Below are 45,558 nucleotides of genomic sequence, written 5' to 3'. Positions count from 1 at the left end.
AAAATATAAGAACTTGAATAGCTCTAATTCAAATTAATTAAGCGAATTGACTTCGCAAATGTTTTGCTTCTAATCACTGAAGTGATTGAAGACCCTACACATTTAGTTCGTCAAAACTTTGTTCAGTTTTCAAAGGTCTACCTCGCTAACAAACAGCTAGCAAACATATTTTATCATAGTCACTCAAACGCTGTCAAGAAGTTTTTTAGCAACTCGATCAACAAGCAACATTTAGTAGTATATCATGTCCTCAGATAACCGTCAACAGGTAATTTCAACATGCTGTTAAAATTACCATATCAGTTACTGACAACGGTAACTACTATACCTACTCCGCCACGGGTTGTCAACTACTTTTCCAATTAATCTCAGCCAATTTTATAAAGGCGAATTTTATACTACTTACCGTACCATTTTTTACGGATAAGCTCTAACAATATTGCGCTAATTCCAACGAATATTCATTCTGATTTTAGCAATGATCAGCGACATCCCCTCACGAGCCTATTTTCATTTTTTCTTTGATATACTGAAAAACATTATCACTGCATAATTGAGGTGACACTAATGGATAATTTTAATTTCGAATCACTGAATATCTTTTTAACCGTCAGCAAGTTCCGCAGTTTTAGCCGTGCCAGCAACTACCTCTACCTAGATTCATCCACCATCAGCAAGAAAATCCGACAATTAGAGAAGGCGGTCAACCGTCAACTGTTTGCCAGGACAAATCAAGGAGTGGAGCTGACCAGTGCGGGAGTAACTTTTAGAAAAAACGCTCAAAAGCTCCTGACCAACCTGAAAGAGCTGACCGCACCACCGACAATCGACTGGGACACCCTGCGGATCGGTATTCTGGACAACATCGCCGCCTACCACTACCCCAGCCTGATCAGCAAACACCTAACCCAGTTCAAGGAGCTCAAGATTTCGGTCAAGGCGATCGAATTAGTCCGTCTCTTCAACGAGGGCCAATTGGACGCAATCATCATCAATGAAGAACAGCACCAAGATATCTCCGGCGAATTCTTCGAAGCCAAGCTATGCAAAGAACCGTTCGGGATTATCTCCAATCATCGAGCCGGTCTATCTGCAGCCACTTCGCTGACAAGGCTCGACTCCAGCAAACTGATAATTGCTCCCCGCTATTGTCCGGTCAGCCAGCAGCTTCTCAACCTGTTCGATTCACCCAAGGACATTAAGCAGATCAGCTACACCAACACAGTCCTGGAATTGGTCGCCCTGTCTTCCTACCTGTCGATTCTGCCGTGGCAGATGGTACAAAGCCTGGTCAAAAACGATCACCGTTTCCGTGCCAGTAAGCTGGTTGACTTCCCGCCGCGGACAATCAGTCTCTTCACCCGCAGTCACGATGTCCAAAACATTCTGACCAGTCAGCTATGACCATTTTGCACACCTCCTCAGGATAAACCGGCACTTCTCCAGCATCCCGCCCGGCCTTAGAGTAATATCCATAAGCTATTACTCTAAGGAGGAGTTTTTCATGGACAAAGCAAAGGATAACTATATTGACCTTCCAACCTATCAGGTAATCTTCATGGCCCTCAGTGTGGGGATCATCGTCGCTAACATGTTCTACATCCAGCCGATCGAACCCCTGATCGTAACCGGCTAACACATTCCATCATCAACCACCGCCATCCTGGCAATGCTCTCGCGGGTCAGCTACGCACTCGGTCTCCTGCTGATCGTCCCGCTCGGTGACGCCTTCAACCGTTACCTCTTCCTGCAGATTATGGAACTCATCTCCATCTGCGCCCTTTTTCTGGTCTTCATTGCGCCGAACGTCTGGCTCTTCGGCCTGGCAGTCGTCATCATTGGTCTAACCTCAATCGGCGGCCAGATCATCATCCCCTACATCGCCTACCTGACCCCGTCGAAAAACAAGGGCCCCTCCTGAGTGCGATGATCAGCGGGATGCTGACGGGAATTCTGTTTGCCCGGACCTTCAGCGGGGTAATCGCCACCGTCTTGGGCTGGCACGCGGTCTACGGCTTGGCGGCCCTAATCAATCTGATCCTGGTGATCTTCATTCACCGCTGGGTTCCAGACGATCCGCGGACGCCGGTTCAAAGCAAGCGCTACAGCACAATCATCTCTTCACTGCCGAAACTGCTTAAAAAGTACCGCTACCTCCGCAGCTCATCCCTCAATGCCTTCTGCATGTTCGGGATTACCAACCTATTCTGGTCAACTTTGGCCTTCTTTCTGGTTAAGTACTTCAACTACAATAGCGCCGTCGCCGGAAACATGGGCCTCTTGGGAATCGTCTCCATCTTTGCTGCCCCATTCATCGGCCAGATGGTCAATCGCTACTCACCGCGGGTCAACATCACTATCAGTTGGTGGCTCGGTGTCGGCGCCTGCGTCATTTTCAGTATCTTCACCCACTCCATCTACCTGCTGATGGCGGGGATTGTCATTCTGGACCTGAGCACCCAGTTCAGCCAGGTCACTAACCAGGCGATTATTCAGTCCCTGAGTCGTAAGTCCAACAGCCGTAACAACTCGATCTTTATGTTCTCCTACTTCCTCGGCGGATCGCTGGGGACGCTGGTCGGCATCAACGCCTGGAGTGCTTTCGGCTGGTCCGGGGTCATGATAAGCGCTGTGATCTTCTTAGCAGTCGCTCTCATGAACTTCTTCCTGGGGGTTCCACGAAAGCTGAAGTAAGCTTTTTACCGCAAACAAAAAAGGCACCGCATTACCATTACAGTAGTGTGGTGCCTTTTCTAATCAGTAGGCCGTCAGCTTACTTCTTGTTATTCTTCTTTTTATTAGAACCGTTCTTTTGTTCCTTTTCCGGACGCATCGTTGGGAAGAGGATAACGTCCCGAATGGACTTGGCATCGGTCAGCAGCATTACCAGCCGGTCAATCCCGATTCCGAGACCACCCGTTGGCGGCATCCCGTATTCAAGGGCTTGAACGTAATCAAGGTCAACTGGTTCCGCTTCATCGTTACCATTGGCCTTTTCCTCGGCTTGCATCTCGAAACGGTGCTTCTGGTCGATTGGGTCGTTCAATTCACTGAAGGCGTTGGCCAACTCGCTCCCGTCCACGTAGAGTTCGAACCGGTCCGTCATGTCTGGGTTATCGGCGTTCCGCTTAGCCAGTGGGGAAACTTCCACTGGGAACTCGTAAACGAAGGTTGGTTGGATCAAAGTCTTTTCAACGTATTCGTCGAAGAAGGCGCTCAGAATGTGGCCCTTCTTCCAGAATGGCTTGTACTCGATGTGGTGTTCATCAGCCAGCTTCTTGGCGTCATCGTCCGTCATGGCTGGGTCGCCGAAGTCAATCCCCGTCTTTTCCTTAACGGCATCAACCATCGTTACCCGCTTGAAGTCACTGGCCAGGTCAATATCGTGACCCTGGTAGGTAACGTGACCATCATCGGAAACCACCTTAGCAGCCGCCTTAACAATGCCTTCCGTCTCGTCCATGACATCATGGAAGTCGAAGTAGGCTGCGTAGGTTTCCATCGTCGTGAATTCTGGGTTGTGGTGCGGGTCCATCCCTTCGTTCCGGAAGATCCGGCCCAGTTCGTAAACGCGTTCAAAGCCCCCGACGATTAGCCGCTTCAGGTACAATTCAGTTGCGATCCGCAGGTACATGTCGATATCCAGGGCATTGTGGTGGGTAACGAATGGCCGGGCATTGGCACCCCCAGCCTGGGTGTTCAGAATTGGGGTTTCAACTTCAGTGAAGCCGTGATCATCCATGTACTTCCGTACGGCCTTAATGATCGCAGTCCGCTGGTGGAAACGCTTGAAGCTCTCTGGGTTGGAAATCAGGTCCAGGTAACGCTGCCGGTAGATGGTCTCCGGGTCAGTAACCCCTTCCCACTTGTTCGGCAGCGGACGCAGGGCCTTGGACAGGAAGGTGATCTTGTGGGCCCGCACCGTCAATTCACCGGTGTTGGTCTTGATCACATCCCCTTCAATCCCGAGGAAGTCACCGATATCAGCCCGCTTGAAGATGTGGTATTGTTCATCCCCTACCATATCCTTACGTGCATATACCTGGATCTTCCCGGTCCGGTCAACAAAGTCCGCAAAGCCGGCCTTACCGCTGCTCCGCTTCCGGGTCATCCGGCCGGCGATGATTACCATTGCTCCCTTGTCATTCAGTTCTTCCTTATCGAATTGACCGTATTCATCGCGAATCTGTTGGGCAAGGTGGTCCCGCTTGAACCGGCGGCCGAATGGTTCGATTCCCGCCTGCTTAAGCTCTTCCATCTTTTCACGACGAACACGCATCTGGTCTAGTTCTTGTGACACTAAATTTTCCTCCTCTTATTGAGCTTGCTTTCGTGCAGCCCGCTTCATTTCCCGCTCTGCCGTCTGTTCAGCAAAGCGATCAAAGATTTCGTTCATCTGGTCGCGTGTCTCCGCCTCTACCAGGGCCGCCTTGGTCCGGGCAGAACGCGGGATCCCCTTCAGGTAGTAAGTCGACAGGCCCCGGAATTCGCGGACCCCGACGTACTCACCCTTGAGATCGATCAGGCGGTTCAGGTGTTCCTTCGCCATCTTGATCTTCTCGTTTGGTGTGGCTTCCGGCAGCAATTCACCGGTCTCCAGATAGTGTTCAGTCCGGGTCAGCATCCACGGGTTTCCCATGGCAGCCCGCCCGATCATTGCAGCCGTGGCCCCGGTCATGTCGAGGACCTTCTTGGCATCTTCCGGCGTCCGGATATCACCGTTGGCCATGAACGGAATCGTCAAATGATCAGCTACTTCTTTAAGTATATTCCAATCGGCGTGTCCCGTATACATCTGTTTTCGGGTCCGGCCGTGCATGGCGATGGCACTAGCGCCGGCACGTTCCGCGGCCAGGGCATTTTCCACCGCGTAGATGTGCTTATCGTCCCAGCCCGTCCGCATTTTGACTGTGACCGGCTTTTTGACAGCGTCCGTTACGGAGGACACCATCTCGTAGACCTTGTTGGGATCGAGCAGCCAGCGGGCCCCGGCATCAGTTTTGACCACCTTATTGACGGGGCAGCCCATGTTGATGTCGATCACGTCAGCGGCAGTATGCTCGTCAACGTACTTGGCAGCCTCCACCAGGGTCTCCTTGGTACCACCGAAGATTTGAATTCCCATCGGGTGCTCACTAGGGTCAACATTCATCATGTTCAGGGTCCGCTTATTATGGTACATGATTCCCCGGTCGGAAATCATCTCACAGACAACGTAGCCGGCACCAAACTCCTTGCAAATTACCCGGAAGGCTGAGTTAGTCACACCCGCCATCGGGGCAACTACTACTTGATTAGGAATTTCCACGTCACCGATCTTCCACTTCATTCTTTCACCTCATTGTCTTCTCGGGAACTGGGTTGGCCTGCCACTTCCCGCTTATTTTTAATGTCCGATAACTCAACTATCATAGCACATCTAATCAGCCAGACCAAACAAACTACTGCTGGTCCTTCTTGTCGTCGGCCTTCTTTTGCTTCTCGGCGATCTCCTTGTCGGCTTCCGCGTCGGCGACCTTCTTGTCATAAATTAACTGCAGTTCGTCTTCACTGAATTCGTACTTCTTGCCGCAGAACTGGCAAACCGTCTCGGCGTGGTGGTCTTCGTCGATCAGCTTCTTCAAATCCTTCGTTGAGATACTCTCGAGAGCGTGAGCAAACCGCTGCTTCGAGCAATCACACTCGTAACGGACCGGCATCTTGTCGAGAATCTTCAGGTCATCGCCGAACATCTTGGTCAGAATGTCCTCCGGCGTATCACCGTCCCGCAGCATTTCTGAAACCAACGGCATCCCCTTAAGAGTCTTCTCCAGCTTGCTAATCTCCCCATCGGAAGCACCAGGCATAACCTGAATCATGAAGCCCCCGGCAACCTCAATGCTGTCATCGGTGTTAACGAAGACGGACAGGCCGACTGCGGACGGGATTTGTTCGGACTGGGCCAGGTAGTAGGTGAAGTCGTCACCGAGTTCGCCGGAGACCAGGTTAACCTCTCCGGTGTACGGGGTCTTGTCACCAGGGGCCATCTTGGTGACGGACAGGGTTCCCTTCGTGCCGACTGCCCCGGCAACGTCGATCTTCCCCTTGTCATTGCTTGGCAGGTTAACGTGCGGGTTTCCCATGTAGCCCTTAACCGTCCCCTTAGCCGTCCCGTCAGCGACAATGTAGCCAACCGGGCCGTTACCTTGAATTTTAACCGTCATGCCGGCTTCTCCCTGCAGGCCGGCAGTGGCCAGCAGGAGCGTCCCTACCAGGGTCCGACCCAAAGCAGCTGAGGAAGCGCTCCAGGTGTCATGAATCTCGTGGGCCTTTTCGACCAGCTGGGTGGCGTTCACGGCATAGGCCCGAAATTTACCATCCTTGGTCATGCTCTTTACTAAGTAATCTGTTGTCTTCATAATATTTCCCCCTCAAATTAAAAATAGGAGCGACACGTTCTGATGTCTGCTCCTATTTTAGCATTTTACTATTCACGATGATCGGAATCTGCTGAGTCATCATGATCGTTTTGGTTATTTTGATCACTTTGGTCAGTCGAATAGTCGTCAGTTGATGCTGGCAGCTCATTCTTAGCCTGATCCTCGTCAGCAGGTTCGTTCCGGCTGTCCCACTTCTCATCTTCCATGCGTTCAAGTGCCCGCTTGGATTCTTCAAAGGTTTGGGCATAGGCCTTCTCATCTTCAGCAGCGTGATCCTTTTCTGGGATCTTCCCCGTCTTGTAGAGGCTGAGAATTTCCTTCTCGTTCAGGGTCTCGTACTTCAGCAAGGCCTCAGCAATCGCCTTGTGCTGTTCACGGTGCGTCTCAATGATATGAAGGGCTTGTTCGTGGCCTTCATTCAAGATCCGCCGAATTTCTTCATCCACAAGGGCCGCCGTCTTCTCAGAGTAAGGCGACTGATCGTAACCCTGGCCGGTGAAGACCTGGCCGGAACTCTGCAGTTCAACTGGACCGATCTTCTCGCTCATCCCGTACTGGGTAACCATGGCCCGCGCAATCTGGGTTGCCTGCTCAAAGTCATTAGAAGCACCAGAGGACTGGGACTTGAAGATCAGCTCTTCAGCCGCACGACCACCCATCAAACCGGCAATCTGTTCCTTGGCGTTCTTCTTAGACATCAGCATCTCGTCTTCACGCGGCAGCATGATGGCGTAACCGCCGGCCCGACCACGCGGCACAATCGTTACCTTGTGGACAACCCGGGCATCGTTTAAGACCAGCCCAACAATCGTGTGCCCGGCTTCGTGGTAGGCCACGGTCTTCCGCTCTTGGGCAGATTCGACCCGGTCGTGCTTAGCTGGACCCGCGATAACCCGGTCTTCGGCTTCATCCAAGTCAGAAGCATCGATCTCATTCTTGCCGCGCCGGGCTGCCAGCAGGGCCGCCTCGTTCAGCAAGTTTGCCAGGTCCGCCCCGACAAAGCCAGGGGTCTGCTTGGCAATTTCCTTCAGATCAACATCTGGTGCGATCGGCTTATTCTTGGCGTGAACCCGCAGGATGGCTTCACGACCCTTAACGTCGGGCCGACCAACCAAGATCTTCCGGTCAAAACGACCTGGCCGCAGGAGGGCCGGATCAAGGACATCGGAACGGTTCGTCGCCGCCATCACGATGACTCCTTCGTCCCCCTGGAATCCGTCCATTTCAACCAGCAATTGGTTCAGGGTCTGCTCACGTTCGTCGTTACCGCCGCCCATGCCGTTTCCACGGCGTCGGCCGATGGCGTCAATTTCATCGATGAAGATGATCGCTGGGGCCGCCTTCTTGGCCTGGTCAAACAGGTCCCGGACACGGCTGGCACCAACACCGACGAACATTTCAACGAAGTCAGAACCAGAGATGGAGAAGAATGGTACTCCCGATTCACCGGCAACGGCCTTGGCCAGCAAGGTCTTACCAGTACCCGGAGGCCCCTCCAGCAAGACCCCAGATGGAATCTTGGCACCAAGACGGGTGAATTTCTTCGGATTCTTCAGGAATTCAACAACTTCAACCAATTCCTGCTTTTCTTCCTCTTCACCGGCAACATCGGAGAAGCGAACCTTATTCTTCTTCGGGTCCGCTGGCTTAGCCTTGGTCTTGCCAAAGCTCATTACTCCACGGCCGCCGCCACCTTGGCCAGCTTGGCCCATCATCATGTAGAAGAAGAAGATCATGATGACCAGCGGCAGAACCGTCAGCAACAGGTTCATCCAAATACTGTTGGATTCTTCGGCCCGCGTGCTCAATGAAACATTGTGCTTGTTGGCGTAGCGTTGCAGCTGGCTGACTGTTACGTCACTCTGCAGGACGGAACCTTGGAAGTGTGAAACCTTGTTGTTACGTTGTGGTGCTAGTGCAAAGCCGTTAGTGGAATCATCATTGTTGCTCTGAGGCTTGCGATAAGTCCCGTTAACCTTGTACACTCCACCGTTTGGTTGTAGCTGGACACTCTTAACCTTGTTGGTCTTCAGTTCAGAGATGAACTCACTCTGGGAAACAGTCTTGCTCTGGCTGTTGGTTTGATTGCCGCCAAAGAAGAAGTAGACAATTCCCATGATACATAAGAACATCACGGCGTAGAAGAGAACGTTATGAGTGAAATTATTGTTTCTACGATTGTTGTTCATAACAACCTCCTAACTACCAGCATCAATTTTAATAATTGTATCCACTATAATAGCATACTTGACAAATATTGACCATTAAATTAAATGACCAATTTAGGCCCTAGTCCTCCTGGTAAACGGACGGCTTCAGAATGCCAATATAAGGGAGGTTCCGGTAGTAGCCCTTGTAGTCCAAGCCGTAGCCAACCAGGAACTCGTTAGGTACCCGGACACCGTAGTAGTCGACGGTCACATCGTACTGCCGGCCCTCCGGCTTATCCATCATGGTAGCAGTCTTGATGCTCTTGGCTCCCCGCTCCTTCAAGAGGTCGACCAGGAATTTGAGCGTGTGCCCGCTATCGACGATGTCTTCCATGATCAGGACATTGCGGCCCTTGACGTCGGTCGTCAGGTCGTGGATCAAGGTCAGCTTACCCGTGGACTGGGCACCGCCATAGTAGGTTGAGATGTCGATGAAGTCGAGCTGGGCCATGATATCCATCTTCTCGATCATGTCAACGGTAAACAGAACTGCCCCGGTCAAGACCGAGATGATCAGTGGTCGCTTGTCCCGATATTCATCCGACAGCTGCTTAGCCAAACGATCAGTGGCCGCTTGAATATCTTCCTTACTAAAATAGGACTTTTTCGATATCGTTATTCATAAGTTTCTCCTCTTCATTTTATGATCCCAATAAACAGCCGTTGCCAGCGCTGGCGGTAATCGGCAGGGCGGTCAAACCAGCTCCACTTCCGGCCGATTAGCCAGACCACCGTTCCACGAGCATCAACCAGGACCAGCTGGGAGCCGCGATCACCCGCGTTCACCTTTTGGTCAATCAGAACCCGGTGTACTGATTGGTGCCCGCCGCCCTTAAGACGGAGGCGATCACCAGGTTGCCAGGGACGCAGGGTCAAGGGCAGCTGATCCGGCGATAGCCACATTTCCATTCCCCTTGCATCTTGCATGGTTGTTACTAGCAATTTTTGCTGCTTATCAATTGGGTACTGTTGGCCCAATTTTACCATATACACCGGTGCTTTTTGCCGTTGGGACGATAATTTATCGATATTTTCCAGCCGGCACTCTGCATAGTCCTTAACTAATACAGAACTCCCAGGAAGCTCAATCAGTCCCTGCGGCTTTTGGGGATTATTCAGAACCCGCCGGACCTGGTCAATCAGGTCTGCCTTGAGATCTGTCACCCCAGATTGTTCCAGCCAGTAGCGCAGCAGCTCTGCCTGTTGAAAATCCGGTAGCTGGGTAAAGGCAACCAGTTCCAGATGCTGCCCCGCTTGAACAGTATCAAGCAGGCGGGCAAGCTCCTGATTTCGCCAGGCCAGCAGTTCCGTCAGCTGTGCCCGATAATCAAGCAGGTGGGTGATTAGCTGGTGATTTTCCCGTTCCAGGGCCGGAATGATCTGGTGACGGTAACGATTGCGGGCCACCGTCAGCTCTTGGTTGGTCTGGTCCTCAAACCACTTCAGTCCCCGGGCCCGAGCATACCGATACAATTCTGCCTTAGTGAACGGCAACAGAGGCCGAACGAGCTTCCCCCTTCCCAGCGGGCGCTGATCACGAATCCCAACAAGCTGGTCCAGCTGGCCACCGCGCGTCATCTTCATCAGCATGGTTTCGGCGAGGTCATTGGCATGGTGGGCCGTCACCACCGCCGCAGCGTGGTATTCAGTCAGCAAGCGCTTGAAGAAGGCGTAACGAAAATGGCGGGCCGCCTCCTCAACCCCGTGTTCAGGATGATCCTCCTTGGGCCAGTGGGCCACCCGCAATGACAGTCCGGCCTGTCTGCAGTAGTCGGTCAGGTAGGCTTCTTCGACCGTACTCTGGTCACGCAGCTCGTGATTCACGTGGGCGACCAGCAGACGGGGACGCCGGCCAGCCGGGAGACGTTGCAAAAGGTCCAGCAAGGCCATCGAATCGACCCCCGTCGAGACGGCAACAATCACTAGGTCGTCCTTAGCAAAAAAGCGGCCCTGTTCGAGGTGCCGCTCAAATTGTTTTAATATTGTCGTCATGTTAGCTCCGCCGACCGCCACGGCCGCCACGCTTACCATCCGTCTGCCGCTTAAGGGTGGACAGACGGGATTCGCTTTCCTTTAAGTAGCCGGCCAGCATGTCGTCAAAATCTTCGTGTTGGTGACTGCTGTGGCGCCGATTGCCGTTAAAGCTGCCGCCTCGGTGGTTGTCCCGGTGACCACGGAAGTCATTGTTGCGTTCGTGGTCGAAATGACGGCCTTCACCGTGCTGACGATGATCGAAGCGACCGTGTTCATGGCCTTCATGGTGTTCATGTGGAGCTGCCGCTTTCATTGAAAGGGCGATCTTGCCATCGTCACCAATCCGGGTAACCTTAACCGTCACCGTGTCCCCTACTGACAAAACATCATGAATGTCCTTAATGTACTTATCAGAAATCTGGCTGATGTGTACCAGTCCCGTTTGGTTGTCGTCCAGGTCAACGAACGCACCAAAGTTTGTAATTCCTGAAACCTTACCTGAAACCTTTGCTCCCACTTCAATTGCCATGAAACTCTAAGATCCTCCTCGAATCATCTAATCATTTTTGTAATTATATTGTAATGAGTATACCATACAAATTTCGATAAACAAGTATAGTTTGAACCATTATTAGGGCTAAATCAAGCAAAAAATCGCGCGAAGCTGATCTTTCGACCGGTCCGCGCGACCTTTATTAATTATCAAGATTATAAACCGTTTCGCCTTGCTTAGAATAGTTGTACTTGGAACGAATTACCTGCTGAATATATTCGGGATCGTGCAGCTGTTTGACCTGCTGATTCAGCTCTCGTCCCCTGACCTTTTGATCCGCCAGCTGAACTTCCGTCTGGTGGATATTGGTATTGACCTTTGCCAGTGCATAGCGGCTTCGCACAATCTGAAAACCCAGAAAAAGAAAGATGAGTAAAAAGACCGCTACAATCCGCTCAAAACGCCGGATATGAACACGGCGCCGGACCCGGCGATCCACGCTCACCTGCTGGGTATGAGGAGTCTCAAGCTGAACGACTTTGCGATTTTTCAATTGATTCTCCTCCTTACATTCCAAACTTTATTTTCTAAACTAGTATATCAGCGAAAATGCCCTATTGTCCATAACCTATCGAACAAAATATCAACTTTTTTATAGTTTTAGTCAAAATTCTCGGCGTACTTCTCATCGACAATTTCGTACATATCCTCTGCTTCGCTCTTCTTGGTAGTCTCAACGATCTGATTGATCTTAACCACCTCAGTCTTATTGCCAAACTTAATCGTCAGGGTATCGCCAGCCGCCACCTTGCTAGATGACTTGGCCGTCCGGTCATTGACCAGGATCCGCCCCTGGTCAGCGATCTCCTTGGCAACTGAGCGCCGCTTGATGATCCGTGAAACTTTCAAAAACTTATCTAATCGCATTTTTTATCCTCCGTTTTTTATGCTGCTTGATTGTTGTTTTGGACGACGTCGGCCAGGCCGCCCACAAACTTCAACAGCTGGTTGAGCCAGTCGTTAGTCGTCATCTTCGGTTGAATAACCAGCCGCACCGTCAGCCGCTGGTCGTTTTCGCCCAGAGTAGCCTTGAAGTGGGTTTTGGCCAGCTGCTTAATAATCTCCGCCGCCTTGACCAGTCGGCTTCCCTTCGGACTGAAGGTGATCATGATGTTATCCCGCTGCCGTTTGATCTGGGAAATTAATGCCAGGTCCGCCCGGCGCTTTAGCTTGCTAATCAGCAACAGGTTGCCGACCGCGGTTGGGTAGTCGCCGAAGCGGTCAATCAGGTCACCCTGAATGTCCAGCAACTCGGCGTCATCACCGGCCTGACGAATGCTCTTGTAAAATTCGATCTTCTGCTGCTGGTCATCGATGTAACTGTCCGGCAGGTAGGCCTCGACTCCCAGTTCAACCTCGGCATCGGCAGTCGGTTTGATCTTCTTCCCCTGCTTCTTGGCCACCGCGTCGCTGAGCATGGCTGAGTAGAGATCGTAACCGACTGAGTCAATGAAGCCGTGCTGCTGCTTGCCGAGCAGGTTCCCGGCACCCCGGATTGCCAGGTCGCGCATCGCGATCTTGAAGCCAGAGCCCAATTCTGTGAAGTCCCGAATGGCCGCCAGCCGTTTCTCACCCAGTTCGGTAAGCACCTTATTGGGCTGGTACATGAAGTAGGCGTAGGCGACCCGGTTGCTCCGGCCGATCCGGCCCCGAATTTGGTAGAGCTGGGCCAGACCCATCCGGTCCGCGTTCTCCACAAAGAGCGTGTTGACGTTGGGGATATCCACCCCGGTCTCAATGATCGAAGTCGTTACCAGGACATCGTAGTTGCCCTGAATGAATTCGTACAGGACCGTCTCCAGCTCGTTTTCACTCATCTGGCCATTGATGTAGCCAATTTCAGCCTCCGGAACAAGTTCCTTGAGCTTGGCCACGGTCTCCTCAATGTCGCTGACCCGGTTATGGAGGTAGTAGACTTGGCCGCCACGTTGCATCTCGCGCATGATCCCGTCACGAATGGCCCCGTCATTTTGCTCCATGACGTAGGTCTGGATCGGGAAACGCCCGGCTGGCGGGGTCTCCAAGACGGAGAGGTCCCTAACTCCCAGCATCGACATGTGGAGAGTCCGCGGGATCGGGGTTGCCGTCAGGGTCAAAACATCGACGTTGTTCTTCAACTCCTTGAGGCGTTCCTTATGCTTAACCCCAAAGCGCTGCTCCTCGTCGACAATTACCAGCCCCAGATCCTTGAAGTGCACATCCTTGGAGAGAATCCGGTGCGTACCGACGACCACGTCAACCTTCCCGGCGGCCAGCTTGGCGTCGGTCTCCTTGAGTTCCTTGTTAGTCTTGAAACGTGACATCAGGGCAATCTTAATTGGAAAGCCTGCGAACCGCTTGGTCATGGTATCAAAGTGCTGCTGGGCCAGGACAGTGGTCGGAACTAAGAAAGCAACCTGCTTGCCACCCGCCACGGCCTTGAAGATGGCCCGCATGGCAACTTCCGTCTTACCGTAGCCGACATCCCCGACCAGCAGCCGGTCCATCGGCTTGGCCTTTTCCATGTCCTGCTTAATCTCATTGATGCTCCGCAATTGGTCGCGGGTCTCCGTGTATGGGAAGTTGTCATCAAATTGTTTCTGCAGATAGTCATCCGCCGGGAAGGCATAGCCCTTGGCCGTCTCCCGCTTGGAATAAAGGTCGACCAGCTCGTCGGCGATATCCTCAACCTTGGAGGCGACCCGCCGCTTGGTCTTGGCCCACTCGTTGCCGCCGAGCCGGTTGATCCGCGGTGTCTTTGACTCGGATGAGACGTACTTCTGGACCAGGTTCAGCTGAGTCACCGGCACAAAGATCTGAGCGTTGTTGCGGTAGTTGATGACCATGTAGTCCTGGTGGACCCCGTCAACCTCCATCGTCCGAATCCCGCTGAAGATCCCGATCCCGTGGTTGACGTGGACCACGTAGTCTCCCGGCTTGAGGTCGGTATAGCTCTTAAGGCGTTCCGCGTTGGCCAGCTTCTGGGGACGGTGGCGCCGCTTGGTTACCTGCTTGAACATCTCGCCCTCAGTGATGACCACCAGGCCGCCCGCGGGCATCTCAAAACCGTTATTCAAATTAGCTGCGACCAGCTGGACCGTGTTCATGCTGAGGGCATCGGTTCCGGTCTCGGATGCTTCAATCCCGAAGTCGTGCAGGGTCCGGGCAATCTGATCCCGCCGTACCTTGCTGTTGGCCATCAGCACCACGGTCTGTCCCTGATCAAGCCACCGCTGGAGTTCCGTCTTTAAGAGGGGCATCTGCCCAAAGAAATGCTGCATCGGCCGGGTCGTCAGTTCGACTAGCTGGGTAAAGCGCAGGTTCCCCATCCCCTTCTTGAAAAGGGCCCCGTAAAGCTGACCATGCTGGTCATCCTTGATCAGCGGTTCAAGGTCATTGCTCAACTCGGGAACGGCCGTCAGCTGGTGGTACTTCACCTTATCCGCCAGCCAGGATTGATCCTCGGCCACCATCTGCTTGGCTGCCTGCTTGATCCGGCCAAGGTCGTCCAGGTAGACCACCCCGTCAGCCGGCAGGTAATCGAGCAGGGAGTGTGCCTGCGGGTAGACCAGGTTGCTGAATTCCTGCAAGTCATTGGTCAGACGGTGTTGCTTGAGGGCGGCCAGCATTGGCTTGAAGCGATTATCCACCTGCTGACGAATATCGTCATCCAAGTCCGTCAGGTTTGCCAGCAACTGGTGGTACTGATCCGCGATTGCCTGTTCGATCCGGTCAAACTCAGCCGGGGGCAGGATAAAGTCGGTGGCAGGCAGGATCTCCACGCTGTCGACGTTCTTGATGCTCCGCTGGGTGCTGGCATCAAAGTACCGCAGTGAATCCACCTCCGTGTCAAAGAGGTCAATCCGAACGGGATCCGTCGTGTTCAAGGCATAAATGTCGATGATCGAACCTCGGACCGCGAAGTCACCGGGCCGCAGCACCATCTTCTGGAGTTGGTAACCCATCGCACTCAGCTGATTGCGGACCTGCTCAGGATCCAATTCACCCCCAGCCGTCACCTTCAGGGTCGCCTGGGCGAAGAACTGCGGTGAGACCACGTTGCGGCGCAATCCAGCTGCTGAGGTCACCACAATGGCATCGTTCTGCTTGCCGAGCGCCGCCAACGACTGCACCCGTTGCAGACGGTAGTTCGGCGAACTGGTCGCCACTTCCGCTGCCAGTACCTCCTCAACTGGAAACTGGTAAACCCGGTCTTCGCCAAGCAGGCCGCCCAGGTCATCAGCGAGTTCCTGCATGTGGGCCATGTTATCCGTGACCACCAGCAACGGCCGCGGTTGTTTCTCCTGCAACGCTGCCAAAAGGAGTGCCCGTGCCGAACCCGAGATCCCAGTAATCAGCTGGCGAGTAGCCGGATGCAACTGGGCGACGATCTTTTTATAGGCCGGCGTCTTTTCCATAAAGTTCTCAAGTTTCACATTCTGTCACTCCTTTCCTAAAATAATCTGGCAGTTAATTGTAATCATTCATTAATTGGGCAAAGTCTTCCCCCTTGAGCCAGTCCTCCAGGGCGTGTTCTGCCTGCTCGACCGCCGCGTCAAACTTTGGCCGTTCCTCCTTGGTGAACTTGCCCAGGACATGGCTGACCACCGTGCCGTGCTGGGGGTGGTCAATGCCGAGCTTAACCCGGTTGAACTGCTTGGTACCCAGTGCGTTGATAATGCTCTTCAATCCATTGTGACCGCCTGAGGCTCCGTGGGTCTTCAAGCGAATCTGGCCAACCGGCATATCGAGGTCATCGTTGACGATCACCAGGTCGGCCAGGTCAAGTCCATAATAGTCGACCAGGGGGCCAACTGCCCGACCGGAATCATTCATGAAGGTGGTTGGCTTGACCAGCATGACCTTCTCACCGTTGATTACCCCGCTGACCGCAACGGCCTCCTGCTTGAGGTGGCTGAATGCTCCCAGGTGGTAATCCCGGGCCAGCTGATCCACAACCATAAAGCCGGTGTTATGCCGAGTCTCATCATAACGGGTCCCGATGTTTCCTAAACCGACAATCATCTTCATAATTCTTCTCCATCCCTTCACTGTCGAAAAATGCAAAAAGGCCGCACGAGGAAGCACCCCCGTCCAGCAGCGTATTCTATGTATATATTATACGCTCGCAGATTTTGAAACCAAAATGATCGCCACTCACTCCCGGCAATTCTTAATCCATTCTCATTATTTTCTAATGGCAACACCAAAATTGTGTTATGATGTTTAGTGCACTTAGAAACGAAACAGAGGAATAATACCATGATTTTTAGTTCACTCATCAAGAAAAAGGACACTCTGACAACCCTTCCGGAGACGGCCACCCTTGCCGAAGCGTTGACGGTTTTGGAAAACACCGGCTACCGGTGCGTTCCCGTATTAGATGAATCTGGCAAGATTTTCCGCGGCAACATCTACAAGATGCACCTCTACCGGCATAAGTCGCGTAATGGGGACATGAATCTGCCAGTAACCGCCCTCCTCAAGAACGCCACCAAGTTTGTTTCCATTAACTCGGCTTTCTTCTCGGTCTTCTTTGCCATCCGCGACCTGCCATACATTGCAGTTCTGGATGAAAACAACCAGTTCTACGGTATTCTAACCCACAACAGCCTGCTCCGGGTCCTGGCAGAAGGCTGGAACGTCAACAACGGCAGCTACGTCCTGACCGTTGTGGCCCCTGATGAACGAGGAGCACTGATGACGGCCACCAAGGAGATCACCCGCTACTGTCAAATCGTCAACGTCCTCTCCTTTGATCCCCAGCACTCGTCAGTCAAGCAGATCCTGTTTACTCTTCCCGCTGACGTTACCCACGAGAAGATGGAAAAGGTCGTCAAACGACTGATTAAGAAGGGCTTTGAGGTTCCTGAAGTGGAAGACCTCCATCAGGGATATTAGAAGTAAGGAAAAGCATGTTGCTGCTCAGGTGAGCGGTAACATGCTTTTTGTTTAGCTATTTACTTTTTCTTCTTGGGTTGAACCAAGCCCCAGATCATCAGCTGAGCGGCGATTGCCAATGCAATTCCCATCAGGATGCCGTGACTGTCCGTTCCCGTCTGTGGAAGAGCAACTGCTTCATCCTCACCTTTAGCCTCATTGCCTGCAGGCACCGCTTGTGACAATGTCGATACAGTACCGATTGCAGAAGCGGGAACCCCAGTCGATGGCGAAGCTGGTTCAGCTTCGGTTATCAGTGTATCTGGCTGTTCTGGGTCTGTCGGTTCCATTGGCTGTTCCGGATCTGTTGGCTGCTCCGGATCCGTTGGTTGCGGCAGAATTTCAATAAAGATTGGCGGCTCTACCGGGTGGATGTCCCACTTGTGGCTTTTTCCACCCTTGATGTTAACAATATTGGCAACAATGTTCCCGTCAACGTTCACGTTAGCAGTCACCGTTGCGTTTGGTGCCAGGATGCTTCCCATGAAGTGCCCGCCCTGAATCAGAATGTGGGCTGCACTGTCACCGAAATTCCATAAAACATGGTTCGGGTGCTCATGACTTTCGCTCGGGTTGACGTGGTTGTTCTTCTCATCATCGTAATAGAGCTTAACCTGCGTATGAATCATAAGTTCGCTACCGGCTGGCATCCCGATCACATTAATCACCACGGTCGGACCGTCAACCTTGCTAGATAGGCCGTAGATCTTAACCAGCTGGGAAGCATTAAGGTATTCGAACGGAATGTTCACGTAGATGACATTGTCTTTCGGTGTCGCCTGGGAAGCATCGATAAAGCGATTGTTCATGTCGCTGAAATCTTTGATTACCCCAGCTGATTCCTCCTGGCTGGCGTAGAAATCAGCGGCTTTAAACAGGCATTGGAAAACGGCCGGGAAGTCGACATAATTCGTACCAGTACCGTCTTTAAAAACCTCTTCCGGCTTCAAGTTGACCATGTGATGGCCATTAACATAGACCCGGCCGTAGATAATCTCAACGTTAACGTCCTTGCCGAATACGACGTGGTTAAAGAGCTCGTTTCTGAAAGAGCCGCTCTGCAAGCCAGTGTTGAGCTGTTGAATGTAGTAGATATCCCCCTTGCTCAAGTGGATGGAGTCCCCACGGGTTCCGAAGTCAACGTTACTGTTAAGAATTCCAACGGCAAGGTTGCCGTTTACGTCTGCTCCTAAGTTAGCTTCGTTAGCGAAGATGTGGAAGAGGGACGCCAGCATCAGGACACTCTTGGCATCAAGGTGGTTCACATCAATGCCGTATTTGTCCTTCAGGATCTGATCGGTATGGATCTTATCCACAATCTGAACACCATCTGCCGAAACTTCACGACTAGCAGGCTGGTCGACCGTCGGCAGCGTCACCGCTGCATCATTTTCTACTGCTTGGCTCGGTGCTTCCGGAATGGTGCTCCCGCTTACGCCAGCCTGTCACTGACTGCCGGGGCCTGGGACTCAGGGATAGTATCAGGCACTGCAGAATCCACTGGCTGGTCACTGGCCACTGGGGCACTTTCCAGAACCGCACTTGCTACCGGGGCAGTCGGCTGTGAACTTGGCACCGCCGGACTGGTTGCCGGGATTTCTGCAGGTAACGGCGTGTTTACGACAGTGCTATCCACCGCACTTGCCATCGTTACGGAGTCGCCACTGCTCGCATTGCTTACTTCCGCTGTACTCGCCAGTTCAGCGCTTGCTACTGCCTGTTCACTGACAGGTACGTTACTCACCACGTTCGTTGCTGGCAACGCATCAGCTCCTGTCTGGTCGTCAGCAGCGGCACTGTATCCACCACCGATGAAAAGCAGGCCGAGTAATACGGATACTACCCCGATACTGAGCTTACGAATACCAAAGCGCTGCTTGCGTGGCTGTTGTTTCTGAATCATTAATTTTACGTTCTTCTTTGATAGCATTTCATCTATCCTCCTGTGATCAATCAAATATAAAAGTAGCATTTCGTGTTACTTTTATCTATCAGCATTAGTCATAGGGGGGAACACCTATTTTCAGTTGCTTTTAAATAAAATACTTCTTTTACTAATTAATACATTATCGAAGTTTTGTCGCGTTGTGATACATTTCAAGAATATTAAATCAAAGGTTAAACAACTACAGATTTTCTTAAATACTAGGAACGCAAAAAGCCGCCAGCTCAATCAGCTAGCGGCTTTTGTATTCAAATTATTTCAAGTTAATCTTCGTTTCGGCGGGCTTGGTCTCGGCTAAAATCTTGCCATGACGAATGTTGTAGAGAACTTCAACGTGCTTGTTCAGGGCATTGTAAAAGTCCTTGGCATTCAAGAGGATACAGTTGGCCGGCTTGCCAACTTCAATCCCGTATTGATCGCTGATGTGCATCGTCTTGGCCCCGTTATAGGTAACGTAATTGAAGGCATCCTGCAGCTGGTGGTAGCCCATCAGGTGAGCAATGTAAACCCCCATCGTCACAACATCAAGCATATTGCCGTTGCCCAGCGGATTCCATGGATCCTGCACATCGTCTTCACCGAAGGAAACGTTGATGCCAGCTTTGGTCAGTTCCTTGATCCGGGTTACCCCGCGCCGCTTTGGGTAAGTGTCAAAACGACCGCCGAGGTGCACGTTAACCAGCGGGTTGGAGACAAAGTTGATGTCGCTCATCTTCAACAGGCGGAACAGCTTGTAGGTGTAGGCATTATTGTAGGAACCCATCGCTGTCGTGTGACTGGCAGTGACCCGGTCCTTCATCCCCCGCTCATAGGCCTCGGTAGCCAGCACTTCCAGGTTCCGGGAAGCCGGGTCGTCGATCTCGTCACAATGGACATCTACCAGCCGGTCGTACTTGTCGGCCAAAGCCATCAGGAAGTGAACTGACTGCCAACCGTACTCGGTGGTGAATTCGAAGTGTGGAATGCCGCCGACAACGTCCAAGCCTTCTTTGACCGCCTGCTCCATCAGTTCCCGCCCGTGGGGATAGCTCAGAATTCCTTCTTGGGGGAAGGCAACCAGCTGGAGGTCAATCTGGTCTTTTAATTCTTCCCGCAATTCCAGCAAGGCCTGAGCAGCGATCAGGTGGGGATCAGTGACGTCAACGTGGCTCCGGACGTGCTGGATCCCGTGACCCACCATATTCTCAATCGTCTTTCTGGCCCGCTTCTTGACGTCTTCCTTGGTCAGGTCCTGCTTCCGTTCGCTCCAAATCCGGATCCCGTCAAAAAGGGTCCCGCTCTCGTTCCATTCCGGCTGGCCTGCCGTCAGCGTGGCATCCAGGTGAACATGGGAATCGACAAATGGCGGCAGGAGGACATTCCCTTTCCCGTCAATTACCTGCTCGTTGGCTACCGCCGTCAATTCCGGGGCGATTTCCTTAAATTTGCCATTGACGATCCGGACATCGGACGTTTCTTCGTGGTTATCAATATGAACATTCTTAATCAGCATAGCTATGCTTCCTTTCGATCTGCAAACAGCATCAATACATAGTACAGCAAGCCACTCAAGACCATATCAACGAAGGTGGCCCCGATCGTATTGGCAAACAGTGGCAGCTGGTGGACGCCAACAAAGAAGGCAACTCCTAAAACAAATGTTATCATTGCCATCCAATTAATACCACCATGGTACCAGTATTTTCCGTTTACCTTACCCAATTCTTTAATATCATACTGCCGGTGAGCACGGATGTAGAAGTCAGTGCAGATGATGGCAATCGTTGGCCCCAAGACCATCCCCACGTAATCGAGGAAGGACTCGAAGGTGGTCAGGAAGCTGCCGACAAACATTGGAATGAAGGTCACAATGGTGGCGAGCAGCACCACGATCCAGAGGGAGTACTTCAGCCGCAGCTTAGTAAAGATGTTGGACAGGGCGGAACCGGCCGCCATCAGGTTGACCGCGTTGGCCGTCATTGACGTTAAGATGATGACTAAGAGGGCGACAACCCCCAGGCCCAGCTTGCTGGCAATCGTCGATGGGTCGGAGTTATTGGCGTCATAGACCCCACTGGAGATGGCAATACTGATTGTGGAGATCAGACCGATGAAGGCAAACCAAACCACTCCAAACAGGGCTCCGAAGAATGGCGTGTAGATGGCGTTGTCACGCTTAGAAGTAAAACGGGTGAAGTCGGCCCCGGCAGTTACCCAGGCCAGGTTGAAGGCAGCGACATAGTCAATAGCGGCTCCAGTAGCCATCTTAGAATGGGCCGGCACCTGCCAGTGAACAATCTGGCTCAATGAAACCGTTCGGAAGACCGCAATTGATTCCCAGATCACGAAGATCAGCACCAGGATGATCCCCAGCCGTTCAATCATCTGGACAGAACGGGAACCGCTGGAAACACTGATGATGTGCAGGATACTCATGATCAGGATCCCGACGACCAGGCCCAGGTAGCCGCCATGCTTGCCCCAGACTGGCCAGCCGAGCAGGTCGTGGAAGAGAATGCTGACGGACTGAGCGGCAATGAAGGTATTGGCCGCGGTCCAGCCAATGAACTGGGTGATGTTAACCAATGATGGCAGGTAGCTTCCCCGCTCACCAAATGATGCCCGGCTGATGCTCATCGTCGAAACCCCGGTCTTGTAACCGATGTAACCGATCAGACTCAGGAAAACGTAAGAGAGGGCTGATGATAATACCAGCACCTTCATGGCCAAGGCAAAGCCACAGGCAGCCAGGACACCGCCGACAAACCAGGTCCCGTTGTTGGCATTGGCCCCGACCCAGGTGGCGAACATGTCCCACCGCGTTGTCTTCCGGCTCTTCATCGGAACGCTGAAAATATGTGCGTGCTGTTGTTCTTTCAAATTATTCTCCTCCTTGATTTGAAAGCAAAAAAGCCTCAGGGTCCTATTCGTCCCCTAAGGCTTCTCAAAAGTACACGCATGGTGCGCGGTTCTATTTAGTTCGAACGTCTTTTGCAGTCTCACGGGGCTACATTAAAGGACTCATGTTAATTTTCTCTATTCTACAAACTTGCGGCCGGGCTGTCAATCCCTATTTGCACAGGGTGGCCAATTCGCCGTTACCTAGTTCTTGTAGACCCGGTGAACCCGGTTGCTGATCCCGGTCAGGATCTCGTAGTTGATGGTACCCACCTGCTTGGCCAGGTCGGTCGGGGTTAACTCCAGCTGGCCGGACTTCCCCATCAAGACAACTGGGGTATCGACCGGGTAGTACTTTGGCAGCCGGACCATCATCTGGTCCATGCAGACCCGGCCGGCGATTGGGCAGAACTGGCCATCCACCATTACCTTGAAGCCAGTCAGGGAACGCGAATAACCATCGGCGTAACCAACGGGCAGGGTGGCCAGCCATTCGTCTTCCTTGGCGGTATAGGTGGCCCCGTAGCTGACTGATTCGCCAGCCTTGAGCTTCTTGACAAAACTGATTGCCGTCTTGAAGGTCCCCACTGGCTGGAGGCCCAGGTTCTCCTTGATGTCGCAGCCAGACGGGTTATGACCGTACATTGAAATGCCCATCCGGACCGTGTTAGCCGTGATGTGCTCCCGGTGCCACATTCCCGTTGCTGAATTGGCCATGTGCACGTATGGTGGAAGTTCATCCAGACTATCAACGAACTGTTGCCAACGGGTCACCTGCTTTTCAAAGTAGGTCTGGTCGGTACTGTCGGCCGTCGCAAAGTGGGTGAACATCCCCTCAAATTCAAACTCCGGACTCTGCAGGAGTTCTACGGCCTGCTTGAACTGGTCGATGTCGGTGAAACCGATCCGGCCCATCCCCGTATCAATGCCGAGGTGCACCTTCAAAGGCTTCGTCCAGTGGTTGGCCTGGGCCAGGCGATGGTACTCCTCAAGCCAATCCAGGGACCCCACCGTCAGCGATACCCCAGCCATGGCTGCCACGTTGGCGTACTCAACCGGCGTGATCCCCAGGACCAGGCTCAGGGCATCGATGCCGTTGTCCCGCAGTTCCAAGGCCTCATCCAAGATGGCGACACAGGTGCCGGCTGCCCCGGCTGCCAGCGCCGCCTGGGCAACCGGCACCAGGCCGTGCCCATAGGCGTTGGCCTTGACCACTGCGAGGATTCGACTCCCAGCCGGCAGGGCTGACCGTTGGGCCTGAATATTGTGCCGCAGGGCACCCAAGTCAATCTCATACGTTGTTTTTCGTAAACGACCACTAATCATTTTTCATGCTCACTTTCTAAAATTATTTCCGTCATCACCAGAGTCGCAGTATGACTGACTGAGGCGTGGATCCGACCGGCAAATGGCGAACGGGTTACCACTGGCGCCCCCGATTGGTTATCGACAATTTCCACATCCTGGAAGCCGACTGTCTTGCCGATCCCAGTCCCCATTGCCTTGCCGAAGGACTCTTTCAAAGACCAGCGGCCCGCCAGGTATTCCACAGCCCGTTGCCCGCGGAACTGCCGGTACTGTTCTTGTTCGCCCGGCGCCAGGATCCGGTCCACAAACTGGGGGTGCCGTTGGGCCAGCCGATCAACCCGTTCCAGCGGTGTTAAGTCAATGCCAAGTCCCACAATCATTTCGTTTCCTCCTTATAATATCCAAGTCATTATCATAGCTAAAATCGGCATAACTTGCAATTGCTCATTTTGGAGGCATTAGTATAAATCAATTACTAATTACTATTTTATTGAGCGCTAAAATGGTTATAATGTAAAGGTTAGAATTATATCCGATCAAATCTTGAAGTTTTAGTAAAGATTTCAGAAATTGCGGTTCCTGTCAGGATATGATGCTAAGCTATCGCCAGTGCTACTGGCACGTTTCGAGAGGAGAGGACTAGAACGTGACAAAATTTACGCAAGAACACCCCGCCCTAAGCTTCACGCTGAAGACGGTGTTTTACTTTGTCGTGATTCTCCTTTTAGTCTATCTATACGGATATTATGGTGCTGGTCAAGAACCATTTATCTATAATGAATTCTAATAATGGAGGAAATTATGACCAAAAATATTGTGACATCGTTCGATGAGTGCGCACAACAAAACGCTGCATGCATCGCCTATGATGAGATGGGGACAACCACCACATACGGTGAGCTGGCCGACAGTGCCAATACTCTGGCCGCATGGCTGGCTAAGCAAGATCTTGCCAAGCAGACGCCGATCCTGGTCTTTGGTGATCACCAAGTCGAGATGATCGTCAGCTTCTTGGCCGCTCTGAAGACTGGCCACCCTTACATTCCAGTTTCAACTGACTCCGCCCTGCCCCGGATCCAATCAATTCTGGACACGGCTCAGCCAGGGATGATCATTGCCATCGACGATTTCCCTAGTGATAAGGTAACGACTGACGCCACCGTCATCACCAAGGATCAGTTGATGACAACCTTGAAAGACAAGCAGAACTTCACGCCAGCTGCCGATCAGATGGTCAGCGGCGACGAACTGGCCTACATCCTGTTCACGTCCGGGACAACCGGTTCGCCTAAGGGGGTTGAGGTTAGCCACGACAACCTGCGGACCTTCATCGACTGGATGCTCGGTGATGACTTCAAGCTGCCGGCTAACGTCAACTACTTAGGACAGCCTCCATACTCGTTTGACTTATCAAACATGTACTGGTGGCCAGCCCTGCTGAGTGGCAGCACGATCAAGGCTATTCCGCATGACGTGGTGGAAAACTTCGGTAAGCTCTTCACCGTCCTGCCGCATTTGGACCTCAACGTCTTCGTCGGCACCCCATCGTTTGCGGACATGCTGATGCTCAGCCCGGCCTTCAGTGAAAAGCAGATGCCGGGCTTGAAGTTCTTCCTGTTCTGTGGTGAGGAACTGACCGTCAAGACCGCGAAGAACCTGCAACAACGGTTCCCGCACGCTAAGATCTTCAATACTTATGGCCCAACGGAAGCTACGGTGGCCATCTCGGGTGTCGAGATCACCCCAGAGATTGTCGCCAACAATGACCGGCTGCCGGTTGGATACGCCAAGCCCGGGATCAAGCTTTCCATCTGGAACTGTGACCAGGAGATTACGGAACCCGGCAAGCAGGGCGAGATCATCATCAGTGGTGACAGTGTCGCCCAGGGTTACATGAACAATCCGGAGAAGACGGCCAAGGCCTTCTTCGAACTCGACGGTCAAAAGGCCTACCGGACCGGGGATGCTGGAATTCTCGACGCTGATGGCTTGCTCCACCACAAGGGCCGAATGGACTTCCAGATCAAGCTGCACGGTTTCCGGGTGGAACTCGATGAAGTGCGGGCCAGCCTGGAGAAGAGTCCGCTGATCAAGCAGGCGGTTGCCGTGCCAAAGTACAACAAGGACGGCAAGGTTACTCACCTGATCGCCGACGTTATCCCAAAGGAACAGCCGGATGATCCAGCAGCATTGACGAAGGCTATCCGGGAGAGTCTCGACGGGCTGATCATGCCATACATGATGCCAACCCAGTTCGTCTACCGGGAAAACTTCCCTATGTCGGCAAATGGTAAGATTGCCGTCAAGCAGCTGATTAGTGAGGCTAACAAGTAATGATTAATTGGATTGCTAGTCTACCTAACTTCAGCGCCTACGGAACCCCAATGTACTTCTTCTACCTGATACTCGCCATCTTACCCCTTGGCATCGGCCTGTATTTCGGTAAAAGATTCAGCTGGTATGAGGCCCTGATCAGTTTCATCTTCATCTTCTTAATGTTTGACGGTGACAGCTGGCAGCAGGGGATCTCACTGATCGTCTACGTCATCTGGCAAACCTGCCTGGTGATGTACTACCACCACTACCGGCAAAAGAACAACGCGTCCGGCGTCTTCTACCTGATGGTGGCCCTCTCGATTGCCCCGCTGGTAATCGTCAAGCTGACCCCGGCGATGGTCGGTCACAACTCCCTGCTCGGTTTCCTAGGGATCAGTTACCTAACGTTCCGGGCGGCCGGAACCATCATCGAAACCCGGGACGGGATGGTCAAGGATATCTCAGCGTGGAAGTTTATCCGCTTCATGCTCTTCATGCCAACCCTGACGTCCGGGCCAATTGATCGTTACCGGCGCTTCTCCAAGGACTACCAGAAGGTCCCGAGCCGGGAAGCCTACCTGGCCCTGGTCAACAAAGGGATTTTCTACCTGTTCCTGGGATTCTTGTACAAGTTCGTCATCGGCTACTTCTTTGGCCAGCGTTTCCTGCCGCAGTTTGAGCGGATGGCCCTCCTCCAGCCCCACATGATCTCGTGGAGCATGGTTGGGGTCATGTACACTTACGGTCTGTACCTCTTCTTCGACTTCGCCGGTTACTCTCTCTTTGCCGTCGCAATCAGTTACTTCATGGGTGTTAAGTCACCGATGAACTTCAAGCAACCGTTCAAGTCTAAGAACATCAAGGAATTCTGGAACCGGTGGCACATCAGTCTGTCCTTCTGGTTCCGGGACTATATCTTCATGCGGTTCGTCTTCCTGGCCACCAAAAAGCGGTGGTTTAAGAACCGGAACACCCTGTCATCAGTGGCCTACATGTTAAACATGACCCTGATGGGCTTCTGGCACGGAATTACCTGGTATTATATTCTATATGGGATTATTCATGGTCTCGCCCTCGTCACCAATGACTGGTGGCTGCGGTACAAGCGCAAGCACCTGCCGAACCTGCCGCACAACAAGCTGACGACCGGCGTTGCCATCTTTATCACCTTCAACTTTGTAATGGTCACATTTTTAATTTTCAGCGGTTTCTTAAACACCTACCTGTTGAGCAAATAGCTGAGTAAGATTTAGGAGGATTTTATCATGCAAGAACAAATTATTAACATTTTAGCTGACGCAACTGGCCGTGACGCATCTGACTTCAGCGATGCTAGTCAAGATCTCTTTGCTTCTGGCCTGCTGGACTCCATGGCAACAGTTAGCCTGTTGTTAGGTCTGCAGGACGCCTTTGACATCCAAGTTCCCGTTTCCGAATTTGACCGGAGCCAATGGAACACGATTGAAAAAATTGAACAACGGGTAAAGGAGTTACAAAATGCATAACAGCAAGCGGCTGTGGTCGATCTTCGGCCCGGTAATTCTTGCTTTTGTTCTGGTGCTAGTGCTGTTCTCCTTACCGATTAAGAAGAACCACTCGCTGCAGACGGAAAAGCAGGCCGCCGTTTCCCTGAGCCCCGTCATCTTCAAGAACCAGTCACTGAAGAAGCAGGCTTTGAATGACAAGCAGGCCCACTTCGTTCCCTTCTTTGGTTCCAGTGAGCTGCGGCGGATGGACCGCTACCACCCGTCCGTCATGGCGGCCCGCTACCACAACTACACGCCGTTCCTCTTCGGCTCTCGTGGTACCCAGTCGCTGCCTCAGTTCTTCAACATCAACTCGATGGAGAACCAGATGACGGACCAGAAGGCAGTCTACATCATCTCCCCGCAATGGTTTACCAAGCAGGGGGTTCAGGCACCGGCCTTCAAGTACTACAACGGTTCATACGCTAACCTGACCTGGCTGCAGCACGCTAACCCGCGGTCCCCATACGACCGCTACGTTGCCAAGCGGCTGATCGCTTTGATCGGTGACGATGGAACGGTCGGGGCCGGGGCCCGGAAGATTGCTGCCGGACACCCGCTCAATTCCTGGGACCGCTTCGTCATCAACAGCCGGGTTAACATCCTGGCCCATGAGGATTCGATCTTCTCCGAGCTGCAGATCAATCAGAACTACGAGAAGCACATCCTGCCGAACATCAACCGGCTGCCAAAGAAGTACAACTACAACCAGCTGTACAATCAGGCTGAACGGGTTGGTAAGCGCGACTCCAGCAACAACGAGTTCAGCATCCGCAACGCCTTCTACAATAAGCGGGTTAAGCCGGACCTAAACAAGTTAGCCGGTTCTCAACGGAAGTTCAACTACACGGCCTCACCGGAATATGGCGACCTGCAAGTCGTCTTGAACGAGTTCAAGAACACCAATTCAAACGTGCTCTTCGTTATCCCACCGGTTAACGCCAAGTGGGAAAAGTACACCGGGTTGGACATGAACATGTACTACCGTTCCGTAGAAAAGATCAAGTTCCAACTGCGTGAACAGGGTTTCACCCACGTTCTAGACCTCTCCCACGACGGCAGCAAACCGGCCTTCATGGAAGATACCATCCACATCGGCTGGGCCGGCTGGGTTAAGTTTGATCGGGCAACCAATCAATTTATCTCGACCAAGCAGCCCCAACCAAACTATCGGATGAACGACGAGTTCCTGACCAAGCGTTGGGCTAACTTGAACCCAACTGCGCACAACCTGCAGGAATTCAAGAACCAAGAATTACGTTAAAAAAATGCGAACCAGCGGAAAATCCGCTGGCTCGCATTTTTTGTTTACTCTTAGTCTTCCTTCCGATGCCGGATATTAAAGGAATGACGGCTGGAATGGCTATTTCCATGGTGGTCATTGCGCCGGTGAGAACGGTAGCCGTTGCGACGGCCGTGACCGTCGTGACGCCGCCGGTAGTGGCTGTTGTTGCCCCGGGAATGGTTATGACGGTTACGCCGTGGCAGCGGCCGTTCTGGGGTGATCTTGACTGGCACATCATTGGCGGCCTCCTTGGTCATGTCGTTGAGCAGGGCCGCAACCAGGTCGGTAGCATTGTGGGTCTCCAGAAGCTTAGCCGCCGCTTCCTTGTAACGGTCAGTGGTGTCCTGGGCGATCAGTTCGTCAATGTCGTTGAAGGCCGTCGCCACCTGACCACGGAAGGCCTCCTCGGCCGTTGGCGGCTTCAGCGGCAGCATCCGGACCCGGGTCAGCTTCTCGATCTCATGAAGGTAGTCCATCTCGTTTGGTGTTACAAAGGTCAGTGACATACCGTGGTGTCCGGCCCGGCCCGTCCGACCGATCCGGTGAACGTAGCTGTCCGGATCAGATGGGATATCGTAGTTGTAGACATGGGTGACCCCGGAGATGTCCAGACCCCGGGCCGCCACATCCGTCGCTACCAGGATATCCAGCTGGCCATTCTTGAACTTCCGCATAATCTTGGTCCGCTGGTCCTGACTCAGGTCACCGTGGATCCCGGCCGCGTTGTAGCCCCGGGCAACCAAGCCCTTGGACAATTCATCGACCCGCCGCTTGGTCCGGCCAAAGACGATCGTCAATTCAGGATCTTGGACATCGATCAGCCGGGTCATGATGTCAAACTTCTCGTAGTCCCGGGCCCGGACATAGTACTGATCAACCAGGTCCGTCGTCAGTTCCTTGGCCTTGATCCGTACCATCTTCGGGTCGGTCATGAACTGGACCCCGATCTTCTTGATCTCTGGCGGCATCGTGGCTGAGAAGAGCAGTGTCTGCCGGTCCTTTGGCGTCTGCTTGATGATCGCCTCAATATCATCGAGGAAGCCCATGTTGAGCATCTCGTCGGCTTCATCCAGTACCAGGGTCTGGATATTTTCCAGCTTAACTGTGTGGCGGTTCAGGTGGTCACGGAGCCGTCCCGGCGTCCCCACGAGGATCTGCGGGTGCTGCTTCAGACTCTTGATCTGCCGACGGATGTCCGCCCCGCCGTAGACTACTTGAACCCGGACATGCTTGTCCTTACCGAGCCGGTACAGCTCTTCCTGGGTTTGGATGGCTAATTCCCGGGTTGGTGAGATCACCAGGGCCTGGATGTCCGGGTCCTTGGTGTTGACGTGTTCAATGATTGGCAGGCCAAATGCGGCCGTCTTCCCGGTTCCCGTCTGGGCTTGGCCGATCACGTCCTGACCGTCCAGTACCATTGGGATCGTCTGTTCTTGGATCGGGGTGGCCTCTTCGTAGCCGCTCCGCTTAATTGCCTTCAATAGACTTTCTGACAAGCCTAATTCGCTAAATTTCAAAAATGTTCCTCCTAAAAGATACGGGCAAGGGGCTGCAACCAATGTTACAGCCCCGCGCACCATTAATCATTTTGCTTTTTTTCAATTGCGTCCAGTACTTTTTCAAGGTGAATTCCATGACTCGCCTTCAGCAGGACAATATCACTTGCCGTCAGGGTTGCCTGCAGGTCTTCAGACAGCTGGTCCAACTGGTCAGCCTGGTAATAGTGAATGGCCGCTGCTGGGTAACCATCTTCAGTCAGCCGAGTCTTCAAGGCTGCCATCTGCTCACCGACCAGGTAGACCTCCTGGATCTTATCAGGATCAATTTGGGCAGCCAGACTGGCGTGCAGCCGTGCTGAGGCCTCCCCCAGCTCCAGCATGTCGCCCAGGACCGCAATCCGCCGACCTTCAACGGGCATCTCGACCACCGTCTTGAGGACTTGCTTGGCAGCCGTCGGGTTAGAGTTGTAGACGTCGCTTAAGATCTGCTCGCCGTTCTCCCCAGTAACCCATTCGGCCCGGTTCTCAGTCAGCTCCACGTTAGCCAGGGCCTGCTTGATGTGGTCCGGGGTGATGTGGAACAATCGGCCGACCGCCATAGCCGCCAGAGCGTTATTGACGTTGTACTCACCCACCATCGGGATGGTGAACTGCAGGTCTGGCCATTCGTTAACCGTAAAGGTCAGCGAACGCGGCTGTTCGTCCACGCTCGTTGCGTAGAGGCCATCATCCAGGTGCCGGCCGAACCGCACGAGGCGTTGGTCAATCTCGGCAGCCCGTTCGTTCAGAAGCGGTTCGTCCCCGTTGTAAACTAGGGTGCCGTCTTCCTTCAGGCCATGGGTGATCTCCATCTTAGCGTCCGCAATCCGGTCCCGGGTACCGAAGAACTCGATGTGGGCCTCACCGATCATCGTGATGACCGCAACATCCGGTGATGCCAGCTTGCTCAAAAAGTCCAATTGACCAAACCGGTCCATCCCCATCTCCACAACAACCGCCTCTGTGTTGGCCTCCATGTTGAGCAGGGTGACCGGAACACCAATCTCATTGTTGAAGTTAGCATGGGTCTTGGTGACGTTCAGCTGGGTGCTCAGGATTGAGGCGATCATGTCCTTGGTGGTCGTCTTGCCATTGCTACCCGTGACCGCTACCACCATCGGGTTGATCTTGTGCAGGTAGTACTGGCTTAACTGCTGCAGGGCCTTCAGCGGGTCATCAACTACCAGCAACGGGTGGTCATGGTCCACAATCTCGTGATCACTGGCCCACAGAGATGCCCCGGCACCATTGGCAAAGGCACTGGCCACAAAGCGGTGACCGTCCTGGGCCCCCTGCAGCGGGACGAAGAGCGCCCCGCGATCCAAGTGACGGCTATCAAAGGACACACTGGTCAGCTCAACGTCTTGCCATTGGTCAATATTATTTTGCGCGTTGATTGCCTTGGCAATCTCCGCTAACTTCATTTTCATGGAAAAGCTACCTCTTCTTTTGATACTTTCGTCTAGCTAATTAATTATAGCACCCTCGCCTAACAAAGGCGATTAAAAGGCGGATGTGTTACCGAATTGCAACACAAAACGGGCGCGGTAGGTTGAATCCTATCGCACCCGTTTTAATTACATTTCCTCTAGTCGTTTGATCCGGTCATCCAGCGGCGGGTGCGTGTCAAACAGGTGGGCAAAGCGCCGGTGTTTGGCATTGCGCTCCGGGTCGCTGATGTACAGTGCTGAACTGTTCGGATCGGCCGCTTTCATCGGCTGGGCTCCCTTGAGCTTCTCTAAGGCCGAGATCAGACCGTGGGGGTTGCGGGTCAGCTCAACCGACCCGGCATCCGCCAGGTACTCCCGATTCCGCGAGAGGGCCATCTGGGCGATCGTGGCCGCCAGCGGAGCCAGAATGATCAGCAGGATAGAACCGAAGATGGCAAAAACGCCACCGGCATCATCGTCGTCGCGATCACTCCCCCGACCGCCGAGCCACCAGAAGTTCCCGGCAAAATTTACCAGGACGGAGATGGCGGCTGACAGGGCCAAGGCGATCGTCTGCAGGCGGATGTCGTAGTTGCGCACGTGGCTCATCTCGTGACCCATCACGCCCTCCAGCTCCTCGCGGTCCATAATCTGGAGCAGGCCCGTGGTAGCCGCCACGGCAGCGTGCTGGGGGTCGTTTCCGGTCGCAAAGGCATTGGGACTGGGGTCATTGATGATAAAGACCCGCGGCATTGGGACTTGCGCCACCATCGCCATGTCCTCGACCACGTGCCAGAGTTCCGGAGCCTCGCTGGCCGAATGAATCTCGCGGGCGTTGTTCATATTCATCACTACGTCCGTCGATTGACCGATCATTACGGACATGTAGATAATAGCAATCACCCCGGCGATGATGATCCCTGACACCGCAGACCGGGCGAAGAGGTAGCCAATCGCCGCCCCGATCAGTGCCACCAGTAGAAAGAAGCCAAACATCACCAGGACCGTTTTCCGCTTATTACGGGCAATCTGTTGGTATAGCATCCGCGATCACACCCTAATCATCAAACGAAACGTGGGGCACGTTTTGGGCCTCTGCCGGCACCTGCAGGTATTCCATCGCCGTAAAGTGGTGGATCTTCGCGATGATGTTGCTCGGGAAACTCTGAATCTTGGCATCCAGCGCCGCCACGGTGGAGTTATACAGCTGACGGGAGTAGGCAATCTTGTTTTCTGTGTTGCTCAGCTCCTCCATCAGTTGCTGGTACTCAGTGCTGGCCTTCAAGTCCGGGTAATTTTCGGAAACCGCAAAGAGGCTCTTCAGCGTCCCTGACAATTCGTTAGAAACTTCCATCTTCTTGGCATGATCATCATCAGGAACCCCGGCCAGTTCCGTCCGCAACTGGGTCACCTTCTCCAGGGTGGAAGCCTCGTACTTGCTGTAACCCTTGACGGTGGATACCAGGTTAGGGATCAGGTCGTTACGCCGCTGCAGCTGAACATCAATCTGACTCCATGATTCCTGGGCATGGACCCGGAGCTGGACCAGACTGTTGTAGAGCACTATGTAGATCCCGATGATAATCGCGATAACCACAATCACGATAATTAATGTCATTTCGATCTCTCCTTAGACAATTTGCTACTATTTTACCAAATCCCCAATTCAAAAGAAATCAGCATGCTGCCTCCTTAGCAAATCCTTACGAATTCCGGTATGATAGTTATGAGATCAAAGTGAGGTGTCAATATATGAACGTTTTATTTGTCTGCCTCGGCAACATCTGTCGGTCACCGATGGCTGAGGCAATGTTTAAGCAGATGGTTGAAAAAGCCGGGCTCGCTGATCAGATCCACGTCGACTCGGCCGGAACCAGTGACTACGAAGAGGGGAACGGCCCCCACCCCGGCGCTTTAAAGATCATGCGTCAGCATAATTTACCGACCGCGGGACTAGTCTCCCGGCCAATCACCAGGCATGACTTCGACCAGGCGGACTACATCATCTGCATGGATGACATGAACCTCGACAATCTCCGCCGGATGGCCCCAGTGGACGATGTTAATAAGATCCACATGGCTAATGAACCAGTGCCCGGCAAGGAGGACACACCCATCGATGACCCCTGGTACACTCACCGTTTCGAGGACACTTACCAGAGTCTGGCCACGGCCCTGCCATACTGGCTCGACATTATGAAAAAGCAGCTTCGAGCATAAAAAAAGCCATTGCCAATTGATCCGCTAATGGAGATTGGTAATGGCTTTTGTGTTATGATGCACGACCAGTTGTGTACTTGGTGCTGAAATTCTTCTGAACCCTTTGCGGCGCCTGCTTGAACAGCTCCGATTTGACAAAGTTTCCCCGAATCATCAGCCGCCGGGCACCGGTGGCATCACAGGTGATCAGGGTAATGATCTTCTGCGGCGTGTCGTTGACCACCTGGACATCCGTAGCGTCAATGAACTGCCGCTGGTAGATCCGGTATTCATAAACCCGGTTGAGGTCGGTGATGTAGATCATCTGGCCGACCTTGGCGTGGTAGTAGAGCGGTGAGAACAGGATTTTGCTGCCGTTGGCCATATTATGACCAGCCAGCGCATAGTTGCCCTGCCCCATCCGCATGTCCGGCCGCATCGTCCCGGCTGCCAGGGCCAGGGTGGTGTTGTTGACACCGTTGGCAATCGGAATCGTCATATTAATGTCGGGAACGGTGATCTCCCCGATGATGTTGATCGGCTGTTTCTTGGCCCGGGCCCGGGCTACCGTCTGGAAGTTCAGGTCCTTAACATCGCTGAAATTGTAGGTGGCCTTCTTCTGCCGATCCCGCTTGATCGTCTGCTTGGTGATCGTCGGCCGGTAGGTAGCCACCATGTGCTCCTTGATCTGCTGGTTGAAGATCAGACACAGCGAGATGACAAGCAGCACAACAACAGCCGCCCAACGGAGCCATCCCCGTGAATGTTGCTTCTTTTTCACGTTTTCTCCCCCTCACGTATTTACTGCCTCTTAGTATACACTTTTCCGCCTAGTTCCCGCTATTTTCTGGGCTGGCCGGATCCGGCTTAGGCTCCCGGTCACTGTCCAGCAGGTAGTGGCTGATCAGGTTAACAATCTGTTTGTTCTGCGGCAGACTGGAATGCTGGGCCTTGCTCCCAGTCACCGTCATGGTGGTGTAATGGTTAACCTGCTTCTGATAGATGTACTTGCCGGCCTCGACACTCTGCTCGGGAACCAGCCCATCGGAATCATAGCTCTCCGTTCCCGCAACCGAATAGACGTCGAGGCTCTTCGGAATCTTCCTGCGGCCCTTAACGAGGTCGTTGAACATCTGTGTCGGCTGGTTAATCGACGTTTCGGCAAAGTTGTAGGGCGTCCCCAGGGTCATCAGCCGCTTGATCGTGATCCGGTCGTCGTACCGGTGGTAGTACTTCTCCAGCCAGAGGGTCCAGATCAATCCCCCGTTGGAATGCCCAAAAGCCTTGAAGTTATTGAAGTTGTACTTGTCATCCAATAGTTCAAACGCTGCATTAAACATCTTGACCTGCTTCTTGATGTTTTGGTAGCCGTCGCGGTTATTCTCAAAGCCGACCACGATGATCGGCTCCTGGTCACCCCGGTTGATCCAGCCAGAAGACTTGATCTTCCCGTTGTTTTCGACCTCAAGCCGCAACAGGCTGTGTTTCTTGTCGGTCTGCTTATTCAGCAGGTCAACCAGCTGGTTGAAACGATTCATCGTTGCCGAACTGCCCGGAATCATGATTACCGGCGACATCCGGGAGTTACGCTGGGCAGCCAGGTTGGCATTGGCATCCTTCATCCAGAAGTAAGCCGGCAAAGCCAAGATGGCAATCAGCGCTACCAACCCCAATAAAACCCGCCGACTGCGCCGGGTCACCCGCTTGCTTAGTCTACGCATCATGTTCACCACCTAATGTGGCCGTGGCTAACTGAGCCTCGACCTGGAAATTCAATCGGACAAATGGTAAATACAGGGCAATATCCAGGAACAAAAGCAGCATCGTAAAGACTAAGGTGCCCCAGTTCCCGTTGGTCGCTAGGAAGCCAATCAGGGGCCCCGGTGTCCCCAGCAGGACCGGGTAGGGCGTTGCCGGAATCAATCCCAGGACCGTTACCCCCGCCGCAATGGCAATATTGACCAGCGGCAGGAGCATGAACGGCAACAGAAAGACGGGGTTCAGGATCACCGGCAGCCCCACCAGCGAGCTGTAGTCAAAGTTGAAGACCGTCGGCACTGCTGACCAGCGGGCCACCCGGTGCAGGCTCGTGCTGCCGGGAAAAAGCAGGATTGCCACGATTAGGGCCAAGACTAAACCATCCCCGCCAAAGTTGGCAAAGGAATTATAGAGGGTGCTGCCAAGGTACTTATAGGGCACGTGCCAGGCACTGCCATGGGCCAGCGCATAGTTAAGGTTGGCCATGTAGGCGGTCGTGTTCAGCGGGGCCCGGTAGCTGCTCGGGATCCCGAGACCGAGCCAGTCCAGCGCTGCCAGGGCCAGGGAAAGCAAGAGAACCGTCCAGATACTTTTCGGCTCCTGACTGGCGGCAGCGAGGGCCGTGTAGGTGTGCGAGTAGGCCCGGTAAAAGCTCCCCGAATTAATTGCCAAAGACACCAGCATTGCCAGCACGGTGGTGACCGAAAGCGGCCATAAGGAGGCAAAGGCCTGGCGACGTACATTCAGCCAGGTAACCGTCTTCACCGCCAGCTGATCCGGTCCCTTCCACCGAAAGAGCTGACCGACCCCGTAGCCGATCAGCAGCGTCAGCAGGAGGCTTTTCCCGCCGAGCAGGGCCATGTGGAAATTGATCGGCATCTGCGGATTACGGCCATAGTGGTAGGCAACCAGCAAGAGGGCAAACATACCGGTGACCCCTGCCATCTGGGCGTCCTTGCGGTAAAAGCGGGCCGTGTTGTAGGCACAGATGAAGCAGGCCAGCACCCCCAGCAGGTTGAAAAAGATCTGGGTGACACTGGTGAAGACAAACTGCAGGGTCCGTAGCCAAACTAACGGCAGCCAAGCACCGATCCCCAAGATGTTATAGAAGAAACCATTGGGGTCCAGGAAGCTCTTGACCACGAGCCGGGCCAAAGATCCCAGCAGGGTCACCGGGAAGAGGACCACCAAGGTTTGCCGGACGACCTGAATGAACGGCCAGCGATTGAAACGAACAAAACTATTAACGACTTTCGACTGCATTTAACCACCCGTTTTAGGAAAATTCTTCCCACCGATTATACCGCTAAAGTACGGCATTTAAACACAAAAAAAGCGTCCCGCAATTGCAGGACGCTTTTGGGAAGTAACCATAGTGATTACTTGAGGCCGTACTTCTTGTTGAACTTGTCGACCGCACCATCGGCTTGGGTAAACTTTTGCTTACCAGTGTAGAATGGGTGTGAGTCGGAAGTAACTTCAACCCGGATCAGTGGGTATTCGTTGCCGTCTTCCCACTTGATGGTTTCCTTAGAAGTAGCAGTAGAACCAGAAATGAACTTGTAACCAGTAGATGAGTCTTCAAATACTACTGGATGGTAATCTGGATGAATTCCTTGTTTCATAATTTAATACGCTCCTTTTGCCATGAATCATTGCCTGAAACATAGATAATCAACCCTAACAGAATAACACGGATTGAACTTCTACGCAACAGCTTAGTCGATTTTTACGGATGAATCGTCCTCAATTGCCACATTGGCGTGCAGCCGGTTCAGCTTCCAGACGATCCGGTCGTAGCCCCGCAGGATGTTCCCTGCATTGTTGATCACGGTCGTGCCGTCAGCCATCAAGCCGGCAATGGTGAGGGCCGCCCCGGCACGGATTTCACCGGCCTCGACATTGGTGCCGTGCAGGTGGTCCGTGTGCTTGACGATGATGGTACCGTCATGGGCTTCGATGTTCATGCCCATCTTCTGCAGTTCTGGGACGTGCTTAACCCGCTTTGGGTAGATGGTGTCCACAATCGTGCTGTCCCCGTCAGCCAGAGAAAGCAACGGCGTCAATGGTTGTTGAAGGTCAGTCGCAAAACCAGGGAATGGCAAGGTCTTAACGTGGATGCCCTTGAGGTGGGTTACCTTGGGAACAAAGATCTTGTCACTATCGATCTGTAGGTCAACGCCCATTTCGATCATCTTACTGGTGAAGGACTCCAGGTGTTCTGGAATCACGTTATGAATCATGATCCCGTCACCAAGAGCCGCTGCCAGTGACAGGTAGGTCCCAGTCTCGATCCGGTCGGCGATAATCGTATGAGTGTTCATGGATTGCAGGGTGTTGACCCCGGTGATCCGGATGGTCCCGGTCCCGGCGCCCCGCACCTTGGCCCCCATGTTGTTCAAGAAGGTTGCCAGGTCAATAATCTCCGGTTCACGGGCGGCGTTTTCAATGATGGTGGTCCCATCAGCGCGCACAGCGGCCAGGATGGCATTGATCGTGGCCCCCACGGATACCATATCCAGGAAGACCCGGGCCCCGTGAAGTCCGTTCTTAGTAGCATCGAGGTGGACGGTGCCGCCCTCTTCACTGACCTCAGCCCCCATTGCCTTGAAGGCCTTCAGGTGCTGGTCGATTGGCCGCGGTCCAATGTTATCGCCACCCGGGAAAGTCAGGGTTGCCCGGTGAAAGCGGCCCAGTAGTGCGCCCATGAAGTAATAGGATGCCCGTAAGCTCTTGATTGCCTTGCTTGGCAATTCGGCTTCCACAATTTGGGTTGGGTCAATGTCTAAGACCCCGTGACTGAACTTAGACTTAACGTTCATCGACTTTAAGATAATCATCAAATTGTGAACATCCAAGATATCCGGCACGGTATCAAATTGCACTGGCGTGTCGGCTAAGATTGCTGCTGGGATTAAGGCAACGGTGCTGTTCTTGGCACCGCCGATGGTGACTTCACCCGAAAGTCGGTTTCCTCCTTGAATGATCATTCTTTTCATTTCTGTGTTTCCTCGCTTAAAATACTTAATTGGTTTTTAGGTTTTTAATTTAAATTTAGTTAGTGATTATTTTAGTTATAAAACAGTCAACTGTAATGATAATGAAATATTCACTAAATTACAACCTTTTCTAAATAATCTTAAGGAAATTAAAAGCCTGGTCTAATTTATTCTTATTTTAGGCCGCCACGCAACCGTTTTCGCTTAGAATCATTATAATTTCCCGGGGAATGATTAAGGGCTGTGGTCAGTCAATGATTGGCCCCAGCCCTTGATTTTGTTTTCGTGTCTTACCCGTTAAAGACAGTTAAATTATGCTTCGTGATTGTCAACGGCCGCCTTGATGAATGCCTTGAAGAGGCCTTCGGGGTGGTTTGGCCGTGACTTGAATTCTGGGTGGTATTGCGCAGCCACGAAGAACTTCTTGTCCGGCAGTTCAACCACTTCAACCAGGTTGCGGTCGGGGTTGATCCCGGAAACAACCAGGCCGTGGTCTTCCATTTCTTGACGGTAAGCGTTGTTGAATTCGTAACGGTGACGGTGCCGTTCACTGATCATTGACTGGTTGTCATAAGCCGCCGCAGCAACCGTCCCGGCCTTCAGCTTGCATGGGTAGGCACCCAGGCGTTGCGTACCACCCATGTTCTCAACATCTTCCTGGTCAGCCATCAGGTCGATGATATTGTGCTTGGTGTTCGGGTCAAACTCGGTGGAGTTGGCATCCTTGTAACCCAGCACGTCCCGCGCAAATTCAATGCAGGCGGTCTGCATCCCCAGGCAGATTCCCAGGTAAGGAACATCATTTTCCCGGGCGTACTTGATGGCGGTGATCATTCCTTCAACACCCCGGTTACCGAAACCACCAGGAACCAGGATTCCATCGTAGTCCTTCAGGGTATCAGCCACGTTGTCCTCGTTGATGTGTTCGGCGTTGAAGTGGTCGATCTTAACCTTGGCATCAACCGGGTAGCCGGCGTGCCGCAAGGCCTCATTAACAGAGATGTAGGCATCCTGCAGGTCGGTGTACTTGCCGACCATGGCGATCTTGATCGTCTTGGTCAGGCCGTTTTCGATGTGGTCAACCATGTTGGTCCAGTCCCGCATATCGGCAACTGGGACATCCAGGCCGAAGTGGTCGACAACTAACTGGTCCATCCCCTGCTTTTGCAAGTTCAACGGGATCTCATAGAGGGTGTTAACATCCAGGGATTCGATAACGGCCTTCGGATCAACGTCACAGAAGAGGGCAATCTTGTTCCGCATCTCGTCCGTGATCGGCTTTTCCGTCCGCACTACCAGGATGTTCGGCTGGATTCCCAGACCCCGCAGTTCACGAACACTGTGCTGGGTTGGCTTCGTCTTCATCTCACCAGCGGCCCGCAGGTAAGGAACCAGGGTCGTGTGGATATATAAGACGTTGTCGGCACCGACTTCTTCCTTCATCTGCCGGATGGCCTCCATGAATGGCTGGGATTCGATGTCCCCAACGGTCCCCCCGATTTCCGTGATGACCACTTCAGCATCCTTACTCTCACCGGCCCGCTTGATCTTGTCCTTGATGGCATTGGTGATGTGCGGAATTACCTGAACAGTCCGGCCAAGGTAGTCGCCCCGCCGTTCCTTCTTCAATACTTCGGAGTAGATCTTCCCCGTGGTGACGTTGGAATACTTGTTCAAGTCGTTATCAATAAACCGCTCGTAGTGACCGAGGTCCAGGTCGGTTTCCGTTCCGTCATCGGTAACGAAGACTTCCCCGTGTTGGTATGGGCTCATCGTCCCCGGGTCCACGTTGATGTATGGGTCAAACTTCTGAATGGCCACTTTCAAGCCCCGGTTTTTCAAGAGACGGCCAAGGGATGCAGCAACGATCCCTTTTCCTAGTGATGAAACAACCCCACCGGTTACAAAAATGTATTTCGTCATTGCGTTTTCTACTCCTTAATTAAAATATTTGCGTGGGCTCATTAATAAATAAAAAGCTCCCCATTTCAGTTGAAACAGGGAGCTTTAACTATTTACGAACGATTGGCCTGTAATACAGGCGCCCAAGAAAGATAATACAAGGTCCGCGATAAATAGTCAAGCGTTCACCGCCAGATTTTATTCGTCGTCCTCGTCATCGTCTTCTTCGTCATTCAGTTCAGACAGTTGACCTTCAATACCATCGTCAAGATCGTCATCGTCGTCGCTGTAGTCATCATTATCGGCGTCGTAATCGTCCTCATCGTTGTTATCATCATCAGTGTCATCGAGATCCTCGTCTTCTGGATCATCGTTGTCGTAGTCGATCACATCGTCGTCATCATCGGAGTCTGCCAAGAAGGCGTTAACCTTACGACGCTTCTTCTTTGGCCGGTCCTCGTCGTCTTCGTTTTCACCAACCGTGGCTTCATCGATCGATTCGTATGGGTACCATGCCCGCAGACCCCAGGTATTGTCACCAAGGGAAATAAAACTGCCGTCAATGTTCAAATCAGTATAGAATTGGGCGAGCCGTTCACGAATTTCCTCATCACTCTTACCCAAGTATTGCTGAACCTCGTTGGTTAAGTCAACAAACGCCATTGCCTCACCGTGATCAGCCAAAATAGCGTGTGCTACTTCAATCATTGAAAGCTCTGATTTGTCTTGGCCGTCAAAAACCTTTAAATCCAAATTGGTGCACATCCCTTCAAAAAGTCTAAACTACATCTTACAATACTAGGCCGCAAAATGCAATTCAATTTGGTAACTTCCAATTTCCTGGCCGCCGCCCTGGAGTCGGTAATGCAAAGATAAACGGCCTGCCGGGGTGACCGGGTCCAAGTCCTTATCCAGTTGACTTGTAACCACCCGCAGCTGCATCACCCCATATTCCGTCCGGTAACGGGTAATCGTCGGCTGCTCCTGATCAAAGACGAGCCAGGTTTCCGTGGTCCCCTGCCGGCGGATATGGACTTCTTCATCGTCGAGGCGGAATTGCACCGGGGTAGCTTGGCCGTTCTGGTGCTCCAGGTAACGCAGGTAGTACTTATTGTTTAGGACGATAAACTCGCCGTCCTCTTCAAACTGGAACGTTTCCTGCTGGCCATCCTGTTCCATGGTCGTCTTCAGGCTGACCTTTACTGGTACCTTTTTCTTAATAACAATTCCTTCTTTCGTGAATACTAATATTTACCTACCATATTTAGTATAATAGACTGTACATAATATTAAAGAAAAGAAGTTAGCCTATGCAAAATTTTACCCAACAACACGTTGAATACTTCGATCAACCACTACTGCCAGCCAATAACCTGACTTCGTTTGCCTACACCAATGCTCTCCTGCGGTCAAGCGAACAGTTCACGGCTCCCCTGCTCCACTTCTGGACCCTTCAGGACTCAGTCATCCTTGGCCTTAAGGACCAGCGGCTGCCCCACCTCAAGGACGCCCTCAGTTTCCTCCATGATCGCCAGCACCATTACTTCATGCGTAACTCCGGGGGACTGGCGGTCGTCAGTGACAGCGGGGTCCTCAACTTCTCCCTCTTCTTCCCCTGGCACCTGGAAGATCACCAGCTGACCATTGATGAGGCCTACCAGCGGATGGAAGAGGTCGTCGCCAAGGCTTTCCCGGAATTAACCATTGAGACCGGTGAGATCACCCACTCCTATTGTCCCGGCAGCTTTGATCTGAGTGTCAACCAGCAAAAGATCGGGGGCATCTCACAGCGGCGCAATTCCGCGGGAGTTGTCGTGATGCTCTACCTGAGTGTCAGCGGCAACCAAATGGCCCGGGGCGAACTCATCCGTGATTTCTACACCCGTGGTCTTCAGGATGTTGACAACAAGTGGCACTTCCCTGACATCTGGCCAACCGCCATGACGACATTGGCCGACCTGCTCCACCAGCCGCTCACCGTTACGCAGACCAAGCAGCGCCTCTTAAACGTCTTCCCCGATCATGGCCAGGACGATTTCCACCAGCTCACCTGGTCTGGTTCATTCATCAAACTCGCCAACGATGAACTGACGGCCATGACCCGCCTGCAGGAACGACTCGATAAGGAGTGATCCACGTGGAACAATTTGAACGCTTCAACGAAGAAAAGCTGCCCCGCGAGAAGGTCTTCCGCGACCCCATCCACGGGCAGATTATCGTCGACAACCAGATTATCATGGACCTCATCAACACCCCTGAGTTTCAGCGGCTCCGGCGGGTTAAGCAGCTGGGCACCTCCTCGTTCACCTTTCACGGGGCCGAGCACTCCCGCTTTGGCCACTGCCTAGGGGTCTATGAGATCACCCGGCAGATGTGCAACAATTTCCAGCGCAATTACCCAAGCAAGCAGCCCGGGGATGGACTTTGGGACGATCGGCAACGGCCCGTGGCCCTCTGTGCGGCCCTGCTGCACGACCTCGGCCACGGCCCATACTCGCACACCTTTGAGCACATCTTCCACACCAACCACGAGCAGATCACCCGCCAGCTGATCACCAGTCCCGAGACCAACATCAACAAGATTCTCCAGCGAGTTTCGCCTGACTTCCCCCACCAGGTGGCCAGCGTGATCGACCACACCTACCCGAATAAGCAGGTCGTCCAGATGATCTCCAGCCAGGTTGACGCCGATCGGATGGACTATCTCCAGCGCGATTCCTACTACACCGGGACCAACTACGGCAAATTCGACCTCGATCGGGTCCTGCACGTTATGCGGCCGGTCAAGGACGGGATCGCCTTTGAGATCTCGGGGATGCACGCCGTTGAAGACTACATCATCAGCCGGCTGCAGATGTATTTGCAGGTCTACTTCCACCCGGTTTCCCGGTCAATGGAAGTCATCCTTGACCACCTGCTGATGCGGGCCAAGCACATCTACGAGCACCCCAACGAGTTCGAACCCAGCTTCACCCCTTACATGCTGATGCCGTTTTTCAACAAACGCTTCACCCTCGATGACTACCTGGCTCTCGACGACGGGGTGCTGACCACCTACTTCAACCACTGGACCCACTCCAGCGACGATATCTTAAACGACCTGGCCAACCGCTTCATGAACCGTCGGCCTTTCAAGTCAGCAATCTATGACCAGCAGACGGCTGACCTGTTGCCGACTCTGCGCAACCTGATCCAAACAGCCGGTTTCGACGAGCGCTACTACACGGCCGTCAACGATAGCTTCAAGCTCCCCTACGACACTTATAACCCGAAGGCCTCCAAGCCGCAGACCCAGATTGAACTGGTCCAGCCCAACGGCGAGTTCATTGAACTGTCTCAGGTCAGCACCCTGGTGGCGAGTGTTTCGGGCCGGGAAGCCGGGGACCAGCGTTTCTTCTTCCCCAAGGAGATGCTCCAGAGTCAGCAGAGTATTGAGATTTTTGAGCCGATCTATGAGAAATTCCAGAGTTACATTCAAAACAACCACATCATTAACCCCGAGGAGGAAAAATAATGGCAATCAAACTAGTTGCAATCGATATCGACGGTACCCTGATCAATGACCAGCGGCAAATCACCCCCAAGACAGCGGCCGCCCTCAAGAAGGCCACGGCGGCCGGTGTGAAGGTCGTCCTCTGCACCGGGCGGCCCATGACTGGGGTGGCCGCCTACCTCAAGGAACTTGGCGTGGCTGACCAGGATGACGAGTACGTGATCAGTTTCAACGGCGGGCTGGCCCAGTCGACCAGCGGCAACGTCATCATCAACCACAGCATCGCCTTTGCTGACTACGCCGACTGGGAGAACTACTGCCTTAAGCAGGGGGTCCACTCCCAGATCGAAACCCGGGACTACATCTACACCACCAACCAGAACCTCAGCAAGTACACCGTCTACGAGTCGGGCCTGGTCAACATGCCGATCCGCTACCGGTCAATGGATGAGATGGCCCGGGAACATGACCAGTACATCGTCGCCAAGGCCATGATGGTCGACGAAAAGGCCAAGATTGACTCGGCCCTGGCTAGTCTGCCGCAGAACCTGCGTGATCGTTTCTCAATCGTCCGCAGCGAAGACTTCTACCTGGAGTTCATGCACCCAAGCGCCAGCAAGGGTAAGACCTTGAAGACCTTGAGCGACCAGTTGGGGATCGAGCAGGATGAGGTGATGGCCTTAGGGAATGCCCAAAATGACAACTCGATGATCGAATTTGCCGGCATCGGGGCGGCAATGGGCAACTCAGTTCCTGAAACCTTGAAGATCGCTGACGTCACCGTCGCCGACAACAATCACGACGGGGTCGCTGAGGCTGTCAACAAGTACGTCTTTGGTGAAGAATAATTACTTAAGAAAAACTAATCGGCGAGCACTGATCTAAATTTCTGTGCTCGCCGATTTTTTATTACGTAAGTCACACAAACCGCTGGGGCATCGTCGGAATTTCCCGCATCAATCCCGGCAGGCTATGACTGACCAGTGCTCCCGAGTGCAGGTCATGGAAGTCATACTGCCGTTTGGCAAGGTCGATGACGGCCTGGTAGTGAGTATAGTTGTGGGCATGGGCCGGGGTGTGCGGCACCGTCACCTCTTGCAGAAAGTCGTGCAACTCCGCCACGCTCCGTGGAGACTGACGCCACCGACAGATAGCGGCCTTGATAAACCGGTCTACTGAATTCCCTCCGGTGAGCAGCGGACGGTTCGTCGTTGCGGCCGCCACAATCAGCTGGGCAGCGCTCGCCGTGATCGGCTGGTTGAGGTAGGCAGCGAGCCGTTCAGCCTGCTCGTCCAAAGACGGCGTGTTGGTGAAGACCGCCAGCGGGTTAGCCCGGACATGGAGGCGGTCGCCTAAAGGTTCAATCACATAGGTCCCCGTTGCATCCATCACCAGCCAGTGAAAGGGGTAGCGCTGGTGATCGTACCATCGCGCGTCAACCACCGTCACCTGGTCAAGGTCGGCCGCCAGCTCCTCGACCGTGGCATGGACCCCCAACGCCCACATAATGAAGTCCTGCGGGGTCAGGCCGCGGGTGCCGACTTGGGCAGCGACTGGATAATCAGCCTCGACCGGGAAGAAGAGTTCTGCCATGGCTAGGCCCGCATCGTTGACCCCGTCCCCGACCAGGTAGTGACCATCAACCACCCGCATTCCCCCGAGCAGGGCCCGTCGGTTACGGTACTCAGTGGGCATCTCGGCCGGCCGCCAGCGATACCCCTGCGGCAGGTAGGTCAGGTGCCAGGGTGTCCGCGGCGGGAAGTCCATCGTCCGTCCGAGTAAATGCTCCTGGTCAATTGTCATCACAGTACACATCAACACTACCCCCCTAATCGAGTAGGAGGTAATTGATTATTTCAATTACCGACCTCTCACACCACCGTACGTACGGATCCGTATACGGCGGT

At 53.2% G+C, this 45,558-nt stretch carries 43 protein-coding genes and 1 pseudogene; 14 read left to right on the top strand and 30 right to left on the bottom strand.

Annotated elements, in window-relative coordinates; genetic code table 11:
* Positions 1-567 precede the first annotated feature (567 nt).
* The 4 genes from QOS10_RS03735 to QOS10_RS03720 all read left to right on the top strand — a co-directional run bounded on the left by QOS10_RS03735 (position 568) and on the right by QOS10_RS03720 (position 2,694).
* Entirely contained in the window at positions 568-1,404 is an 837-nt protein-coding gene (locus tag QOS10_RS03735) for a LysR family transcriptional regulator (RefSeq protein WP_283593814.1), read from the top strand.
* A 100-nt stretch (positions 1,405-1,504) separates the two neighbouring features.
* Positions 1,505-1,636: a hypothetical protein gene (locus tag QOS10_RS03730; RefSeq protein ID WP_283593812.1), complete on the top strand. Its 132-nt coding sequence runs from the start codon at positions 1,505-1,507 to the stop codon at positions 1,634-1,636.
* 33 nt (positions 1,637-1,669) lie between these two features.
* Positions 1,670-1,921, top strand: coding sequence for a hypothetical protein (locus tag QOS10_RS03725; RefSeq protein WP_283593811.1), 252 nt, complete (start codon positions 1,670-1,672; stop codon positions 1,919-1,921).
* A 5-nt stretch (positions 1,922-1,926) separates the two neighbouring features.
* Complete coding sequence (locus tag QOS10_RS03720; RefSeq protein WP_283593810.1) at positions 1,927-2,694, top strand: MFS transporter; 768 nt, start codon at positions 1,927-1,929, stop codon at positions 2,692-2,694.
* Positions 2,695-2,773: 79 nt separating this feature from the next.
* Here the strand turns inward: QOS10_RS03720 and lysS are convergent, their stop codons facing one another.
* The 11 genes and pseudogenes from lysS to pth form a co-directional block, all read right to left on the bottom strand.
* Positions 2,774-4,300, bottom strand: coding sequence for a lysine--tRNA ligase (gene lysS / locus QOS10_RS03715; protein ID WP_283593808.1), 1,527 nt, complete (start codon positions 4,298-4,300; stop codon positions 2,774-2,776).
* 15 nt (positions 4,301-4,315) lie between these two features.
* On the bottom strand, positions 4,316-5,329 hold the full coding sequence (gene dusB, locus QOS10_RS03710) for a tRNA dihydrouridine synthase DusB (RefSeq protein WP_283593806.1): 1,014 nt from the start codon (positions 5,327-5,329) through the stop codon (positions 4,316-4,318).
* Positions 5,330-5,441: 112 nt separating this feature from the next.
* Entirely contained in the window at positions 5,442-6,398 is a 957-nt protein-coding gene (gene hslO / locus QOS10_RS03705; RefSeq protein WP_283593804.1) for an Hsp33 family molecular chaperone HslO, read from the bottom strand.
* A gap of 68 nt (positions 6,399-6,466) precedes the next feature.
* Positions 6,467-8,608 (bottom strand): ATP-dependent zinc metalloprotease FtsH, encoded by a 2,142-nt coding sequence (gene ftsH / locus QOS10_RS03700; protein WP_283593802.1) that lies wholly within the window; start codon positions 8,606-8,608, stop codon positions 6,467-6,469.
* Between the two features lie 100 nt (positions 8,609-8,708).
* Positions 8,709-9,252: pseudogene (gene hpt, locus QOS10_RS03695) on the bottom strand (hypoxanthine phosphoribosyltransferase).
* Between the two features lie 13 nt (positions 9,253-9,265).
* Positions 9,266-10,660, bottom strand: a complete 1,395-nt coding sequence (tilS, locus tag QOS10_RS03690) for a tRNA lysidine(34) synthetase TilS (protein WP_283593800.1) — start codon at positions 10,658-10,660, stop codon at positions 9,266-9,268.
* The gene (locus QOS10_RS03685; protein ID WP_283593797.1) at positions 10,623-11,132 is read right to left on the bottom strand and encodes a S1 domain-containing RNA-binding protein; all 510 of its coding nucleotides are present in this window, start codon (positions 11,130-11,132) and stop codon (positions 10,623-10,625) included. The genes tilS and QOS10_RS03685 overlap by 38 nt, the downstream gene beginning before the upstream one ends.
* Before the next feature lie 166 nt (positions 11,133-11,298).
* On the bottom strand, positions 11,299-11,649 hold the full coding sequence (locus QOS10_RS03680; protein ID WP_283593794.1) for an FtsB family cell division protein: 351 nt from the start codon (positions 11,647-11,649) through the stop codon (positions 11,299-11,301).
* Positions 11,650-11,756: 107 nt separating this feature from the next.
* On the bottom strand, positions 11,757-12,023 hold the full coding sequence (locus QOS10_RS03675; RefSeq protein ID WP_283593793.1) for an RNA-binding S4 domain-containing protein: 267 nt from the start codon (positions 12,021-12,023) through the stop codon (positions 11,757-11,759).
* A gap of 17 nt (positions 12,024-12,040) precedes the next feature.
* Complete coding sequence (mfd, locus tag QOS10_RS03670; protein WP_283593818.1) at positions 12,041-15,553, bottom strand: transcription-repair coupling factor; 3,513 nt, start codon at positions 15,551-15,553, stop codon at positions 12,041-12,043.
* Positions 15,554-15,605: 52 nt separating this feature from the next.
* Complete coding sequence (pth, locus tag QOS10_RS03665) at positions 15,606-16,166, bottom strand: aminoacyl-tRNA hydrolase (protein ID WP_283593792.1); 561 nt, start codon at positions 16,164-16,166, stop codon at positions 15,606-15,608.
* A gap of 231 nt (positions 16,167-16,397) precedes the next feature.
* On the opposite strand from pth, the gene cbpA reads away from it, so the two are divergent.
* Positions 16,398-17,036 (top strand): cyclic di-AMP binding protein CbpA, encoded by a 639-nt coding sequence (cbpA, locus tag QOS10_RS03660; RefSeq protein ID WP_267202175.1) that lies wholly within the window; start codon positions 16,398-16,400, stop codon positions 17,034-17,036.
* Positions 17,037-17,095: 59 nt separating this feature from the next.
* Here cbpA and QOS10_RS03655 read toward each other — a convergent pair whose 3' ends face one another.
* From QOS10_RS03655 to acpS, 6 genes are all read right to left on the bottom strand, one after another.
* Positions 17,096-18,454 carry a collagen-binding domain-containing protein gene (locus tag QOS10_RS03655; RefSeq protein ID WP_283593791.1) on the bottom strand — a complete coding sequence of 453 codons (1,359 nt, stop codon included), beginning with the start codon at positions 18,452-18,454 and terminating at the stop codon, positions 17,096-17,098.
* A gap of 53 nt (positions 18,455-18,507) precedes the next feature.
* Positions 18,508-19,005, bottom strand: a complete 498-nt coding sequence (locus QOS10_RS03650; protein WP_283593790.1) for a YSIRK-type signal peptide-containing protein — start codon at positions 19,003-19,005, stop codon at positions 18,508-18,510.
* A gap of 268 nt (positions 19,006-19,273) precedes the next feature.
* Positions 19,274-20,512 carry a cytosine deaminase gene (gene codA / locus QOS10_RS03645; protein ID WP_283593789.1) on the bottom strand — a complete coding sequence of 413 codons (1,239 nt, stop codon included), beginning with the start codon at positions 20,510-20,512 and terminating at the stop codon, positions 19,274-19,276.
* 2 nt (positions 20,513-20,514) lie between these two features.
* The gene (locus QOS10_RS03640; protein WP_283593788.1) at positions 20,515-21,879 is read right to left on the bottom strand and encodes a cytosine permease; all 1,365 of its coding nucleotides are present in this window, start codon (positions 21,877-21,879) and stop codon (positions 20,515-20,517) included.
* Positions 21,880-22,101: 222 nt separating this feature from the next.
* Positions 22,102-23,223 carry an alanine racemase gene (gene alr, locus QOS10_RS03635; protein ID WP_283593786.1) on the bottom strand — a complete coding sequence of 374 codons (1,122 nt, stop codon included), beginning with the start codon at positions 23,221-23,223 and terminating at the stop codon, positions 22,102-22,104.
* Positions 23,220-23,585 carry a holo-ACP synthase gene (gene acpS, locus QOS10_RS03630; protein WP_283593785.1) on the bottom strand — a complete coding sequence of 122 codons (366 nt, stop codon included), beginning with the start codon at positions 23,583-23,585 and terminating at the stop codon, positions 23,220-23,222. Before acpS ends, alr begins: the two co-directional genes overlap by 4 nt.
* Positions 23,586-23,851: 266 nt before the next feature.
* Between acpS and QOS10_RS03625 the strand changes: the two genes are divergently transcribed.
* From QOS10_RS03625 to dltD, 5 genes are read left to right on the top strand one after another with little or no spacing between them, the layout of a single operon-like run.
* Positions 23,852-23,992, top strand: coding sequence for a teichoic acid D-Ala incorporation-associated protein DltX (locus tag QOS10_RS03625; protein WP_104689021.1), 141 nt, complete (start codon positions 23,852-23,854; stop codon positions 23,990-23,992).
* A 14-nt stretch (positions 23,993-24,006) separates the two neighbouring features.
* The gene (dltA, locus tag QOS10_RS03620; protein WP_283593783.1) at positions 24,007-25,539 is read left to right on the top strand and encodes a D-alanine--poly(phosphoribitol) ligase subunit DltA; all 1,533 of its coding nucleotides are present in this window, start codon (positions 24,007-24,009) and stop codon (positions 25,537-25,539) included.
* A complete protein-coding gene (dltB, locus tag QOS10_RS03615) occupies positions 25,539-26,759 on the top strand; it encodes a D-alanyl-lipoteichoic acid biosynthesis protein DltB (RefSeq protein WP_283593782.1) in 1,221 nt (406 codons plus the stop codon). Before dltA ends, dltB begins: the two co-directional genes overlap by 1 nt.
* A 27-nt stretch (positions 26,760-26,786) precedes the next feature.
* Complete coding sequence (gene dltC, locus QOS10_RS03610) at positions 26,787-27,026, top strand: D-alanine--poly(phosphoribitol) ligase subunit DltC (protein WP_267202168.1); 240 nt, start codon at positions 26,787-26,789, stop codon at positions 27,024-27,026.
* Positions 27,019-28,311, top strand: coding sequence for a D-alanyl-lipoteichoic acid biosynthesis protein DltD (gene dltD, locus QOS10_RS03605; protein WP_283593780.1), 1,293 nt, complete (start codon positions 27,019-27,021; stop codon positions 28,309-28,311). The genes dltC and dltD overlap by 8 nt, the downstream gene beginning before the upstream one ends.
* Positions 28,312-28,361: 50 nt before the next feature.
* On the opposite strand, the gene QOS10_RS03600 is transcribed toward dltD, so the two are convergent.
* The 4 genes from QOS10_RS03600 to QOS10_RS03585 all read right to left on the bottom strand — a co-directional run bounded on the left by QOS10_RS03600 (position 28,362) and on the right by QOS10_RS03585 (position 32,918).
* Positions 28,362-29,849: a DEAD/DEAH box helicase gene (locus QOS10_RS03600; protein ID WP_283593779.1), complete on the bottom strand. Its 1,488-nt coding sequence runs from the start codon at positions 29,847-29,849 to the stop codon at positions 28,362-28,364.
* Positions 29,850-29,911: 62 nt separating this feature from the next.
* The gene (locus QOS10_RS03595; protein WP_283593778.1) at positions 29,912-31,300 is read right to left on the bottom strand and encodes a UDP-N-acetylmuramoyl-tripeptide--D-alanyl-D-alanine ligase; all 1,389 of its coding nucleotides are present in this window, start codon (positions 31,298-31,300) and stop codon (positions 29,912-29,914) included.
* Between the two features lie 147 nt (positions 31,301-31,447).
* Positions 31,448-32,344, bottom strand: coding sequence for a zinc metalloprotease HtpX (gene htpX, locus QOS10_RS03590; RefSeq protein ID WP_283593777.1), 897 nt, complete (start codon positions 32,342-32,344; stop codon positions 31,448-31,450).
* Between the two features lie 13 nt (positions 32,345-32,357).
* Positions 32,358-32,918 carry a LemA family protein gene (locus tag QOS10_RS03585; RefSeq protein WP_283593776.1) on the bottom strand — a complete coding sequence of 187 codons (561 nt, stop codon included), beginning with the start codon at positions 32,916-32,918 and terminating at the stop codon, positions 32,358-32,360.
* A 134-nt stretch (positions 32,919-33,052) separates the two neighbouring features.
* Between QOS10_RS03585 and QOS10_RS03580 the strand changes: the two genes are divergently transcribed.
* On the top strand, positions 33,053-33,520 hold the full coding sequence (locus QOS10_RS03580; protein ID WP_283593774.1) for a low molecular weight protein-tyrosine-phosphatase: 468 nt from the start codon (positions 33,053-33,055) through the stop codon (positions 33,518-33,520).
* Between the two features lie 52 nt (positions 33,521-33,572).
* Here QOS10_RS03580 and QOS10_RS03575 read toward each other — a convergent pair whose 3' ends face one another.
* From QOS10_RS03575 to QOS10_RS03540, 8 genes are all read right to left on the bottom strand, one after another.
* Positions 33,573-34,280 carry a class A sortase gene (locus tag QOS10_RS03575; protein ID WP_283593773.1) on the bottom strand — a complete coding sequence of 236 codons (708 nt, stop codon included), beginning with the start codon at positions 34,278-34,280 and terminating at the stop codon, positions 33,573-33,575.
* A 49-nt stretch (positions 34,281-34,329) separates the two neighbouring features.
* Positions 34,330-35,220, bottom strand: coding sequence for an alpha/beta hydrolase (locus QOS10_RS03570; protein ID WP_283593772.1), 891 nt, complete (start codon positions 35,218-35,220; stop codon positions 34,330-34,332).
* Positions 35,213-36,520 carry a PTS sugar transporter subunit IIC gene (locus QOS10_RS03565; RefSeq protein ID WP_283593770.1) on the bottom strand — a complete coding sequence of 436 codons (1,308 nt, stop codon included), beginning with the start codon at positions 36,518-36,520 and terminating at the stop codon, positions 35,213-35,215. The genes QOS10_RS03570 and QOS10_RS03565 overlap by 8 nt, the downstream gene beginning before the upstream one ends.
* Positions 36,521-36,636: 116 nt before the next feature.
* Positions 36,637-36,882, bottom strand: a complete 246-nt coding sequence (locus QOS10_RS03560; protein WP_003714015.1) for a type B 50S ribosomal protein L31 — start codon at positions 36,880-36,882, stop codon at positions 36,637-36,639.
* 93 nt (positions 36,883-36,975) lie between these two features.
* Positions 36,976-38,256, bottom strand: coding sequence for a UDP-N-acetylglucosamine 1-carboxyvinyltransferase (locus QOS10_RS03555; protein ID WP_283593769.1), 1,281 nt, complete (start codon positions 38,254-38,256; stop codon positions 36,976-36,978).
* Positions 38,257-38,568: 312 nt separating this feature from the next.
* Positions 38,569-40,179: a CTP synthase gene (locus QOS10_RS03550; RefSeq protein WP_283593767.1), complete on the bottom strand. Its 1,611-nt coding sequence runs from the start codon at positions 40,177-40,179 to the stop codon at positions 38,569-38,571.
* A 177-nt stretch (positions 40,180-40,356) separates the two neighbouring features.
* Complete coding sequence (gene rpoE, locus QOS10_RS03545) at positions 40,357-40,911, bottom strand: DNA-directed RNA polymerase subunit delta (RefSeq protein WP_283593766.1); 555 nt, start codon at positions 40,909-40,911, stop codon at positions 40,357-40,359.
* Positions 40,912-40,956: 45 nt separating this feature from the next.
* Positions 40,957-41,349 carry a DUF1934 domain-containing protein gene (locus QOS10_RS03540; protein WP_283593817.1) on the bottom strand — a complete coding sequence of 131 codons (393 nt, stop codon included), beginning with the start codon at positions 41,347-41,349 and terminating at the stop codon, positions 40,957-40,959.
* A gap of 119 nt (positions 41,350-41,468) precedes the next feature.
* Between QOS10_RS03540 and QOS10_RS03535 the strand changes: the two genes are divergently transcribed.
* The 3 genes from QOS10_RS03535 to yidA are packed head-to-tail and all read left to right on the top strand — an operon-like array spanning position 41,469 to position 44,499.
* Positions 41,469-42,290, top strand: coding sequence for a lipoate--protein ligase family protein (locus QOS10_RS03535; RefSeq protein WP_283593765.1), 822 nt, complete (start codon positions 41,469-41,471; stop codon positions 42,288-42,290).
* 5 nt (positions 42,291-42,295) lie between these two features.
* Positions 42,296-43,672: an HD domain-containing protein gene (locus QOS10_RS03530; RefSeq protein ID WP_283593764.1), complete on the top strand. Its 1,377-nt coding sequence runs from the start codon at positions 42,296-42,298 to the stop codon at positions 43,670-43,672.
* Positions 43,672-44,499, top strand: coding sequence for a sugar-phosphatase (gene yidA, locus QOS10_RS03525; protein ID WP_283593762.1), 828 nt, complete (start codon positions 43,672-43,674; stop codon positions 44,497-44,499). The genes QOS10_RS03530 and yidA overlap by 1 nt, the downstream gene beginning before the upstream one ends.
* A gap of 70 nt (positions 44,500-44,569) precedes the next feature.
* Here the strand turns inward: yidA and QOS10_RS03520 are convergent, their stop codons facing one another.
* Positions 44,570-45,466: a linear amide C-N hydrolase gene (locus QOS10_RS03520; RefSeq protein WP_283593760.1), complete on the bottom strand. Its 897-nt coding sequence runs from the start codon at positions 45,464-45,466 to the stop codon at positions 44,570-44,572.
* Between the last annotated feature and the right edge of the window lie 92 nt (positions 45,467-45,558).

Origin of the sequence: Limosilactobacillus galli, from assembly GCF_947381495.1 — a bacterium.
GTDB classification, from domain to species: Bacteria; Bacillota; Bacilli; order Lactobacillales; family Lactobacillaceae; genus Limosilactobacillus; species Limosilactobacillus galli.
The sequence above is the reverse complement of the archived record's forward strand: the minus strand, read 5'-3'. Positions and strand labels throughout refer to the sequence as shown.

What these genes read in the sequence shown, in the direction of transcription:
- QOS10_RS03735 (WP_283593814.1), top strand. Translation starts at nt 568, where the DNA reads ATGGATAATTTTAATTTCGAATCACTGAATATCTTTTTAACCGTCAGC.
- QOS10_RS03730 (WP_283593812.1), top strand. Translation starts at nt 1,505, where the DNA reads ATGGACAAAGCAAAGGATAACTATATTGACCTTCCAACCTATCAGGTA.
- QOS10_RS03725 (WP_283593811.1), top strand. Translation starts at nt 1,670, where the DNA reads ATGCTCTCGCGGGTCAGCTACGCACTCGGTCTCCTGCTGATCGTCCCG.
- QOS10_RS03720 (WP_283593810.1), top strand. Translation starts at nt 1,927, where the DNA reads ATGATCAGCGGGATGCTGACGGGAATTCTGTTTGCCCGGACCTTCAGC.
- dusB (WP_283593806.1), bottom strand. Translation starts at nt 5,329, where the DNA reads ATGAAGTGGAAGATCGGTGACGTGGAAATTCCTAATCAAGTAGTAGTT.
- hslO (WP_283593804.1), bottom strand. Translation starts at nt 6,398, where the DNA reads ATGAAGACAACAGATTACTTAGTAAAGAGCATGACCAAGGATGGTAAA.
- ftsH (WP_283593802.1), bottom strand. Translation starts at nt 8,608, where the DNA reads ATGAACAACAATCGTAGAAACAATAATTTCACTCATAACGTTCTCTTC.
- tilS (WP_283593800.1), bottom strand. Translation starts at nt 10,660, where the DNA reads ATGGTAAGCGTGGCGGCCGTGGCGGTCGGCGGAGCTAACATGACGACA.
- QOS10_RS03685 (WP_283593797.1), bottom strand. Translation starts at nt 11,132, where the DNA reads ATGGCAATTGAAGTGGGAGCAAAGGTTTCAGGTAAGGTTTCAGGAATT.
- QOS10_RS03675 (WP_283593793.1), bottom strand. Translation starts at nt 12,023, where the DNA reads ATGCGATTAGATAAGTTTTTGAAAGTTTCACGGATCATCAAGCGGCGC.
- mfd (WP_283593818.1), bottom strand. Translation starts at nt 15,553, where the DNA reads ATGGAAAAGACGCCGGCCTATAAAAAGATCGTCGCCCAGTTGCATCCG.
- pth (WP_283593792.1), bottom strand. Translation starts at nt 16,166, where the DNA reads ATGAAGATGATTGTCGGTTTAGGAAACATCGGGACCCGTTATGATGAG.
- cbpA (WP_267202175.1), top strand. Translation starts at nt 16,398, where the DNA reads ATGATTTTTAGTTCACTCATCAAGAAAAAGGACACTCTGACAACCCTT.
- QOS10_RS03650 (WP_283593790.1), bottom strand. Translation starts at nt 19,005, where the DNA reads ATGCTATCAAAGAAGAACGTAAAATTAATGATTCAGAAACAACAGCCA.
- codA (WP_283593789.1), bottom strand. Translation starts at nt 20,512, where the DNA reads ATGCTGATTAAGAATGTTCATATTGATAACCACGAAGAAACGTCCGAT.
- alr (WP_283593786.1), bottom strand. Translation starts at nt 23,223, where the DNA reads ATGATTAGTGGTCGTTTACGAAAAACAACGTATGAGATTGACTTGGGT.
- acpS (WP_283593785.1), bottom strand. Translation starts at nt 23,585, where the DNA reads ATGATTGTGGGACTTGGCATTGACTTAACACCGCTGGAACGGGTTGAT.
- dltA (WP_283593783.1), top strand. Translation starts at nt 24,007, where the DNA reads ATGACCAAAAATATTGTGACATCGTTCGATGAGTGCGCACAACAAAAC.
- dltB (WP_283593782.1), top strand. Translation starts at nt 25,539, where the DNA reads ATGATTAATTGGATTGCTAGTCTACCTAACTTCAGCGCCTACGGAACC.
- dltC (WP_267202168.1), top strand. Translation starts at nt 26,787, where the DNA reads ATGCAAGAACAAATTATTAACATTTTAGCTGACGCAACTGGCCGTGAC.
- dltD (WP_283593780.1), top strand. Translation starts at nt 27,019, where the DNA reads ATGCATAACAGCAAGCGGCTGTGGTCGATCTTCGGCCCGGTAATTCTT.
- QOS10_RS03595 (WP_283593778.1), bottom strand. Translation starts at nt 31,300, where the DNA reads ATGAAAATGAAGTTAGCGGAGATTGCCAAGGCAATCAACGCGCAAAAT.
- htpX (WP_283593777.1), bottom strand. Translation starts at nt 32,344, where the DNA reads ATGCTATACCAACAGATTGCCCGTAATAAGCGGAAAACGGTCCTGGTG.
- QOS10_RS03585 (WP_283593776.1), bottom strand. Translation starts at nt 32,918, where the DNA reads ATGACATTAATTATCGTGATTGTGGTTATCGCGATTATCATCGGGATC.
- QOS10_RS03580 (WP_283593774.1), top strand. Translation starts at nt 33,053, where the DNA reads ATGAACGTTTTATTTGTCTGCCTCGGCAACATCTGTCGGTCACCGATG.
- QOS10_RS03570 (WP_283593772.1), bottom strand. Translation starts at nt 35,220, where the DNA reads ATGCGTAGACTAAGCAAGCGGGTGACCCGGCGCAGTCGGCGGGTTTTA.
- QOS10_RS03565 (WP_283593770.1), bottom strand. Translation starts at nt 36,520, where the DNA reads ATGCAGTCGAAAGTCGTTAATAGTTTTGTTCGTTTCAATCGCTGGCCG.
- QOS10_RS03560 (WP_003714015.1), bottom strand. Translation starts at nt 36,882, where the DNA reads ATGAAACAAGGAATTCATCCAGATTACCATCCAGTAGTATTTGAAGAC.
- QOS10_RS03555 (WP_283593769.1), bottom strand. Translation starts at nt 38,256, where the DNA reads ATGAAAAGAATGATCATTCAAGGAGGAAACCGACTTTCGGGTGAAGTC.
- QOS10_RS03550 (WP_283593767.1), bottom strand. Translation starts at nt 40,179, where the DNA reads ATGACGAAATACATTTTTGTAACCGGTGGGGTTGTTTCATCACTAGGA.
- QOS10_RS03535 (WP_283593765.1), top strand. Translation starts at nt 41,469, where the DNA reads ATGCAAAATTTTACCCAACAACACGTTGAATACTTCGATCAACCACTA.
- yidA (WP_283593762.1), top strand. Translation starts at nt 43,672, where the DNA reads ATGGCAATCAAACTAGTTGCAATCGATATCGACGGTACCCTGATCAAT.
- QOS10_RS03520 (WP_283593760.1), bottom strand. Translation starts at nt 45,466, where the DNA reads ATGTGTACTGTGATGACAATTGACCAGGAGCATTTACTCGGACGGACG.